This is a genomic window from Candidatus Enterococcus willemsii (genome assembly GCF_009933335.1).
GTDB classification, from domain to species: domain Bacteria; phylum Bacillota; class Bacilli; order Lactobacillales; family Enterococcaceae; genus Enterococcus_F; species Enterococcus_F willemsii.
In genome coordinates this window covers 1-57,671 of sequence record NZ_MAEL01000003.1, presented here as the reverse complement: position 1 = coordinate 57,671, position 57,671 = coordinate 1, and the positions used below count along the sequence as shown (strand labels likewise).

The 57,671-nt window shown below is 37.5% G+C and carries 54 protein-coding genes, 18 tRNA genes and 2 riboswitches; of the genes, 13 read left to right on the top strand and 59 right to left on the bottom strand.

All coding sequences use genetic code 11. The annotated features are described in order from the left end of the window. Positions 1-93 precede the first annotated feature (93 nt). Positions 94-876 (bottom strand): glutathione-dependent disulfide-bond oxidoreductase, encoded by a 783-nt coding sequence (gene yghU, locus BAU17_RS00660; protein ID WP_161900884.1) that lies wholly within the window; start codon positions 874-876, stop codon positions 94-96. 139 nt (positions 877-1,015) lie between these two features. Between yghU and BAU17_RS00655 the strand changes: the two genes are divergently transcribed. Continuing rightward, complete coding sequence (locus BAU17_RS00655; RefSeq protein WP_161900883.1) at positions 1,016-1,492, top strand: hypothetical protein; 477 nt, start codon at positions 1,016-1,018, stop codon at positions 1,490-1,492. On the opposite strand, the gene BAU17_RS00650 is transcribed toward BAU17_RS00655, so the two are convergent. Together BAU17_RS00650 and BAU17_RS00645 are read right to left on the bottom strand one after the other, a co-directional pair. After that, the gene (locus BAU17_RS00650) at positions 1,481-2,371 is read right to left on the bottom strand and encodes a PhzF family phenazine biosynthesis protein (RefSeq protein WP_161900882.1); all 891 of its coding nucleotides are present in this window, start codon (positions 2,369-2,371) and stop codon (positions 1,481-1,483) included. The two genes, BAU17_RS00655 and BAU17_RS00650, sit on opposite strands and share 12 nt — an antisense overlap. Before the next feature lie 26 nt (positions 2,372-2,397). Beyond that, entirely contained in the window at positions 2,398-3,099 is a 702-nt protein-coding gene (locus BAU17_RS00645) for an MgtC/SapB family protein (RefSeq protein WP_202622250.1), read from the bottom strand. Positions 3,100-3,650: 551 nt separating this feature from the next. Between BAU17_RS00645 and BAU17_RS00640 the strand changes: the two genes are divergently transcribed. After that, complete coding sequence (locus tag BAU17_RS00640; protein ID WP_337248041.1) at positions 3,651-3,893, top strand: bacteriocin immunity protein; 243 nt, start codon at positions 3,651-3,653, stop codon at positions 3,891-3,893. A gap of 182 nt (positions 3,894-4,075) precedes the next feature. Here BAU17_RS00640 and BAU17_RS00635 read toward each other — a convergent pair whose 3' ends face one another. Beyond that, the gene (locus BAU17_RS00635; protein ID WP_161900880.1) at positions 4,076-4,951 is read right to left on the bottom strand and encodes an alpha/beta hydrolase; all 876 of its coding nucleotides are present in this window, start codon (positions 4,949-4,951) and stop codon (positions 4,076-4,078) included. Positions 4,952-5,195: 244 nt separating this feature from the next. Here BAU17_RS00635 and BAU17_RS00630 point away from each other — a divergent pair, with 244 nt between their 5' ends. Beyond that, a complete protein-coding gene (locus BAU17_RS00630; protein ID WP_161900879.1) occupies positions 5,196-6,632 on the top strand; it encodes an amino acid permease in 1,437 nt (478 codons plus the stop codon). Positions 6,633-6,673: 41 nt separating this feature from the next. On the opposite strand, the gene BAU17_RS00625 is transcribed toward BAU17_RS00630, so the two are convergent. From BAU17_RS00625 to BAU17_RS00575, 11 genes are all read right to left on the bottom strand, one after another. Next, on the bottom strand, positions 6,674-7,516 hold the full coding sequence (locus tag BAU17_RS00625) for a MurR/RpiR family transcriptional regulator (protein ID WP_161900878.1): 843 nt from the start codon (positions 7,514-7,516) through the stop codon (positions 6,674-6,676). Positions 7,517-7,591: 75 nt separating this feature from the next. Continuing rightward, on the bottom strand, positions 7,592-8,209 hold the full coding sequence (locus BAU17_RS00620; protein ID WP_161900877.1) for an HAD family hydrolase: 618 nt from the start codon (positions 8,207-8,209) through the stop codon (positions 7,592-7,594). Further along, positions 8,209-9,642, bottom strand: coding sequence for a PTS transporter subunit EIIC (locus BAU17_RS00615; RefSeq protein ID WP_161900876.1), 1,434 nt, complete (start codon positions 9,640-9,642; stop codon positions 8,209-8,211). The genes BAU17_RS00620 and BAU17_RS00615 overlap by 1 nt, the downstream gene beginning before the upstream one ends. Before the next feature lie 14 nt (positions 9,643-9,656). Continuing rightward, complete coding sequence (gene murQ, locus BAU17_RS00610; RefSeq protein WP_161900875.1) at positions 9,657-10,547, bottom strand: N-acetylmuramic acid 6-phosphate etherase; 891 nt, start codon at positions 10,545-10,547, stop codon at positions 9,657-9,659. Continuing rightward, a complete protein-coding gene (locus tag BAU17_RS00605; protein WP_161900874.1) occupies positions 10,548-11,612 on the bottom strand; it encodes a DUF871 domain-containing protein in 1,065 nt (354 codons plus the stop codon). A gap of 148 nt (positions 11,613-11,760) precedes the next feature. Continuing rightward, entirely contained in the window at positions 11,761-13,137 is a 1,377-nt protein-coding gene (locus BAU17_RS00600) for an NCS2 family permease (RefSeq protein WP_161900873.1), read from the bottom strand. Between the two features lie 44 nt (positions 13,138-13,181). Beyond that, a riboswitch (purine riboswitch) is annotated at positions 13,182-13,283 on the bottom strand. Between the two features lie 183 nt (positions 13,284-13,466). Beyond that, complete coding sequence (locus tag BAU17_RS00595; RefSeq protein ID WP_161900872.1) at positions 13,467-14,495, bottom strand: ABC transporter ATP-binding protein; 1,029 nt, start codon at positions 14,493-14,495, stop codon at positions 13,467-13,469. After that, positions 14,470-15,312 carry an ABC transporter permease gene (locus tag BAU17_RS00590; RefSeq protein WP_161900871.1) on the bottom strand — a complete coding sequence of 281 codons (843 nt, stop codon included), beginning with the start codon at positions 15,310-15,312 and terminating at the stop codon, positions 14,470-14,472. The genes BAU17_RS00595 and BAU17_RS00590 overlap by 26 nt, the downstream gene beginning before the upstream one ends. Beyond that, on the bottom strand, positions 15,309-16,106 hold the full coding sequence (locus BAU17_RS00585; protein WP_161900870.1) for an ABC transporter permease: 798 nt from the start codon (positions 16,104-16,106) through the stop codon (positions 15,309-15,311). Before BAU17_RS00585 ends, BAU17_RS00590 begins: the two co-directional genes overlap by 4 nt. After that, positions 16,103-16,945, bottom strand: a complete 843-nt coding sequence (locus tag BAU17_RS00580; RefSeq protein ID WP_161900869.1) for an alkaline phosphatase family protein — start codon at positions 16,943-16,945, stop codon at positions 16,103-16,105. Before BAU17_RS00580 ends, BAU17_RS00585 begins: the two co-directional genes overlap by 4 nt. Continuing rightward, positions 16,935-18,017 carry an ABC transporter substrate-binding protein gene (locus tag BAU17_RS00575; RefSeq protein WP_161900868.1) on the bottom strand — a complete coding sequence of 361 codons (1,083 nt, stop codon included), beginning with the start codon at positions 18,015-18,017 and terminating at the stop codon, positions 16,935-16,937. The genes BAU17_RS00580 and BAU17_RS00575 overlap by 11 nt, the downstream gene beginning before the upstream one ends. Before the next feature lie 182 nt (positions 18,018-18,199). Between BAU17_RS00575 and BAU17_RS00570 the strand changes: the two genes are divergently transcribed. Beyond that, a complete protein-coding gene (locus BAU17_RS00570) occupies positions 18,200-18,742 on the top strand; it encodes a glutathione peroxidase (RefSeq protein WP_161900867.1) in 543 nt (180 codons plus the stop codon). Between the two features lie 18 nt (positions 18,743-18,760). Next, entirely contained in the window at positions 18,761-19,072 is a 312-nt protein-coding gene (locus BAU17_RS00565) for a nucleoside triphosphate pyrophosphohydrolase (RefSeq protein ID WP_161900866.1), read from the top strand. Between the two features lie 52 nt (positions 19,073-19,124). Here the strand turns inward: BAU17_RS00565 and BAU17_RS00560 are convergent, their stop codons facing one another. Continuing rightward, the gene (locus BAU17_RS00560; protein ID WP_161900865.1) at positions 19,125-19,745 is read right to left on the bottom strand and encodes a histidine phosphatase family protein; all 621 of its coding nucleotides are present in this window, start codon (positions 19,743-19,745) and stop codon (positions 19,125-19,127) included. Then, a complete protein-coding gene (locus tag BAU17_RS00555) occupies positions 19,742-20,788 on the bottom strand; it encodes a S66 family peptidase (protein ID WP_161900864.1) in 1,047 nt (348 codons plus the stop codon). The genes BAU17_RS00560 and BAU17_RS00555 overlap by 4 nt, the downstream gene beginning before the upstream one ends. 172 nt (positions 20,789-20,960) lie before the next feature. On the opposite strand from BAU17_RS00555, the gene map reads away from it, so the two are divergent. Further along, complete coding sequence (gene map / locus BAU17_RS00550) at positions 20,961-21,713, top strand: type I methionyl aminopeptidase (protein ID WP_161900863.1); 753 nt, start codon at positions 20,961-20,963, stop codon at positions 21,711-21,713. Between the two features lie 47 nt (positions 21,714-21,760). On the opposite strand, the gene BAU17_RS00545 is transcribed toward map, so the two are convergent. Both BAU17_RS00545 and BAU17_RS00540 read right to left on the bottom strand, forming a co-directional pair. Continuing rightward, positions 21,761-22,156 carry a GNAT family N-acetyltransferase gene (locus tag BAU17_RS00545; RefSeq protein ID WP_161900862.1) on the bottom strand — a complete coding sequence of 132 codons (396 nt, stop codon included), beginning with the start codon at positions 22,154-22,156 and terminating at the stop codon, positions 21,761-21,763. Next, a complete protein-coding gene (locus BAU17_RS00540; RefSeq protein ID WP_161900861.1) occupies positions 22,150-22,503 on the bottom strand; it encodes a hypothetical protein in 354 nt (117 codons plus the stop codon). Before BAU17_RS00540 ends, BAU17_RS00545 begins: the two co-directional genes overlap by 7 nt. Before the next feature lie 133 nt (positions 22,504-22,636). Between BAU17_RS00540 and BAU17_RS00535 the strand changes: the two genes are divergently transcribed. Continuing rightward, positions 22,637-23,164: a type 1 glutamine amidotransferase domain-containing protein gene (locus tag BAU17_RS00535; RefSeq protein WP_161900860.1), complete on the top strand. Its 528-nt coding sequence runs from the start codon at positions 22,637-22,639 to the stop codon at positions 23,162-23,164. Between the two features lie 45 nt (positions 23,165-23,209). Here BAU17_RS00535 and BAU17_RS00530 read toward each other — a convergent pair whose 3' ends face one another. Then, positions 23,210-24,628: a glycoside hydrolase family 1 protein gene (locus tag BAU17_RS00530; protein WP_161900859.1), complete on the bottom strand. Its 1,419-nt coding sequence runs from the start codon at positions 24,626-24,628 to the stop codon at positions 23,210-23,212. Between the two features lie 245 nt (positions 24,629-24,873). Here BAU17_RS00530 and BAU17_RS00525 point away from each other — a divergent pair, with 245 nt between their 5' ends. Beyond that, positions 24,874-25,899: a M42 family metallopeptidase gene (locus BAU17_RS00525; protein WP_161900858.1), complete on the top strand. Its 1,026-nt coding sequence runs from the start codon at positions 24,874-24,876 to the stop codon at positions 25,897-25,899. Between the two features lie 57 nt (positions 25,900-25,956). On the opposite strand, the gene BAU17_RS00520 is transcribed toward BAU17_RS00525, so the two are convergent. After that, complete coding sequence (locus tag BAU17_RS00520; RefSeq protein WP_161900857.1) at positions 25,957-27,456, bottom strand: PTS transporter subunit EIIC; 1,500 nt, start codon at positions 27,454-27,456, stop codon at positions 25,957-25,959. Between the two features lie 20 nt (positions 27,457-27,476). After that, on the bottom strand, positions 27,477-28,166 hold the full coding sequence (locus tag BAU17_RS00515) for an N-acetylmannosamine-6-phosphate 2-epimerase (RefSeq protein ID WP_161900856.1): 690 nt from the start codon (positions 28,164-28,166) through the stop codon (positions 27,477-27,479). A 149-nt stretch (positions 28,167-28,315) separates the two neighbouring features. Here BAU17_RS00515 and BAU17_RS00510 point away from each other — a divergent pair, with 149 nt between their 5' ends. Then, positions 28,316-29,131, top strand: a complete 816-nt coding sequence (locus BAU17_RS00510) for a MurR/RpiR family transcriptional regulator (RefSeq protein WP_161900855.1) — start codon at positions 28,316-28,318, stop codon at positions 29,129-29,131. 29 nt (positions 29,132-29,160) lie between these two features. Here BAU17_RS00510 and BAU17_RS00505 read toward each other — a convergent pair whose 3' ends face one another. Then, entirely contained in the window at positions 29,161-29,901 is a 741-nt protein-coding gene (locus BAU17_RS00505) for a helix-turn-helix domain-containing protein (protein ID WP_161900854.1), read from the bottom strand. A 218-nt stretch (positions 29,902-30,119) separates the two neighbouring features. Here BAU17_RS00505 and BAU17_RS00500 point away from each other — a divergent pair, with 218 nt between their 5' ends. Further along, positions 30,120-31,403 carry a serine hydrolase gene (locus tag BAU17_RS00500; protein WP_161900853.1) on the top strand — a complete coding sequence of 428 codons (1,284 nt, stop codon included), beginning with the start codon at positions 30,120-30,122 and terminating at the stop codon, positions 31,401-31,403. A 54-nt stretch (positions 31,404-31,457) separates the two neighbouring features. Here the strand turns inward: BAU17_RS00500 and BAU17_RS00495 are convergent, their stop codons facing one another. Beyond that, positions 31,458-32,273, bottom strand: a complete 816-nt coding sequence (locus tag BAU17_RS00495; protein ID WP_161900852.1) for a YwqG family protein — start codon at positions 32,271-32,273, stop codon at positions 31,458-31,460. Between the two features lie 273 nt (positions 32,274-32,546). Beyond that, positions 32,547-33,500 (bottom strand): AraC family transcriptional regulator, encoded by a 954-nt coding sequence (locus BAU17_RS00490; protein ID WP_161900851.1) that lies wholly within the window; start codon positions 33,498-33,500, stop codon positions 32,547-32,549. Positions 33,501-33,678: 178 nt separating this feature from the next. On the opposite strand from BAU17_RS00490, the gene BAU17_RS00485 reads away from it, so the two are divergent. Together BAU17_RS00485 and proC are read left to right on the top strand one after the other, a co-directional pair. After that, positions 33,679-34,674, top strand: a complete 996-nt coding sequence (locus BAU17_RS00485) for a DMT family transporter (RefSeq protein WP_161900850.1) — start codon at positions 33,679-33,681, stop codon at positions 34,672-34,674. After that, positions 34,674-35,504 carry a pyrroline-5-carboxylate reductase gene (proC, locus tag BAU17_RS00480; RefSeq protein ID WP_161900849.1) on the top strand — a complete coding sequence of 277 codons (831 nt, stop codon included), beginning with the start codon at positions 34,674-34,676 and terminating at the stop codon, positions 35,502-35,504. Before BAU17_RS00485 ends, proC begins: the two co-directional genes overlap by 1 nt. Before the next feature lie 319 nt (positions 35,505-35,823). On the opposite strand, the gene BAU17_RS00475 is transcribed toward proC, so the two are convergent. Then, the gene (locus BAU17_RS00475) at positions 35,824-37,593 is read right to left on the bottom strand and encodes an ABC transporter ATP-binding protein (protein ID WP_161900848.1); all 1,770 of its coding nucleotides are present in this window, start codon (positions 37,591-37,593) and stop codon (positions 35,824-35,826) included. 2 nt (positions 37,594-37,595) lie between these two features. Next, a complete protein-coding gene (locus tag BAU17_RS00470; protein WP_161900847.1) occupies positions 37,596-39,305 on the bottom strand; it encodes an ABC transporter ATP-binding protein in 1,710 nt (569 codons plus the stop codon). Between the two features lie 119 nt (positions 39,306-39,424). On the opposite strand from BAU17_RS00470, the gene BAU17_RS00465 reads away from it, so the two are divergent. After that, the gene (locus BAU17_RS00465; RefSeq protein ID WP_161900846.1) at positions 39,425-40,081 is read left to right on the top strand and encodes a TetR/AcrR family transcriptional regulator; all 657 of its coding nucleotides are present in this window, start codon (positions 39,425-39,427) and stop codon (positions 40,079-40,081) included. A 19-nt stretch (positions 40,082-40,100) separates the two neighbouring features. On the opposite strand, the gene BAU17_RS00460 is transcribed toward BAU17_RS00465, so the two are convergent. The 32 genes from BAU17_RS00460 to BAU17_RS00305 all read right to left on the bottom strand — a co-directional run bounded on the left by BAU17_RS00460 (position 40,101) and on the right by BAU17_RS00305 (position 57,646). Continuing rightward, complete coding sequence (locus BAU17_RS00460; RefSeq protein ID WP_161900845.1) at positions 40,101-41,156, bottom strand: SIS domain-containing protein; 1,056 nt, start codon at positions 41,154-41,156, stop codon at positions 40,101-40,103. 17 nt (positions 41,157-41,173) lie between these two features. After that, positions 41,174-41,971, bottom strand: a complete 798-nt coding sequence (locus BAU17_RS00455) for a PTS system mannose/fructose/sorbose family transporter subunit IID (protein ID WP_161900844.1) — start codon at positions 41,969-41,971, stop codon at positions 41,174-41,176. Continuing rightward, entirely contained in the window at positions 41,964-42,746 is a 783-nt protein-coding gene (locus BAU17_RS00450; protein ID WP_161900843.1) for a PTS mannose/fructose/sorbose/N-acetylgalactosamine transporter subunit IIC, read from the bottom strand. Before BAU17_RS00450 ends, BAU17_RS00455 begins: the two co-directional genes overlap by 8 nt. Before the next feature lie 15 nt (positions 42,747-42,761). Continuing rightward, on the bottom strand, positions 42,762-43,244 hold the full coding sequence (locus BAU17_RS00445; RefSeq protein ID WP_161900842.1) for a PTS sugar transporter subunit IIB: 483 nt from the start codon (positions 43,242-43,244) through the stop codon (positions 42,762-42,764). Next, positions 43,219-43,650, bottom strand: a complete 432-nt coding sequence (locus BAU17_RS00440; RefSeq protein ID WP_161900841.1) for a PTS sugar transporter subunit IIA — start codon at positions 43,648-43,650, stop codon at positions 43,219-43,221. Before BAU17_RS00440 ends, BAU17_RS00445 begins: the two co-directional genes overlap by 26 nt. 53 nt (positions 43,651-43,703) lie before the next feature. Continuing rightward, positions 43,704-46,433 carry a sigma 54-interacting transcriptional regulator gene (locus BAU17_RS00435; RefSeq protein WP_161900840.1) on the bottom strand — a complete coding sequence of 910 codons (2,730 nt, stop codon included), beginning with the start codon at positions 46,431-46,433 and terminating at the stop codon, positions 43,704-43,706. 114 nt (positions 46,434-46,547) lie between these two features. Continuing rightward, complete coding sequence (locus BAU17_RS00430) at positions 46,548-47,495, bottom strand: transketolase family protein (RefSeq protein WP_161900839.1); 948 nt, start codon at positions 47,493-47,495, stop codon at positions 46,548-46,550. After that, positions 47,488-48,348, bottom strand: a complete 861-nt coding sequence (locus tag BAU17_RS00425; RefSeq protein ID WP_161900838.1) for a transketolase — start codon at positions 48,346-48,348, stop codon at positions 47,488-47,490. The genes BAU17_RS00430 and BAU17_RS00425 overlap by 8 nt, the downstream gene beginning before the upstream one ends. Before the next feature lie 20 nt (positions 48,349-48,368). Further along, on the bottom strand, positions 48,369-49,721 hold the full coding sequence (locus BAU17_RS00420) for a PTS ascorbate transporter subunit IIC (protein WP_161900837.1): 1,353 nt from the start codon (positions 49,719-49,721) through the stop codon (positions 48,369-48,371). Positions 49,722-49,735: 14 nt separating this feature from the next. Then, positions 49,736-50,017: a PTS sugar transporter subunit IIB gene (locus BAU17_RS00415; RefSeq protein WP_161900836.1), complete on the bottom strand. Its 282-nt coding sequence runs from the start codon at positions 50,015-50,017 to the stop codon at positions 49,736-49,738. 2 nt (positions 50,018-50,019) lie between these two features. Continuing rightward, complete coding sequence (locus BAU17_RS00410) at positions 50,020-51,927, bottom strand: BglG family transcription antiterminator (protein ID WP_237579056.1); 1,908 nt, start codon at positions 51,925-51,927, stop codon at positions 50,020-50,022. A 308-nt stretch (positions 51,928-52,235) separates the two neighbouring features. Continuing rightward, on the bottom strand, positions 52,236-53,012 hold the full coding sequence (locus BAU17_RS00405; protein WP_161900834.1) for an alpha/beta hydrolase: 777 nt from the start codon (positions 53,010-53,012) through the stop codon (positions 52,236-52,238). Between the two features lie 30 nt (positions 53,013-53,042). After that, on the bottom strand, positions 53,043-54,506 hold the full coding sequence (locus tag BAU17_RS00400) for an MDR family MFS transporter (protein ID WP_161900833.1): 1,464 nt from the start codon (positions 54,504-54,506) through the stop codon (positions 53,043-53,045). Between the two features lie 76 nt (positions 54,507-54,582). Next, on the bottom strand, positions 54,583-55,773 hold the full coding sequence (gene metK, locus BAU17_RS00395) for a methionine adenosyltransferase (protein WP_161900832.1): 1,191 nt from the start codon (positions 55,771-55,773) through the stop codon (positions 54,583-54,585). Next, a riboswitch (SMK box riboswitch) is annotated at positions 55,771-55,856 on the bottom strand. Its footprint overlaps the gene before it by 3 nt. 121 nt (positions 55,857-55,977) lie before the next feature. After that, positions 55,978-56,049, bottom strand: a tRNA-Glu gene (locus BAU17_RS00390). A gap of 8 nt (positions 56,050-56,057) precedes the next feature. Next, positions 56,058-56,145: transfer RNA gene (locus tag BAU17_RS00385), tRNA-Ser, on the bottom strand. 26 nt (positions 56,146-56,171) lie between these two features. Next, positions 56,172-56,245: transfer RNA gene (locus BAU17_RS00380), tRNA-Ile, on the bottom strand. Between the two features lie 18 nt (positions 56,246-56,263). Further along, a tRNA-Gly gene (locus BAU17_RS00375) sits at positions 56,264-56,334 on the bottom strand. 11 nt (positions 56,335-56,345) lie between these two features. Continuing rightward, positions 56,346-56,418, bottom strand: a tRNA-Phe gene (locus BAU17_RS00370). Between the two features lie 8 nt (positions 56,419-56,426). Beyond that, positions 56,427-56,500, bottom strand: a tRNA-Asp gene (locus BAU17_RS00365). Positions 56,501-56,533: 33 nt separating this feature from the next. Then, positions 56,534-56,607 (bottom strand) — tRNA-Met (locus BAU17_RS00360). 21 nt (positions 56,608-56,628) lie between these two features. Continuing rightward, a tRNA-Ser gene (locus tag BAU17_RS00355) sits at positions 56,629-56,718 on the bottom strand. A 12-nt stretch (positions 56,719-56,730) separates the two neighbouring features. Then, a tRNA-Glu gene (locus tag BAU17_RS00350) sits at positions 56,731-56,802 on the bottom strand. A 10-nt stretch (positions 56,803-56,812) separates the two neighbouring features. Beyond that, positions 56,813-56,886: transfer RNA gene (locus BAU17_RS00345), tRNA-Ile, on the bottom strand. 15 nt (positions 56,887-56,901) lie between these two features. Next, positions 56,902-56,972 (bottom strand) — tRNA-Gly (locus BAU17_RS00340). A gap of 1 nt (position 56,973) precedes the next feature. Continuing rightward, positions 56,974-57,050: transfer RNA gene (locus BAU17_RS00335), tRNA-Asp, on the bottom strand. 35 nt (positions 57,051-57,085) lie between these two features. Next, positions 57,086-57,159, bottom strand: a tRNA-Met gene (locus BAU17_RS00330). A gap of 20 nt (positions 57,160-57,179) precedes the next feature. Continuing rightward, a tRNA-Ser gene (locus BAU17_RS00325) sits at positions 57,180-57,269 on the bottom strand. Between the two features lie 23 nt (positions 57,270-57,292). Next, a tRNA-Ile gene (locus BAU17_RS00320) sits at positions 57,293-57,366 on the bottom strand. 14 nt (positions 57,367-57,380) lie between these two features. Continuing rightward, positions 57,381-57,454 (bottom strand) — tRNA-Met (locus BAU17_RS00315). Between the two features lie 32 nt (positions 57,455-57,486). Next, positions 57,487-57,559: transfer RNA gene (locus tag BAU17_RS00310), tRNA-Ala, on the bottom strand. Between the two features lie 13 nt (positions 57,560-57,572). Then, positions 57,573-57,646: transfer RNA gene (locus BAU17_RS00305), tRNA-Pro, on the bottom strand. Positions 57,647-57,671 lie beyond the last annotated feature (25 nt).

Below are 57,671 nucleotides of genomic sequence, written 5' to 3'. Positions count from 1 at the left end.
GTCAACAATTTCAGTCAGCTATGAAAAAAATCATTCTTGCTTCCTGAAAACAAAAAACTCGTTGTCTCTACATTCAAGACAACGAGTTTTTCTTTAATTTATTTCTTTATATTCGACTTCCAACGCACGTTTAACGGCTGGACGTTGGCTAATTTTATCCGCCCAAGCGTTTAAATGTTTGTATTCTTTCACATTTAAAAATTCTGCTGAACCGCTGTACAAATCGCCTTGTACTAAACGACCATACCATGGCCAAATTGCCATATCAGCAATTGTATATTCATCGCCGGTAATATACGCATGGTTTGCTAACTGTTTATCCAATAAATCCAACTGACGTTTGGTTTCCATTGTATAACGATTGATTGGATATTCTTGTGCAAATGGTGCATAAGCAAAGAAGTGACCAAATCCACCACCAACAAATGGTGCAGCACCTGTTTGCCAGAATAGCCAGTTCATTAATTCTGTTTTTTCAGCCAGCGTGTGTGGAATAAATCGATCAAATTTTTCTGCTAAATACAGCAAAATTGAGACAGATTCAAAGACACGAATCGGCTCCTCTTCTGAATAATCCACCATTGCTGGAATTTTCGAATTCGGATTGATTTTAACAAAATCACTACCAAATTGATCCCCTTCACCGATATTAATTTTATACAAATCATAGGTTGCTTCACTTATGCCTGCTTCTTTTAATTCTTCCAGCATAATCGTTACTTTAATCCCATTCGGTGTGCCTAATGAATATACTTGTAAAGGTTGTTCGCCAATCGGAAGTGTTTGTTCAAAACGACTACCTGCGACGGGTTGATTACCACTTTTTGTTCCTTCTTCGTTCCATTCCCAAACTTTCGGTAGTTGATACTCTGACATAGAATCCTCTCCTTTGATTCTTAGTATACGGATTTCTAATTTTGAAAACAAGCAACTGCACCTAGATTCGATTATTTCGTTGGTTGACTTTCTTTGCTGCAAATGCGACGATTAATTTATTAAAAAAAGGAGCAAATTCATGGAAACACGTTACTTAGACATCACTTTATTTGCTGGAAATTTCGGCTTTTTCAGCACTGCCTATACAATTATTCCTGCGGGTACAAAAATAACTGCTATGCCAACCCATGATAAAAATACCGAATATGAGCGCTACGCAAATGACTATGATATTCATTTTATTTTTGAAGATAATCTTCCTACACTAAATATTTATACCGTGCCAGCGGTAGAAGTCTTTGCACATGATCGTTCAGGCGGACTTTTCGGACAAATTTATACTGATTTAGAAAACCACAGTTTTCCTATTATTTACATCAATACAAAAAATGAGAGCTTTCTTGTCGCAGAATCAATAGAATATTTTTTACAAATCGCTTCTGTCTGGACGCAACATCTCATACCAATCCATTTGACCTGCTATCCATCAAAAATGGCTGCTGAAAATGAGTTACATTTTTTAGATACATCAACTATACAGACGCTACTTCCCTAACACAATGTCAAACGCTTGCACATAGACTGCGGTGCCAGTAATAGCAATGTGCATTTGCTCTTGTTCTACTGAAACTGTCACCTTCACTCGACCATTCCGTTTGATTTCTTGGCCTTGTTCAATGGTTAATTGTAGATGTTGTTGATTTTCATGGATATATTTCGCAACATACGCCCCCATCACACCGGATGCAGTTCCTGTAACTGGATCTTCTACCGTTCCTGATAATGGGGAAGAAAAATGGCGTCCATGCATATCCGCTGTGGCATCATAGGTTTCAAAACAAAATGGATGAATGGAAACATTTGGCATTTCTTGCAACACTTCAGGAAATTGCGCGTTTACTGGTTTCATTTGCTCAAAAGTCGTCAATTTTTTAATTGGGACTAACAATGTCCACGTTCCTGTACTTCCATATACAATTGGTAAATTTTCATCTATGTCATCAGGAGTAATCCCCATAACGTGAGCCAACTCCGCTGGATTGCCATTAAATGCGACGAATTCTGGTGTTGCTTGTGTCATTTTAATCGCTACTTGATCATTTAGTTGTCCAATTGTTATTGGTAATACCCCTGCTTTCGTTTCCACAGTTACTTCTGTTTTCGTTAACACCCCTGTCGTCTGCAACGCATATAACGTTGCGACAGTTCCATGTCCACAAAGCGTCATTTCGTGACCAGGTGTAAAAAATCGTAATCCTACATCTGCTCTATCAGAGTTGATCACAAAGGTTGTTTCATTAAAGCCCACTTTTAAAGCAATTTCTTGCATCTCTTCAGTTGTTAACTCTTCGCCAGTTAACACTACACCTGCTGGATTGCCTTTATTTGCCTCAGTACTAAACGAATCATAATGATAGACTTTTACTGATTTCATCTTATTTTCTCCTTTGCGATAAGCTCCTATACACTGATTAAGCGAATACGAACTATATTTTTATACAAGCTGAGCTCCTCTACCATTTCTGCATAAGAATATCCTTTCGGTAACTCAATGGTATATACATTGGTATAAATCCGGCGCTCATCTCGTATTTGAACATCAAAATTAACATCCCGAATTTTAATATGGTTTTCTTCAAAATACTGACTCAAAAATTCTTTCGTTGGAAGCTTGTGTACAAAACTGACCTCAACTTTTTTTAAAGTTGGCACTCTAATAATTTTGTTGAGTAAGCTAAGCACAACCATGATAATCACAAAGCCCATTCCAGCAATTTCATAATAGCCCATTCCCAACGCCAATCCAATACCGGCAACCACCCATAGTGAAGCGGCGGTCGTCAATCCTTTAACATACTCTTTAGTCACAATGATTGTTCCAGCACCAAGAAACCCAATTCCACTCACTACTTGCGCAATCAACCGTGCTTCATCTGATCGCACAACACTCCGTAATTCAGGCTGATTAATGGCTATATCCAACGCATCAAGCCCAATCTGTCGTTGAATCAAGGCAATAATCGTTGCACCTGTACAAACTAAAATATGCGTTCGAATTCCTGCTGGTCGATTCTTATATTCTCGATCAAAACCAACAATTCCGGAAATCACTGCAGCGATTAACAAGCGAAATAGTATTTCTGAATTTGACAATAGTACCAACCTTCTTTTCATTTCTATGTCTTCTATACCATTGTATAGTATCTATAGTGTTTTTTAAATATTTTGAGATTCTACTTCTAAAACTATTCTGCAATTAAAGTACAGAAAAAATACAAGGGATATAAAAAGAATATGAAAATTACTTTAAAAATTGAGAAGTTACACGCACGTATAAACTAAAAAACACTCTATAAATCCAACCTTTTTCAATTCTTTTGTTTCATTGTTATTTGTCGATAGATTGGTTTAGCATACAGAAACACCATAGCGATTATTATAATAACCATCGTCATGGATAAACGCCAATTAAAGAGTGAGCTAAATAATAGAATCAAAAACATCGTAAGCGTACAAATACCACTATGTATCCAGTAAGTTTTTTCTGATTTAAAATACTTCATGTGCATCCCTTCTTTCTAATTCTACCGTATCAAAGATTGGAAAAGGAGGCAAATGCGATTAGTACAGTATCATTTTAAACATCCTATAACGTCCTTCTTCCGCATGCTAAATAGACAGTAGCTTAATTACAATTACGATACTATAATTGTATAAAGGAGGAGTTATACCTGGCAAATGCGAAAAATATTGTTCACCAATTGTATAATAATTTAGAACAGTCTCACACTGAAAACGTAAACGATTTAAAGGAAGTCTTACTAAAGGTGTACACACAACTAAATGAAACACATGATGATGTACGCTTAGTCAATCGCCTAACAAATTATATCTATTCAACTGCCTTGACTGAACACATCACGTTTAATTCTGAACAACAGAATTTGATTACATAGTTAAACAAAATAGGTGGCAAATCTGGACTCAATAATACATACCGTTCGTCGATTACCAGTAAATTTTCATTCTAACAAAAAAGTTCTATCTCATACATCATTGAGGTAGAACTTTTTTATTTGTCATTTAACTTCTCACTTATATAACGAATTGATGATGTATATCTACTACTTAATTCCCCTCACTCCAAAAACTTCTTAAAAAATTCAATCATTGCCAAATTACACTCTTTCGCGATACTGCTCTTTTGATCAAGATGAAAGACGTGTCCTAATTCGGTGTCATCGGAATTGGCATATAAATGATAGTCGATTGGTACGTTCTTTGATTGAAGAATATTAGCCAAAGGTTTTGCCATGTCTTTCAAGAAATCATGGGTCGCGGTCATGATAAAGGCTGGCGGAAATTTGTCCGTCATAAATCTTTCTACTGGAAATTGTGCAGTTCTGGCTTCACTCACTTTTTCACCAAAATAATGTGGAAAATCTTGATTAACTGCTGCTTGTTTTCCTATAAAATAAACGCCACAGTTTAGCGCAATTGCCCTTAGTTGCACAGGTGCTACTGCAAAATCAAATTGTTTGGCATAGGCTGGATTGCTGACCATCGTTGCATATTGCTCTGTCAACTGCGCCCCTGCACTATCACCAACTAAAAATAATTGATCCATATCCACAAAATAATTTTCTCCATATTGAAGCAACCACTGCATCAAAGAGTTAATATCTTCCAAAGGTGCTGGGTAAGGATTTTCTGGTGCAAGTCGATAGTTACAATTAATCACAGTAAATCCTTGAGTTGCTAAGAACATCGTATAGAAGCGATAAATTTCTTTGCTACCATAGAAAAAACCGCCGCCATGTATGCTAATAATAGTTGGTAAAGGAGCGGTTGTTCCTTTTGGATAATAAATATCAAATTGGTTTTCTATCCCGTGTGTGCCATAGGACAGATTTTTTATTTTCACTAAATTTTCTGGTTCATTTAATCCCTTGTCGCGTGCCATATCGTTTGTCAAAAATTGTTTACGCATTTGTTCCACATCGATTTTAATCATCTATTTAGCCTACCTTTCCTTTCAATTATAAATCCAAAGGAAACGATTTCAACCTATGTTTACAAGAAAAATTGCCAATTATGAGAAATTAAATGAGGGTTTCCTCAAAAATATTGACGACTGTTCAGATTGAACTATAATCAAAAAGGTATAAATAACTGTATTAAAATAACATAAGAAAAGAGATTGGTAATTTTCATTTGTTATTTTAGTATACCACTATTATTATTAAGGGGTTTTAGCAATGGAAACAAATACAAAGCAATTGCGATGGACCAATATTGGTTTAATCGCATTTAGTATGGTTTGGGGACTAGGAAATGTCGTCAATAACTATGCGCAACAAGGAATTTCAGTCGTTACTTCTTGGGTCATTATTCTCGTGCTTTACTTTATTCCTTACGCATTAATTGTCGGACAACTTGGTTCTACTTTTAAAGACAGTCGTGGAGGCGTGAGTTCGTGGATTGAAAATACGACTACCAAAAAATTAGCCTTCTATGCTGCGTGGACTTACTGGGTTGTGCATATTCCTTACCTTGCACAAAAGCCACAAGGAATCTTAATTGCATTAGGTTGGGCAATCAAGCGCGATGGTACCTTTGTTTCAGATATGCCAATGCAAATGGTGTCGATTCTTAGTCTCGCTCTTTTCCTTATTTTTCTTTACTTATCAACAAAAGGACTATCCACTTTAAAAGTAATTGGTGGTCTTGCCGGAACAGCTATGTTTGTTATGTCGATTTTATTTATTCTATTAGCAATTGGTGCTCCAGCAATTCATTCAAATATTGAGTTTGCTACACCTGACATGAACAAATTAAGCACTTATATTCCTAAATTTAATTTTTCTTATTTTACAACAATCTCAATGCTTGTATTTGCTGTTGGTGGTGCTGAAAAAATTTCACCTTACGTCAACCAAACTAAAAATCCTGCCAAAGAATTTCCAAAAGGTATGATTTTCTTAGCGTCAATGGTTGGATTGAGCGCGATTTTGGGCTCAATTGCAATGGGGATGCTTTTTGCAAGTAACAATATTCCCGACGATTTAATGGCAAACGGTGCTTACACTGCGTTCCAAAAATTAGGGGCTTACTACGGTGTGGGTAATTTATTAATGATTATCTATGCTTTAACAAATACTGTTGGACAAATTTCAGCCTTGGCTTTCTCAATTGATGCGCCATTAAAAATTCTTTTAGCTGATGCAGATCCAATGTTCGTGCCTGCATGGTTACGTAAAAAGACAGCCAAAGGTACACTTAAAAACGGCTATCTGTTAACAGGTATCTTGGTAAGTATTCTTATTTTATTACCAATTTTAGGTATTGGTAGCATGCAAGAATTAGTCAAATGGATGATGAACTTAAACTCTGTTGTCATGCCATTACGTTACCTATGGGTGTTCTTAGCTTACATGATGTTAAACAAGCACTACAAAAATTATACGTCAGAATATAAATTTGTTAAAAATCCAAAAATTGGGTTTGCGATTGGCTTGTGGTGTTTCTTATTTACCGCATTTGCTTGTATTTTAGGAATTGTGCCTAAAATGGAATTTGACTTAACTTCCAAAGCATGGTGGTTCCAAATTATTTCAAACATCTTAACACCCGTTGTCTTAATCTTAATTGGTGCCTTACTACCAATTATTGCAAAACGTTCAAATAAAAAATAAAACGACAAACGAGGCCTTCGATTAGAACGCCTCGTTTTTACTTATTCTTCTAATTGGGAAATCGCCTGTTTGGTTTGTTCTAACTGAATAATTGTTTCATCATAATGTTTGGAGGCATATGCTGAAAATAATACATCCAGTGAATATAGCTGCACGAGTAAAGAGTTGGTTGCTGAACTACGTAACGGCGCTTCCCCCCCATCCGTTGTATGCAACACAATATCCGATAAACGAGCGAGTGTAGAACGTGGCTGGCTAGTCATGCTAACCACTGGAATTTGACAATTTTTTGCCAATGAAGCTAAGCGACAAACTTCTTTCTTTTCACCTGAATTAGAGATTAAAAAGATAAAAGCCGACTCTTTGTTAGTCACAATAGCTGTCGAAAGTAAATGCGCATCTTGACTAAAGATGACTGTCCGTCCGACACGTAAAAATTTTTGATAAAAGTCATCCGCAACCGTACCTGATGCCCCAATCCCATAGGTAAAAATGACTTCAGAATGATCAAGCAGGTGTAGAATTTGTTCAATTGCCTCATCTTCTAGTAGCTCACAATTTTTTTCAATCCCGTCAATGACTTTGAATTTAATTTTTTGCTTGATTGTCGTAATACTTTCATCTGGTACAATATCTGAATATAAACCTTTTTGAATTTGTGGAAGATTGGCTGAAAGTTTTAATTTTAAATCAGGAAAACCTTCTAAGCCCAAAGAATAACAAAAACGAACAACCGTCGCTGGACTAATTTCAGCAGCTTCCGATAATGTTTTGGCACTCATATGTATGACTTCCGCTGAATGCTCTAGAATCCATTGCGCTAATTTTTTCTCAGCTTTGGATAAACTATCTAATTGATTTTGAATGGTAAATAAAATATTCATCTGGCACTCCTCCCAACAGTATCATACAACAAATTTAAATGCGTATACAGAAGAACTGTATACGCATGTTTTTTTTCATTCAATCAATTGCAGAACTTCTCTGACAGTTTGGATCGTATATGTTGCTTGGGCGCAGGGATTGTTGAGCGCTGCCACTTCCAAATTAGCTCGTAAAGCAGCTGTCACACCAATAGTTGAATCTTCAACCACTAAGCAATCTTCTGCTGACAGTCCTAATTGCTCGACAGTAAAATAATAGATTTCTGGATCAGGTTTACTACGAGCAAATTGCTCACCACTCACAAGTAATTCGAAGAAATCCGTCAACTGATTGATAGCCAAAATTTTTCGGATAATCGTTAATGAAGAAGATGATGCAATCGCTAATCGAATGCCTTTTTTCTTCAATACCTTTACTGTCGTTAACAAATCCGGGTTCAATAATTGACGGTAATCAATAGGATAGTCTAACCGAAATTGTTCGTACGCGTGCATGAGTGCGTATCGTCGTTGTTCGTCTGTCGGAATAAGTTTGGCAAACATGTCGCGCACATTTGAGCCAACTAAGGAAGCTTGGATTTCTTCTGTTAGTTCAATACCGTGTTGGCTAAAAAATTCATCCCGTCTTTTTTGATAGACCGTTTCTGAGAAAACAATCACACCGTCCATATCAAAGATGACTGCTTTTTTCATTACATTTCTCCTGTACGCATTGCTTGGGTGGTACCAAAGAAATAAGTGAAAACAAAGCCACCCGCATAACCCGCTAATAAGCCAATGACATAGTTCAACCATTGTCCGTTCGCAATTAACGGAATCAATGCTACTCCGCTTGGTCCGATTGAAATAGCACCCACATTTCCTAATAAACCAATCACAGCACCACCAATCCCGCCACCAATACAAGCAGTGATAAATGGACGGCCTAGAGGCAAGGTGACACCATAAATCAATGGTTCGCCAATTCCTAAAATACCAACAGGTAACGCGCCTTTAATCATTTCAGTCAATGACGTATTTTTGCTACATCTCATCCATAAGGCAATTGCTGCACCGACTTGACCTGCACCAGCCATTGCTAAAATTGGTAATAATAGCGTACTGCCTGTGCTTTCAATCATTTGTAAATGAATTGGCGTTAAAATTTGGTGTAATCCAAACATAACCATTGGTAAGAACGCTGCACCTAAAACAAAACCAGAGAACGCACCACCGACATTCAAGACCCAATTAATACCGTCAACTAAGCCATTTGAAATCCAACCGGCAAAAGGCATAATTAAGAAAATCGTTGCTAAGCCCATCACTAACAAGGTAATAACTGGTGTCACGATAATATCAATTGATTCAGGCATAATTTTCCGTAGTCTTTTTTCAATTAATGCCATGAAATAAACTGCGATAATCACACCAATAACCCCACCTTGACCGGCAGCAAGCGGCTCACCTGTAAAAATATTGGTTAATGGAGCTTCCGGATTCATCCCCGCAAGTGTGGTCACACCACCAATAACCCCACCTAAACTTGGAGAAGCGCCAAATTCTCGCGCACTATTAATCCCCACATAAATGACTAAATACGCAAAGACCCCACTTTGAATAATGCCACAAACCGTTGCAATATTCATCCACATATCGCCATGTAACTGACCAGCCGTCAGCATATTTTTAAGGACTGATGCGACACCACCAATAATTCCGGCACCAACAAAGGCTGGAATTAATGGAACGAAAATATTTGAAATAGATTTCAAGGCTTTTGACCAAGGTTTCTGATTTTTCCGTTTCACTTCGGCTTTGGTTTGAGCAGCTTTTTCTTCAACCGACAATTTACCATTCGTTTCACCAGCGTTTGGTAACGTCTCCCCTAAGTCAACACCCGCCATATCCACCATGTGCTGTGCCACTTTGTTTACCGTACCGGGTCCTACAACAACTTGCAAGGTGTCGTCTTCCACAACACCCATTACCCCAGGGACCTTCTTTAAGCCTTCCATATCCACTTTGTCATAATCACGAATTTCCATACGCACGCGAGTCATGCAATGTACCACTTTATTGACGTTTGCCATGCCACCGACATGGTCATAAATCCCTTGCGCTATTAACACATTTTTATCAGTCATTTTTAAACGCTCCTTTATACTGTTTTTCGAATAAAGCCATTGGCATCCACTAATTTTTCGGCAGCCACTTCTTTTTCCATTCCGGTTAAAATCATAACAATTGCTAGTTTCACATTTTGATCTGCTTCGATAAATGTTTGTTCTGCTACTTCATAAGTACAATCTGTCGCTTGCATAATAATACGTTTTGCACGTTCTACTAATTTTTCGTTGGTTGGTCGCACATCGACCATTAAGTTTTTATAGACTTTGCCAATTCCAATCATAGCGACTGTCGAAAGCATATTTAAGACTAGTTTTTGGGCAGTGCCAGATTTTAAACGTGTGGAACCGGTTAAAATTTCTGGTCCTACTTCGACCTCGATAGGAAAACTCGCATGCTGACTAATGGCAGCATTGGTATTACATGCAATTGTTGCTGTCGTTGCACCAATTGCATTGGCATAATCTAGCCCGCCAATCACATAGGGTGTTCGCCCACTGGCTGCAATGCCAATTACGATATCTTCTTTTGTTAAGGAAATTGCTTTTAAATCTTCTTCACCTAAAGACGCTGAATCTTCTGCGCCTTCTACCGCCACCGTCATGGCTTTCATCCCACCTGCAATTAATCCTTGGACCATTTCAGGCTCAGTACCAAATGTTGGCACACATTCTGCCGCATCTAACACACCTAAACGACCACTCGTTCCTGCTCCCATATAAATGAGTCGTCCTTTTTGATTAAAGGCTTGAATGATTTGTTGTACCACGACTTCAATCTGTGGCAAAACTTTTCCAATTGCCAACGGTACTTGCTGGTCTTCAGCATTCATCGTTTTTAAAATATCCATGACTGACATTTCATCTAAATTCATGGTATTCGTATTTCTGGTTTCTGTTGTCAAATGTTCTAAATTATTCATCTATATTCCTACTTTCAACTCAAATACGTCTCCTGGAAAAATACAATCGACTAATGGCAAATCTTCGGTCAATACCTTCGCAACAACATTGACTTTCTCATCTGCCAGTAAATCCGTTTTCGTTATTTGTAATTCACCCATATACCGTAAATATTTTTGATTATCCAACGTCACGCTACCTTTCAGGCGCTCCTCTGTTTTATTTGGTGTAATCGTTGGAATTTCTTTAAAACGAGCTTCTTGACTACGAATCACATCTCTAGCATCATCTATGCGATTCGTATGCGTCCCGATAAATAACGTTGCATGCTCCTCCTCAATTACTGAAACATGTAGCTGAATTTTACGCTCTTGCAAATAACTACGAAACTGTTCTTGAACAGCCACTGTTAATCCTTCATCACCGATACAAATGTCATCGCAATCACAAGTCGATAAATCAATTGCCGCCGCTAACGGATGAATTTCTCGATGTTCTTCAAGTGTCGGTAACCCTTGATGTAGCGGACCCCTTAAATGATGATTGCCTGGTACAAATGCCACTGTTTTTAAGCCTAACGAACGCCATTTCTGATTAATTGCTTGGACATATTGTCGCGATAAGCCGGTCTCTGGACGTGGATAGTAATTATGCCATAACTCCATATTCGTAAAATCAGCATGGTACCTAGTTAAATCCGTGACAATTTCATCTGTTAAAGTTGACGCATTGAGCCCCACCGTCATGACTTGCGAAACGTGGGCCATCGTTTGACTGTCCACACCATAATCCATACGTATCCCCGTCACGCCCATCTCTACTAACTGACGAAGAGCCCTGGGATTTTTTAAATCAATCTCAAATCGTCTTAAGCCATCTATCGAAATATCTGCCATTAACTCCATCTGCAATTGTTGTGTCAGCGCACCCAACACCTGTAAGTTTGCGAACACTGTTTGGCTATCTTCTTCAGGAATATGCAACGATGTAAAAACTTTCTTAAATCCTGCCTGATGCATCATTTTGATATATTGCTTTTTTTCCTCTTGAAAATGATCCCCAAGAAAAACTGAAAATCCAAACATTCTCACACCTCTTCTCTTTGTTAATCCGCTTTCATTATAAAATAAAAGAAATAAAATTTCAATATAAAAATAAAATAAAACAGACAAAAGAAATTTATTTTCATAATAAAAAAAACAACCAACTTAAAAAAGTCGGTTGTTCTTCTTTTTATAAAGTAAATAAATAAGCAACTGAAATCAATGCAACCACATGCATAACTGGCGGAATCTCACCTGTACGTTTCGCAAAAATCATACATAATTCATATGATAAGAAACCTAAGACTAATCCTAAAGCAATCGAACCAGTTAATGGCATCATCACGATAATTAAGAAAGCGGGGATAATTTCTTCAAAGCCACCGTCCCATTTAATTTTGGTAATATTTTGCATCATAAAGATCCCAATTAAGACCATTGCAGGTGTCGTTACGGCTGGCGTTACTAATGATAATACCGGATATAAGAACGCTGAAAGCAAGAATAAGATGGCTACGATAACGCTCATTAAACCAGTTCTTGCCCCCGCAATAATTCCTGAAACAGATTCAATATACGTAGACAAGCTAGATGTTCCAAATAATGAACCAAAGAAACTACCAATGGCATCGGCACTGTAAATCCGAGTATTGTCTTCAAAGTTTTCGCTCTTGATTTCCGAAACTTGTGTCGCAGCTGCTGATAAAGTTGTTGCTGTACCAAAAAAGTCTAAGAATAAGAACGTCAAAATAACAATGATTGAATCAGCAGACAACATTTTATCTAAGTTTTTCACAGCGACTAAGAACGTCTCATTCAACATAGCTTCCATCGGAACCGTTGGTACAACAATTGGTGAACCTGCTGGTAATTGTGGTAAGGACGCCACTGCGCTCTCACTTAATGTAAACCAATCCATTGATACACCTAAACGAATGAACAAACCACATATCGCAGCACCAATCATCCCTAAAAATACAGCATATTGATTTTTGCGAACTAAAAAGAAAGCCGCTGTTAAAATACCAAAAAATGCAATAATCACATTTGGATTATGAAAACCACCAAAAGTAATAAACATTCCTTCATCTGGTACGATGATACCTGAATTTTTAAAACTTACAAATGCAATAAAAATACCTAGCCCAACAGTTCCTGCTTGTTTAATCGAAACAGGGATACTACGAATAATTTTCGAACGAATACCTGAAATAGCTAATAAAATAAATAAGACCGATGAAACCAGTACACATGCCAATGCTTCTTGCCACGTTTTCCCCATCTGCAAAACAACCGAGTAAGCAAAGAAAGCATTCATTGACATACAAGGTGCTAATCCTAATGGAAATCTAGCCCATAATCCCATAATTAACATAGCCAATGCTGATGATACGATTGTTGACATAAACACCGCATCTTTTGGCATTCCTGCTTGCCCCAAAATAATCGGATTCACAAAAATGACATACGACATCGCTAAGAAAGCCGTTAAACCACCTGTTAATTCTCTTTTGTACGTTGAACCTGACTTTGTAATACCAAAAAACTGATCAATCTTCTCTTTCATTGTCTTCCTCCTTCAAAATAGAAAAATCCATCAAAATGGCGAAGGACAACGAAGACCCTTGCCATAGTAAGTCATTTTACGGATGACTTGTAGAAACTTCTGATCCTTATTATCAGAACTATATGGTTTTTCTTCCTCACACATCATACCAGTATTACAGATAAGAATCAACACGAAAACACGAACGAAAACGTTTAAAAAAGCGAAAAAGTTAATTATTAACATTAAAAACCTCTCATAATCACAAATTGTCATTCGAAAATCCGTATTTCTTATTAAAACCAAAATATCGTAGTATACTATCTAAATGACAGAATACTACGATTAGGTTAACTAGCTTGAATAGGTTGTTTCACATCGACCACAATCATGTCTTCAGCATCAATATAAAGTGCTGTTGTTTCAGAGATTTCATGCCAATCATTTAAGCGATCCACAAATATCTCTTTTCCTCGATGCGTCACAAATTGGTAACGGCGAATATTTCCTAATGTCTGTACGTTTTTTAAACTTACTGGAATTCTAAACGCACCTGCCACTGGCTTCATCGATATTAATTCTGGACGAATATAATAGAGTGAACGATTTCCCATACCAGAAAAAACCGTCGTATACTCATCTAATTCAAACCATTCAAAGCAAATATTATTCCCAATAAAATCTGCGACAAACGGGCTTTGGGGTGCTGTGTACAACTCAAAAGGCGATGAAGCTTGTACAATTTCGCCTGCTTCTAAGACAAATACGCGGTCACTAATCAACATCGCTTCTTCTTGGTCGTGCGTCACAAAGATCATCGTCATGTTCAACTCTCGTTGGATTCGGCGTAAATCTTTTTGGAGCTGTTTTCTAATTTTCGCATCTAGCGCACTTAACGGTTCATCTAGTAATAAAATCTTTGGTTCGGTTGCTAGTGCACGCGCCAATGCTACCCGTTGTTTTTGACCACCGGATAAGCGTTGCACATTGGTTTCAGCAAAATCGGTCAGCTGAACTAAATCTAATAACTTAAATACCCGTTGCCGTAATTCTTCTTTGGATAATTTTTTGACCTGCAAACCAAAAGCGACATTTTCAAAGACCGACATTGTCGGAAACAACGCATACTGTTGAAAAACAAAACCAATCCCTCGCTCTTTGGTTGGCTGGTCTTGAATTTCGACTTGGTCAAGCTCAATAATTCCTCGTTGCGGAGTTTCCAAACCGGCAATACACCGAAGTAAAGTTGACTTCCCACAGCCACTTGGCCCAAGCAAAGTCACAAATTCACCTTCCTGCACCTCAAAAGACACTTCTTTTAGAATTTTCTTCTCGCCAAATGCTAAAGATAAATCACGAATAGTTAAGTAGTTTGTCATCTGCTGTTTCCTCCACTGGTTCTGTTTCTTTCACTTTTGCGGTAACGGGACGCACTTGTTTTTTATTCATATAAAAAATACCAACCGCTACAAGGAATAAAAATAAGAAATACAGGATCATCACTGCACTTGCGATATGACCATTTTCATTCATACGACGAAGCATGTAAATACGCAACGTTTCAAATCGTCCGCCAATTAATAAATTCGTCAACATGTATTCACCAAAGACAGAAGAAAAAACCATCAAAGAAACCAATGTTGTGCCAACTTTGATATTGGGAATTAATACTTTGCGAATAATATACCCCATGGATGCGCCTAGCGTTTCGGCTGCTTCAACAAGTTCTTTCATGTTTACTAAGCGCATTTGATTACTAATACCGAGATAAACAATCGGTAACATAGAAATAAATAGTGCACCTAGCAATACAAGGAACATTGGTACGCTAGATTTCGAATATGTTCTTAGCAAGGCAGTCACTAGGATTACCCCGGGAATTGCATAGGGAAGCAACACGATTTTTTGTAATGCTTGATCCCATTTTGGATAATACAAATGAATCCAAATCATTGTTGGAACAAGGATAATAAAGATAATTCCAGTCATGATACCTGCTAAAAGAAATGACCGACCCACAGCAAGTAAAAAGGCAGAATCACCTAGGAGTTGCCCGAACCATTGCAAGGTAAAATCATCTGGCACTAAACTTTTCCCCCAAGAAGTCGAACTCGCATAAAAGAAAGTCGCTACAAGTGGACTAAGATAATATAAAGCGAATAAACCAAGAATGACTGTCACAAGGAATTTTTTCATTGTTTCTCCTTTCTTGTTATGAACGTCATCAATAGAATCATCATGCAACCAAAAATTACTGCTAACGCACTGCCCATATTCGGCTTGGCAAATACATCACCTGAAACCAAGGAAGCAATTCGGACGGTCAATAAATTAACATTGCTACCAGTCAATGCATACGCTGTTTCGTATGTGCCCATCCCATTGGCAAATAAAATAATGAATGTCGTAAGCAGTGTCGGTCTTAAGAAAGGGAATGCCACCTTACGCCAATAATAAAATGAACTCGTACCTAAAGTTGCCGCTGCTTCTTGCCATTCTTTTTTCAATTCTTTCATACTAGGATATAAAAACAGCACACCCAAAGGAATTTGAAAGTAAACATAGGTTAGACCTAACCCCCACCATGAATAAAGGTTAAAGCCTGCCAATGAACCAAGCAGTAACTTCAATACCCCCGCATTTCCTAATAAAATAATAAAAGAAAAGGCTAACGGAATCCCTGCAAAGTTTGCCGCTAAGTTTGATAAAAAAGTAATCTTTTCTTGCGCTTTATCCGAAAGCTGTAACAGACACAAACACAAGACAACAGCACCAAACAAACCAAGCACACATGAAACCAGTGAAATCAGTAAGCTATTAAAAAATGCTTGATAGTAATACGAGTTCTGAAAAAATTCCGTGTAATTTGTTATCGTCCACACTCCTGTTGTGTCTGATTGAAAGCTTCCGATCAACATAAAACATAACGGAACCACTAAAAAAGCGGTCAGTAATAAGAGGAGTGGTAATAAGCCTAGGTGTTTCTTCATCCGTTCCGTCCCTTTCTTTTCGCTGTTCCTATCTGCATATTTGTTCCCGCTTCAATGTCTAACAAACTACAGATTAACGGAGCCAACTCGATTTGATCCATTTGTTTGAGCCCACTGTTTTTGGGAAATTTATCCGAGAAGATGAACAATGGTACTTCACGGTGGGCAGCTAAACTCCCGCCATGCAAGCCATTTTCATCCATCCCATGATCCGCAGTAACTAACACTTGGTAACCCGCTTCCAGCCACTGTGGTAATACCATCCCTAAAATCGTATCGGCTTGATTGACTGTTGCAACATATTCACGCGAATTCGCGGTAAACTTATGGCCCACGTCATCAATATTCATTGAGTGAATCAACATAAAGTTCGGTTGATAGGTTTGAATAATATGATTAGCATCCGCAAATACATGCGAGTCTGGATACGTGTCGTCACTATAAAAAATACCGTGCTGAATTGCTTGATGCTCATCATTTTGAATCCGATGCCGACGAATATCATACGGTGCTTCATTGAATAACTCACTTTGCCAATAATAAGCAGCAGCTCCTGTTATCCCTCCTGCTTGTTTGACCAAATCAAACAATGATTCTTCTTGAATCCGTTGCACATGACCATTTGTCAAAATACCATTGCGATAACTTGGCACACCTGTAGCTAAGACGGCATATAACGGACGAGAATTACTCGGCATTTCAGCAATGACTTTAATGCACTCTGCTTGATGATACTCCACAAAATGGTTCATCACCCCCATTTGCTCCATCGCTGTATCATAACGACAACCATCTAAGACGACCAGAATCAACTTCTCGGTTAATTCATTATTTGACATGACTCAGCACCTCCTTTTGCCACAATTCAGGTAAGTTTACTGCTGTTTCATCCCAAGTCGCGTTGTCTTTGACCGGTTGTGCTGCCTTATAATCTTCAGCAGGTAATAATTTTTCGGCAACTTCTGCCGGTAGTTCAACATTTTCACGTATCGGACGAGCATATCCTTTAGCTAAATTAATTTGTCCTTCGTCGGATAAAATATATTCACGTGCAAGTTTTGCTGCATTTGGATGTGGTGCATGTTTGTTAATTAATGTCGTATAGCCACTAATGACGGAACCATCAGAAGGAATGGTTACTTCAAAGCGGTCAGAATCAATTTGATCACGGTAATTTAAGCCATTAAAGTCCCAAACAATCGTGACATCGACTTCACCTTTTTCTAAGTTTGCTACGCTAGCATCAACTGATGAAAGACGTCCTTTTTCCGCAAACTCTTTGAAATAGTCTAATCCAGGTTGAATATTCCCTTCATCGCCACCATGCGCAATTGCTGCCGCCAATACTGCAAACTGTGCTTGGTTGGCTTTGGTTACATCTCCAACTGCTACTTGGTAATCACCTGCTGCTAATTCTTCCCATGATGTCGGTGCTTTATCAACATTATTTTTGTCAGTCAAAAAAGCAATTGTTCCCGTATAACTTAGCATCCAATGACCTACCTCATCTTTTGCCCAATCGGGTACATCTTCCCAATAGCTTGTTTTATAAGGTAACGTCAAGTCTTTGCTGACTGCTAATGGACCGAAACTAATCCCCACATCACCAATATCGGCAGTTCCTTTGGTTCCCTCTGATTCAAATTTTGCCAGTTCTTCCGCACTAGACATATCCGTATCGGTTTGTTTAATGCCATAATTTGCTTCAATATCATCCCATGTACCGATCCAGTTCGCCCATGTGTCCGGCATCCCTAAACTCGCAATTTCGCCTTCTTCTTTGGCTTTTTCAATAATTGTGTCGAGTGAATCATCCTCTGACGCATTGCTTTTTGGAGCTTCGGACCCGCATGCCGCTAAAGTCGATAATAAAATGGCGCTTAATGTTAGGAATGTCATTGATTTTTTCATGTTTTCACCTCGTTATTTGATACCTTCATCCTAACAAAGCTTTTTTAATTTCTTGCCAATTTTATGAAAGGGTCTGATAAAGTTTGTGGATATTTCATTAAGAAGGTTAAGTTTAAGTAAAAATACACTTTTCTCGCATCCTAGTATCATTCAAAGTAAAATGAAACAAAGGAGGAATCATCATGACAACTATCTATGACTTCACCGTAAATGACCAACAAGGATTACCTTTCCCACTAAGTAATTACCAAGGGAAAGTCTTACTCATTATCAACACCGCAACGAAATGTGGCTTTACTAAGCAATACGAAGCCTTAGAAGCCTTGTACAAAGAGTTCGCTAACGAAAATTTTGAAATTCTCGATTTTCCGTGCAATCAATTTTTAGGACAAGCGCCCGGTACAAGCGAAGAAATTAATGAATTTTGTTCCTTAAATTACGGAACAACCTTTCCAAGATTTGAAAAAATTGAGGTAAACGGCGAAAATGCTAGTCCGCTGTATCAATGGCTCCGTCAAAGCAAACCTAACGATGAAGGTGCAGATGCCAAAGCCTTTGTCGAAAAAATGCTCTCGATGGTCTCTCATGCGAAGAAAGATGATATCCATTGGAACTTCACCAAATTTTTAGTCGATGCTAGTGGCAACGTCGTACATCGCTATTCACCAACCGTTGAACCGGAGGAATTAAAAGAAGACATTCGGGCGTTGTTAGTTAAGAAATAAACTTAGAAGGAGAAATAAATGGCAAATAGAAAACTTGTAAGAGATAAACTAGCCGTACCTATACAGCAAACATATCCAAATTCTGACTTTACCAAAATCAATGGTACAGAATATGAATTTGCTTTAAAACAAAAATTACAAGAAGAAACACAAGAATTTCTGCAAGCGACATCCATCGATAATCTAATTGAAGAAAGTGCGGATATTTTAGAAGTATTGGAATGCCTATTAGCACTTCATAATATTACTATTTCTGATGTACTTGCTGAAAAAGCAGCCAAACAATCTAATCGAGGTTCATTCAAAGATGGATTAATTTGGGAAAAATAAAAAGGAACCAATATCCAGTGATAAAAACAGACGACCTATAGCGAATATGCGCTTATAGGTCGTCTGTTTTTATTTGTTTGTATCTGGAATCATTTAACTTTTCAATGATTCGCACAGTGTCATCGATGGCAAAAATAGACACGCCTCCTGCTAGCCCTTGAAAACGAAGTGTTGTCAGTATTTCCATCTTCTGGTTAAGAAACAGCGCATAAAATTGAGTCAAAATATCACCATGAGCAACTAAGACAACGTCCTTAGGATTTTCAATTAGTTCATCAAAAAAAGACTGCAATCTCATAAATGACTCTCTTCGGGATTCTGCACTAGGAAATAACCGATCATCAATTGTTTCCTCATCTTTTAATTTGTGCTGATTTAACCACGCCACAGACTGGCCACAGCATTCGCCTAAATTACGCTCTCGTAATCTCTTCTCTAACATAATTTCTTTGCCTAATTTCGTAGCCAACGGTTGAGCAGTTTGAACAGCACGTGTTAAGTCCGATGAGTAAATCATAAAGTCATTTAAATCAAATTCATTCGTTAAGTTGGTGGTAATTTGCTGCGCTTCGTGCCTTCCTCTTTTAGATAATTCCCAGTCGGTCCACGAACCAACCATACCATTCAGATGATGCTCAGATTCGGTATGTTGAATCGTAATGATTCGTTTCATAGCACTTCTCCTTCTACTGGACTCTCAACAATTTGAATCGTCTGTTCCAGACAATTAATCTCTATCTCACAACCAATTGGCAAACTAATGATTGGCGCCGTGTGCCCAAAATTCATATTATACACAATTGGCAAATCGCTTAATTGACATTCGTCACGAATAATCTTTTGAAGGATGTCTTTGTATTCTTGGTAAAATGTTTCATTTACCGGTTTACCCATTAAAATCCCCTGTACTTGATGAAAAATACCTTGTGCAGCTAATCCTCTTAATAGAACAGCAAACATACTCGGAGACAGTTTGATTTCTGAGGTTTCAATAAATAACACTTTATCTTGCCAATGCTCTACCTTTGGCCAAATTTTCGTCCCTATCATCATTGGGAAAGTTTCTAAACAGCCACCTAACAATTTTCCTCGTACAATCCCTGTGCCTTGTAAAAATTCATGAAAATGTGTTTCTTCCGTCATTGTTCGTTGCACTGTTTGATTGCGTTCATCTGTCCAATCCAAAAACTCACTAGTCCACTGGCTACTTGGTTGAATTTGAAACGGTGTGTTGTCTTGTGACACAAGTTTAAAAAAATAATCCTGTGTATAAGAATGCATCGCCACATTTTCTGCAAATTCAACTAAAGCAGTAGGACCATAAATAGAGGGGATACCTGCATAATGAAACATAAAGTGATTCACCGTACTATCTGAATGACCAATAAATAGCTTAGGGTATTGCTTGATTGTCTCAAAATCAATGTATGGTAACAACCGAATCGTATCGTCGCCACCAATCATACAGACAATTGCTTGAATGTCGGGATTTTTCAAGGTATTCATCAAGTCTTCCGCTCTTTTTTCGGGGTGATGATCAATATATTCACTCGAATGTGTGGCATGTTTGGTTAATACTACATGAAAACCCAATGCTTCCAACCGCTCTTTCGCTACTTTCCAACGATACTGAAAAATTGATTCACCCGCCATACCAGACGATAATGTAATGAATGCAATAGTGTCTCCTGCTTCTAATCGTTTTACTTTCCTCATAGGCTACCTCCTCCTGCTTGTCATTACATAAATACTAACAAATCAATAGATAAAAGAGAACTCTTTTCAGCTATACTCTAACTAATTACTACTTCAGATGAAGTTTATTCAATTGCTTTCTTCTCCATATAGCTATAAGATTGACGTACTAACTTTTAGCAAGGAGTATTCTATGATTACCTTAAAATCATCAAGAGAAATTAATGAAATGCAACAGTCTGGTGCTATTTTAGCAGACATTCATATTGCTTTACGCAAAATAATCAAACCAGGTATCACAACAAATGAAATCAATCAATTTGTACATCAAAAAATTATAGATGCCGGAGCTATTCCTGCACAAATTGGCTTTGAAGGCTACGAATATGCAACATGTATCAGTGTCAATGAAGAAATATGTCATGGCTTTCCTTCCAATTATCGTCTAAAATCTGGTGATATTGTCAGTGTGGATTTTTGTGTTGACTTACACGGCGCTATTTCGGATAGTTGCTGGACATATGCGGTTGGAGAAATTTCCAAAGAACATGCAGATTTAATGAAAGTGACGAAAGAAGCTTTGTATATAGGAATTGAACAAGCACAAATTGGGCAACGTGTAGGGGATATTGGCTATGCGATTCAAAGTTACGCTGAATCAAAAGGGTATGGTGTCGTTCGCGATTTTATTGCACATGGCATTGGACCTACTATCCATGAAGAACCGTTTTTCCCACATTTTGGCCTTCCCGGAAAAGGTCTACGCTTAAAAGAAGGCATGACGATTACTATCGAACCCATGATTACAACTGGTACTTGGAAAATGAAAATGGATCCGAACGGTTGGACTGCCCGTACACTAGATAAAAGTTATTGTGCACAATATGAGCATTCTATCGCGATTACGAAAGATGGTCCGATTATTATGACGAATCAAGAGCGTTAACTAAATCAAAAGAATCCCCGCCAAACCAGCGAGGATTCTTTTTCATATTAAATTTCTTTTAATTCCAACTGTCCCGATAACATCGTGGAAAAGCCAAATTTTTCATAATATGCTCTTAGTGACTCATCACCATAAATGAGGGAAACCATATAAATTCCTTCAGTTTTTAGTTTGTTCAATGCATGTTCCATTAACCTAGTACCGATGCCCTTTTTCTGAAATGCTGGTGCAACCATGACATCTTGAATATAGGCATCCGTTACACCGTTACTGACGACAGATAAATAGCCAACTAAGTTTTCATCATCCCAACAGCTAATTGAAAAATAATCTCGTAACAGCGGATGACTAAATTCTTCTTCCAGTCGATTCCAACCAACCGATTCACGCAAATCAGCAATTGCCTTGCCAGAAACAGACCCCTCTATTTGATATTTCAGCATGTTGTTTTCCTCGCCTTCTTCATCACTCGGAAACTCACATATGCAATCACCACAGAAACAAGCAAATCAATCACTAAAAAGGAAATACCGCTATACATTTCTTCCGACAAAAGTAACTTTCCACCATACATCACCAAAAAGAAAATCCCAATACCAATAATCGCACTAACGACTTGTAAAAGTAAATCGTGTGTTGCGCGATGTTGGGGACCTTCATGCGGTAAAAAATTCTGTCCACGTCCGGTAAAATTCGCTTGCCTTAAGAGATTCGTGTTCTGACGGTCGTACTCACTACTTTTAATTGATGCTTGTTGCTCAAATTTCTTTTGACGTTCTCGATCACCCATTCTGCACACTCCTTTTTTATTGGCCAACAACTACTTATTTCTATTATACCGGATATTCAAAGCATTTCCATCGCCAATCAGTTATCGCTCTGTTACACTAGAAATGTAATCAATAGGAATGGAGGGAATTTATTTGCGTTTAGAAAACCAAAAAATTATCGCACTCGTTGATACTGATTTTGAAGATTTGGAGCTATGGTATCCAATTCATCGTCTACGTGAAGAAGGTGCACAAGTCGACTTAGTCGGACAAGAAGCCCATACAACATACATTGGAAAATATGGCGTACCTGCGGAATCGGATTATGCTTTTTCTGAAGTAAATCCAGCAGATTACGATGCCATTTTAGTTCCTGGTGGTTGGGCACCCGATAAGTTACGTCGTTTTCCAGAAGTAATTGACATGGTGCAACACATGGACAAACACGAAAAACCAATCGGACAAATCTGTCACGCAGGTTGGGTGTTAATTTCAGCAAATATTTTACAAGGTCGTACTGTAACAAGTACCCCTGGAATTAAAGACGACATGACAAATGCTGGCGCAACTTGGGTAGATACACCAGCTATTTCAGATGGTCACATTGTCTCAAGTCGCCGTCCACCAGATTTACCAGATTATATGCGTGAGTTCATCAAAGTATTAGAAGAAAAACGCTAAATCTAAAAAAGTTCGCTTGAAAATTAGTTTCAAGCGAACTTCTTTTTATAATTTTTCACCATTTGATGCGATCACATCTTTGTACCAATAGAACGAGTCTTTCCGACTTCTATCAAGTGTTCCATTCCCTTCGTCGTCACGATCGACATAAATAAAGCCATAACGCTTACTCATTTCGCCAGTTCCTGCACTAATTAAATCAATACAGCCCCATGGTGTGTAACCAATCAAATCTACACCGTCATCAATCGCATTTCCCATTTCAATAATATGTTGTTTGAAGTAATCAATACGGTAATCATCTTTGATAGACCCATCTTCTTCTACTTTATCAAACGCACCCAAGCCATTTTCAACGACCATCAAAGGAACCTCATAGCGTGAATAAATCTGGTTCAACGTATAACGCAAACCAATTGGATCAATTTGCCAACCCCAGTCGCTTGTTTCAAGGTATTCATTTGAGACACCACCGAATAAATTACCACCTGATTTATCATCACGATCCTCTAAATTATCGGCAATACATGTACTCATATAGTAACTAAAGGTGTAGTAATCAACCGTACCAGCTTTCAACAACGCTTTGTCTTCTTCGGTAATTTCTACCTGAATGTCATTTTGCTCAAAGTAACGTTTCATATAGTATGGATACGCACCTTTTACTTGTACATCGCCACAGAAATAATTCAAACGGTCATTCATTTGTTGTGTTTTTAAGACATCTGCTGGACGACAAGTTTTCGGATACATTGTAATATAAGCAAGCATACAACCAATTTGGAAATCTGGGTTGATTTTATGCCCGGCAATTACAGCTTTAGCAGAAGCTAAAAAAACATTGTGTAGTGCTTGGTATTGCTCTGATTCTGTATATTCTCTGTTAAATAAACCATTGATGCGTCGACCATGGTCTAAGGTACCAAAGTTAATTTCATTGAAGGTTAGCCAATATTTCACTTTGTCCTTGTAGCGCTCAAACAAAGTCGTCGCATAACGCTCATAGAAACCAATCGTCCGTTTATCAAGAAAACCATCATATTCTTTTCCTAAATGGAATGGTAATTCAAAGTGTGAGATTGTTACTAACGGTTCAATTCCATATTTGTGCAATTCATCAAATAAATCATCATAATATTGCAAGCCTGCTTCATTCGGTGTCGTTTCATCCCCATTTGGAAAAATGCGCGTCCAAGCAATCGATAAACGGTAGACTTTAAAGCCCATTTCTGCAAACAAAGCAATATCTTCTTTGTAGCGATGATACGAATCAATCGCCGTATGACTTGGGTAATAATATTGGTCATCAATTTCTAAATCAAACGTTCGACGTGTCCCAGACGTACGACTACCCGCTCGGTTGTGGTCACTAATTGATGGCCCTTTACCGTCAACATTCCAAGCCCCTTCACATTGATTGGCAGCTGTTGCGCCACCCCATAAAAAATTCTTTGGAAAACTCATACCTATCTACTCCTTTAAGTTATTGTCGTGAAAAAAGAACATAAAAAAACACCCAAATAACAGTTTCTCCTGTCATTTAGGTTTAGCTTAACTTAATAATCACTATCCTATCCTAAAATTACCATTTTTAGAAAGCGGTGTCAATCATAAAAATCCCCTACACACTCATTTCCTTCCTATGTTATACTTTTCAATAGTACGTTATAGAAAGGAGCGTATGGATTTCGATTCATACAACAACAATTATGTTTAAACAAGAAGAAACGATTTCATTTTTAGCAGAATTACTTTCCATCAATAGTCCTACAGGTTATACCAAACATGCGATTGCTTTTCTAAAAAAATCACTCGAAACGATTGGCTATGAAACAGTAACTACACCTAAAGGCAATCTGATGGTTCATGTGGCTGGAGCAGACACAACACAAACACGTGGTTTGAGTGCACACGTTGATACATTAGGATTGATGGTTCGTTCCATTAACGACGATGGCACATTAGCTTTAACCAAATTAGGAGGTCCTTTAACTCCTACCCTAGATGGGGAATATTGTGACATTATTACGCGTGACGAAAAAGTGTACACAGGGACTATTTTATCCAATACCCCTTCCATCCACGTATTCCCGGATGCATCTACTAAAGCACGTGACATTGACAATTTAATCGTTAAATTAGATGAGCGTGTTGAAAATAAAGAAGACGTGCAAAAATTAGGCATTCAAAATGGCGATATTGTTGCTTATGATCCAAAAGTGGTTGTGACTGATTCTGGTTTTGTAAAATCACGCTTTTTAGATGATAAAGCATCTGTTGCTATTTTAGTTAGCATCTTAAAAGCAATCAAAGAAAATCAATTAGTCCCTGCTACAAACTTAACCTTCATCTTTTCAACATATGAAGAAGTGGGACATGGTGCTGCTTGGATTCCAGAAAATATTACGGAACTACTAGCTGTAGATATGGGTTGTATTGGTCTAGACTTGGCTTGTACAGAATTTGACGTATCCATTTGTGCCAAAGATTCTTCTGGTCCTTATGATTATGATTTAACAACTCGACTAGTGAACTTAGCGAAAAGTAATAAATTAAACTATGCGGTAGATATTTACCCAATGTACGGTAGTGATGCTTCTGCTGCATTAGGCGGTGGTGCCAATATTAAAGCTGCTTTAATTGGTCCTGGTGTTGCCAGCAGTCATGGCATGGAACGTACGCATATTGATGCGATTCGAAATACCTTTAATTTAGTTGCTGCTTATATTCAATAAAAAATATCCGAACGATTGCGATGAAAAAACTTTTCGCTATCGTTCGGGTGTTTTTATTTATTCATCGGTTCCTAAAATTTGATTGATTTCTTGTGAAAGTAAATCTGCTTTCCCACCAAACACTGCTTGAATGCCACCATTTACTTCAAATACTGCTGTCGCTCCAAGTTGTTTAATCGTTTCTTTATTGACTAAATCCCCCTCACTGACAGCTACTCGTAAGCGCGTGGCACAAGCTTCAACAGATTCAATATTGGTACTTGTTCCCAAGGCTTCAATAATTGTTAATGCTTCTTGATGCAAGCTAGTTGTTGCTTTTGTTGGTTCTATTTCATTCTCCATACTGATTTCCATACCTGGAATGGCTACTTTAAATTTACGAATACAGAATCGGAAAACGACATAGTAGATGACTGCCCAAGCAATTCCTAATGGTATCACTAAGAACCAGTTTGTTTTATCATTCCCTTGTAAAACACCAAAGAGCATAAAGTCAATAAATCCCCCTGAGAATGAATTCCCGATTCGGATATTTAGTAAATCTGCAGCTAAGAAAGAGAGTCCGTCTAAAAAAGCATGAACAATATATAACCAAGGTGCCACAAATAAAAACATATACTCAATTGGTTCAGTAATTCCTGTTAACGCGGAAGTAAGCGCGCCACTAAAGTATAAACCAGCGTTCTTCTTACGATTACTTTTCGGAATAGAATGATACATCGCTAAACAAGCGGCTGGTAACCCAAACATCATCGTAGCAAAACGACCTGCAAAGAAACGTGTCCCATAAGTAAACAGTCCTGTATGGTTTGGATCAGCCAATTGCGCAAAGAAGATGTTTTGCGCACCTGAAACAGCTTGTCCCGCCACAGTCTCTGTCCCTCCTAATGAGGTATACCAAAATAAGGGGTAAATCGTATGATGCAAGCCCACTGCACCAGTTAATCGTAGCAAGAAACCATACAAAAATGTCCCCAAGCTACCCATTTGTGCAATTTCTTCTCCCAATACACCTAAACCATTTTGGATTGGTGGCCAAATAAGATAAAAGAATGCACCTAGTAAAATAGCGGCAAAAGAAGAGACAATGGGAATAAATCTTGAACCACCAAAAAATCCTAAAAATTGAGGCAATTCAATTTTACGATATTTATTATGCAAAAAAGCAACTGTGCTTCCGATAGCAATTGATCCGACAACCCCTGTGTCAATCGTTGCATCTGCGGCTGAAAATAATTGCAAAAATCCACTAATTGTTGCCGTATATACAAGATAAGCGACACCACCTGCAAGCCCTGCGGTTCCTTTGTCTCCTTTTGCTAATCCAACTGATACACCAATCGCAAAAATAAGTGCTAGGTTTGCAAAGACAGCATTTCCCGCATAACTCATGATACTTAGAATTGTTTGTAACCAACCTTGATCTAAAAATGGGTAAGCAATTAACGCACTTTTATTCGTTAATGCCCCTCCCAATCCCAATAGCAACCCTGCAGCTGGCAAGATAGCGATCGGCAACATCATCGCACGCCCAATTTGCGAAAACTTTTTAAACATGTATTTTCCCTCCAATACTTTTATTCATTGAATGCTGCAATAAAACGTCCAGCAATTTCTTTAGGACGAGTAATTGCTCCACCGACTACAATTCCTGTCACACCTAGCTGTTTGATTTTTTTCACTTGTTCAGGTGTTTGAATATTTCCTTCTGCAATGACTGGAATCCCTTCCGCCACTAATTGCTCCATCAATTTTATATTAGGTTTTTCCGAATCCATACTTTCTTCGGTATAACCACTTAAAGTAGTTCCAACAAAATGAACACCCGCTTGAAAAGCATTCACTCCTTCTTCAAATGTTGCAATATCCGCCATCAATAATTGCTCTGGATATTTTTGTTTGATTTCTTGAATAAAGCTTGCTACTGTCTTACCGTCATATCGTTCGCGCAACGTACAGTCCAAGGCAATAATTTCGACACCCGTCGCAACCAATTCATCGACTTCCTTCATAGTTGCTGTAATAAATGGTTTTTGAGGCGGGTAATCACGTTTAATAATCCCGATAATCGGTAAATCCACCATTGCTTGAATCTCTCGAATATCACGAACAGAATTAGCACGAATCCCAACGGCTCCCGCTTGTTTTGCTGCTAAAGCAAATAAAGGCATCACACCACCTTTTTCCGTGTACATAGGTTCTCCTGGCAATGCTTGACATGAAACAATAATGCCATTTTTAATTTTTTGTATTAATCCGTCTTCCATTCTCCTTTTTACCTCCAATTATAAAAACAAAATGGAGTTTAACTCCACAAATGAATTCTAGCACGCGCTTTCATTTTTGTAAATAGGCATGAATTATTTTTTTTGTTACGGTATAATAAACATAATTAGTGAGGAGCGATTATTCCATTATGAAATTCATTCAATTAATTCAAGAACATTACCCAACATTAACGAAATCTGAAAAAAAAATTGCAGACTATTTATTAGCAATTAAAGAAAAAACAATTTATTCAACGATGAGTGAAATTAAAGAAATGACTAATGTAGGGGATGCAACGATTGTTCGATTTTGTCAAAAATTAGGTTTTTCTGGATTTTCAGATTTAAAAATCGCAGTCGCAAAAGAAGATTTTGGTCGTAGCCATTCAGTCACAGAACCAACTTTTTATGATCAAATCTTAAACAACTTAGTAGATGCACTACATTCTACTCGTCAATTAATTAATGAAGACGAATTAACCAAAGCCATCTCTGCCATTACAAAAGCGAAACACTTATATATATTTGGGGTGGGCTCCAGTGGAAATACCAGTATGAATCTAGAGAATATGTTTTTACGCGTTGGGGTTCATTGTAAAGCAGTCACTGACCCTCATTTTCAAGCGCAGTCAGCTTCGTTGCTTGATACAGAAGATGTAGTTATTGGTTTTTCACTAAGTGGACGAACAAAAGACACGTACGATTCATTGAAGGTAGCTAAAGAAAATGGAGCTACTACGATTGCTATAACTAACTACTTATCTTCCCCTCTTGCTAAATTAAGTGAGATTGTCTTACAGACTTCAATTGAAGAATTTTTAGATGGAGGATCTTTAGCAGGTATTATCTCACAACTATACGTATGTAATGTTTTAGTTCAAGGCTATGAGTTACAAAATCAAGTAGATACCCTTCCCTTACGTGAAAAAGCCTTACGCGCTATTCTTGATAAAGGAATCGATTAGAAAAAAAGTCAAATTTAATCCGACTTGGATTAAATTTGACTTTCTAGCCATTCATAAATTGGCTTGCCTGTCAGCATCCCTTCAACAATCCGTCTTTCGTCAATCACCATAATTCCTTTTCGCGACAAAAATTGTATGAATTGCGGTAAAAACTTTGCCGTATCGGTCTTAAATGGTAGACTTACTTGCTCGTCTGTCAGATGTACGCGCAAACCAAATGTATCTGGTCCTACATCCATGGGTGACATCCGGATTTTCGGTTGGTAAATAATTTCTACAGCGGTGATTTCTGAATACGGAATCGACCGTGTTATATATGTCCAATGTGCACGATAGCTTTCTTTCAAACCTTTAGGATACTGTTTCAACGTCAATCCTTCTTGTTCAATCATCCAATAATCCGACATCATAAGTGGCAAAAAAGTAACACCGACGACAAACATTCCCCATAACCACAGTGATTGATAATAAAATCCTGAAATGAGAGATACCACGAAAAACCAACCAATCATAAATCGCATCCCTTTTTTCCATGTGTATTTTTTACCTATCACGTAGGGCTTTTTGAAGAAAGGACTTCCTTGTATCAATTCATCCAAAGATAAATTATACATATCTGATAATGCTAATAAGTTATCAATTGATGGCATCGACTGGCCATTTTCCCATTTTGAAACAGCTTGGGTTGACACAAATAATTGTTTTGCCACTTGTTCTTGCGTGTATCCCCGTTTTTTTCGATTCAATTTCAGCATATCTTGAATAATCATTTTTACTCCCTCCTTTACTTATTCTCAGCTTACTGTTTTCCACAGAAATCTGCAATCAACTTATGGTTGATACCCGTCCTATCAACTTTTCCAACGAACTTATTGTCTCTTTAATATTAGACATCCATTAAAAATTGTATGAATTCATAAGCAAAGCGATGCAAGCTTTGCGAAAATGTGCTACTCTTTGAGACAACAACATAAAGTGAGGGAATGAGATGCAGCAAAAACATAGTTTCAAAAAAATAGTTTTATTTCTACTTCTGCTATTTATCAGTGCAACACCTTTTGTCAGCTATGCGGATGAAAACTTTCAAATAGAAGCAGACGCGGCAATTGCAATTGATGCAGAGTCAGGGAAAATTTTGTATAGTCAGAATAGCGAGACACCGACCGGTCTTGCCTCGATTTCTAAAATTATTAGTCTCTATTTAGTTGAAAAACAAGTGAGTGAAGGCAAACTTACTTGGGATGAACCCGTCACGATTTCAGAAGAATTGGCTGCCTTAAGTACAGACCCTCGATTAGCCAATGTGCCGTTAGAAGCAGGTCAAAATTATACCGTCAAACAATTATTTGATGCTGCAGCAATTCAATCAGCCAATGCAGCAGTTTCAGCTTTAGCAGAAAAAATCGCTGGCAGTGAACCAGCTTTCGTTGATATGATGCGTGAACAAGTGGAAGCTTGGGGCATTACCGATGCACATCTCGTCACAGCATCTGGGTTAAACAATAGCGACTTAAACGGACGGATTTATCCAGGCTCTACACCGGATGATGAAAACCTTTTGTCAGCCAAAGATATTAGTATTATTGCGCGCCATTTAATTTTAGATTATCCGGGTATTTTAGAAGTAACTCGTGTCCCATCAAAGGTTTTTGATACACAATCCGATGAACCTGTTACAATGTATAGCACTAATAAATTATTAACAGGTATGTTGTATGAAAAAGAAGGTGTTGATGGTCTTAAAACAGGTACCACGGATTTAGCAGGTGAATGTTTTGTTGGTACAATTGAACGTAATGGACAACGAATCATTACCGTTGTCTTGAACGCACACAATACCGAGGATAATCCTGATATGCGCTTTACGGAAACGAGTAAACTAATGGATTATGTGTATAACAACTGGACTTATCGTGAAATTGTTCCAGCTAACCAAGAAATTACCACCATTGAAGTTAACAATGCTGAAGAAACAACGGTGCCATTAGTGACTCAAACAGCTATCAACGGTTGGGTCCAAGGCGATCAAGAACCTGCATTAACGGTCACCTTAAATAACCAAAACAATCCTGAATTAGTGCAAGCTCCTCTTGCCAAAGACACCGTTTTAGGCAAAGTGGAAGCCCAACTAGATAATCTCGGTTCAGTTGCTGAACAACCTGTAACTTTTACGTCATTAATTGTTGCAGAAGATATTGAAAAAGCATCAAACTGGGTGCAATTTGGTCGCAAAATAAACGAATTTTTCCAAAAAATGATTAATTTCTTTTAACTATCAAAAGCCTCCGATTGATTTTCAAAAATCAATCGGAGGCTTTTATTATTTTTAATAACAATCCCAGTTATACCACACATTTGAAAAGTTTTTATTCTCTAAATCTTCTTTGGAGATGAAGAAATTACCAATACCAGAATCCCCCCACATAATGCCCTTATTATTCGTATCTAATTGGAAAAGTAACTCTGTTTGTTTGACTTCTCCGGCATATTGACGTGGATCTTCTTGAGTGAAGAAAGGATACCCGCCTAACGCACTGCCACCGGTGCTACCCAAATCAAATAATGCATCTGCTACATCATCCACTTTATCTTCATCCACATGTTTTTCTAAATAGTCATAGAAATTCATGCCGTATATCTGAACAAAATTGTAACTATCTGAGGTAAGTAATTGCGTTTCGAGTTCTCCTCTGATTTTTAATTCTTCGTTCACCACACCGTAGAGTTCCTCATCTGCATATTCCGCAAAGAATGCTTGTATCTCTTCTTTAGTGTACGCTTCTTCATCCATGTTCTCAAAATAAAACACACGGAACCCATTTTGATTCGTAGGTTCATCAAAGTCTAAACCGATTAAGTCGTCATACATATCTACGTAAAATGCCAACAACCCTTTTGTAGGATAAGGAGTAATATGTGGCAACTCCGAAAAATTCAACTGTGCCAATAAAGACAACGGTTTTCCTTGTTCATTTCGAGGATACGCCTCTGTCTTAGGCAAGTAACCAAAACCTCCAGCTTTACTTGTTGTTAAGCGATTTTCTCCAGCTCTGCTAAAAGATAGGTAGATTCTTTCAACTTCTGTTTGCTTAAATGCTTGGTATTGCTCATCATTCGGAAATATTTCTCGTAAACTTGTCATCACTTAGCCTCTTTCCCTTTATTAATAGTACCATTTAATCATGACATATTTTGCTAATATTTACTAATAAAAAACAACTGATCCTACGCCATAGCAACGATACGACCAGAATTAAACCAACATGCTTTTGTTCCTTGCTTTCAAGACTCATTTTTCCGCTACTTGGTGTGCAACATGAGTCCAAAATCCTTCTAACCTATAATTTAATTGTACGAATAACTTCTTTTTCTATTGATTATTTTTTCACTAAATCTTTGCTTTAGGAGCAAAAATTTATACAGATTGAAATTTACTTCGATATTGACCAGGTGTCTTTTCATAATATTTTTTAAAGATACGAAAGAAGAATGCTCGATCTTGGTACCCAATCTCTTCACTAATTTTTTGAATAGATAATTTCGTATTGCGTAAATAATAAGCAGCCGTGTCTAATCGCATGGTCAAAAGATGTTCTTTGAATGATTTGCCCGTTTCTTTTTTTATCAAGCTTGATAAATAATTGGGATGGAAATTAAATTGTTTCGCTAGCTTTTCTAACGTGATATCTTTTAAATTATTCTCCATGACATTCAACATCTCCGATACTAAAATCTTGGAAGAAACAAAGGAATCATTTAAACGCAAGGAATTTTCAGCCAACTGACTCACTTCCACAATCAATAATAAAAAGGCGGCACGTGTGACTTTATTGTCTTTATAGCGCATTTTCACTACTTGTTTTAACAATAGCATACTATAGAAATGCACATCATCTAAGATACTAAATTCAAACACATAATAACGACCAATCGGATCCTCTGATTTTAATGATTCAATCAAAAAACGATACAATAACGGTTCTTCTGCAAGCTGGTTTAACAAAGACTCGGTAAAATATTCGGGTTTAAAATAAAAACCAACGATGCGGGTTCCTGCTTGCAATTCCTCATAGGTAATTGTTGTAAAGCGATTAGATAGAATCATCCCACCAGCGCCTAAAACTAATTCCTTCCCGTCAATTAATATCTTAACTTCCCCTTCCAACACATACAAAATCCGCAGATAAGGTGCCGGAAAACTTAATTTTTCTTGAGTATTTTGGCAAACTAAAGCAGCAATCTTTCGTTGGGAATTCTCTTTAAACTCATTTAATTCGGCAATCATTCCTGCTTCCGAAGAAATATAGCAATCCAATTTCTCCAAAAACTCGTAAAATTTCTGATGTTGTTCGTAACTAAATTGATACATACTAACCACCTTTGAAAAAGACACTTTCCCCTTCTATTTAGCTATTTTTTTCACAAACTTTTCATGTAAAATATAACATGTAATTACAAAGAAAGCTACCTTTTAGATTGTGAATACAAACACATTAAAGCGAATGGTAACCATTATTCAAAAAATATATTAAAGTGAGGAATTTATAATGGATAAGAAAAAAATAATTGCCCCTTCAGCTGCTGTGATAACTGCTGCAGCCATTTTAACCAATGTTATCTGGGGTACACCGTTTAAATTAATTAAAGTGATGAATACCGAATTAGGCATTGATCGCGCACTTTTAGGTGACCAATATATTGGTCAAGTGTTGTCTGTCATCAGTATCCGTTTTATTTTAGCAGGTTTAATGACTTTAGTCTTTGCTATGTGTATCAAACAAAATATCTTTAAAGTAACCAAAAAGCAATGGGGTGACGTCGTATTGATGGGACTTGTCTCAACAACTGCTGCCTATTTCTTCTTTAACATCGGCAATGTTAATATCAGCTCAACCATCAATTCAACTATTTTAGCGCAATCAACTATTTTCTTTGCTGTAATTTTAGCGCATTTTGCTTATAAAAATGATAAATTAACAACTAAAAAAACCGCAGCATTGATGATTGGTTTTGCTGGATTAACGATTTCACAGATTAAAGGTGGCACATCATTGACCGATTTATTTTCTTTCTCTTTCACTGGTGAAGGCTTCATGTTAATCTACGGATTATTAGCAGCACTTGCAACGATGCTAGCAAAAAAATTAGGTTCTACCTTAAACTCATTTGTCATGACTGGTTGGAACTTAGTCATTGGTGGTTTTGTTTTATTACTCATTGGCTTATCTATGGGTGGTGATTTAAGCATTATCACTTGGACACCGCTAGGAATCATCTTATTAATTATTTTAGCGGCGGCATCAGCGATTCCATTTAGCTTATGGTACTGGTGTGCGCAATACGCAAACTTAAGTGAGCTATCTGTTTATAAATTTATTATGCCAATTTCAGGTAGTATTCTATCTGTTATCTTAGGTGAAAAATTCACCGTACCATTATTAGTTGGTTTAGCATTAGTTTGCTTATCGATTATTATGATGAACTATTCACCACATAAACAAAAAAAAGAACTACAACAAACTAAATTAGGGAGTGTCAAATAATGAAAAATTTTAAAATTGGATTTATCGGTGTCGGTAATATGGCTTCTGCCATTGTTGAAGGAATCGTTGCAAAAGAATTTATTAGTGGTTCACAAGTTTATTTATTCGATATTTTAACCGAAAAAGTACAACAATTTGCAGATACCCTAGGTGCCCATGCAATGAACTCACCTGAAGAAGTAATTGCAAACGTAGACGTCTTAGTATTAGCAGTGAAACCAAACATTGTACGCACCGCATTATTAAATGCTAAAGAAGGTATTTTAGAAAAACAACCTTTGCTTGTTTCGATTGCTGCAGGTACGACAACTGAAGCAATTTATGATATTTTTGAAACAAATCAGCCTGTTAAAGTTGTCCGCGTGATGCCAAACGTGAATGCCATGGTGGGCGAAGGAGCCGCAGCTGTTTGTGGTAATCAGTTTGCAGCCAAAGAAGATGTTTCATTAATCGTTGATATGTTTAATAAAATTGGTCGTGCTTGGGAATTAGAAGAAAAGAATTTCTCAAACTTTACAGCCCTTGCAGGAAGCTCACCAGCTTATGCTTACCTATTCATTGATTCAATCGCTCGTGCTGGTGTAAAAAATGGCTTACCCAAAGACATTGCTTTAGAAATTGCGACACAAGCTGTTCTAGGTAGTGCCAAAATGATTGAAGAATCAAAAGAAAATCCTTGGACTTTAATTGATCGCGTCTGCTCACCTGGCGGCACAACTGTTGCTGGTTTAGTCGAATTAGAAAATAATGCCTTTATTTCAACAGTTATTAAAGGGATTGATGCAACAATCGAAAAAGATTTAGACTTAATGAATCAAGCAAAAAAATAGTGCCTCCTTGCCAATACACGAATCTTCCCTAACAAAAAGCTTTGAGTAGATATACCGCCCCCCAAAAGTTAGAATTGGGGGTTGGTATAGATTACTCTAGGCTTTTTATTATTCACTATATTTTAGCGAGCAGTTCCACTAAAACCATTGCACATCACCATCATTCTTTCGTGCCTGATGTCATAGTTTCAATCACAAGCATGGGCGAGAGTCCCCGATACATACGCCAGAACATGTCCTACCAAATTGATTATTTTTCAAGAATTTAATGCAAATAATAACCTGTAAAAATGGTTTTCATTTTTACAGGTTATTTCTTTTATTCGAATACAAACTGATTGTGATACAGTTCCGCATAAAAACCCTCTTGTGCTAATAACGCATGATGGTTGCCTTCTTCAATTACTTGGCCGTCTTTTAAAACAACGATACGGTCAGCATTTAAAATGGTTTTCAAGCGATGGGCAATCACAAAGCTTGTACGTCCTTTAATCGCTTCATCCATCGCTTTTTGAATTTTTGCCTCGGTAACGGTATCGACATTACTCGTCGCTTCATCCAAAATTAATAAGGATGGATTAGTAATAATCGTTCGAGCAATACTAATTAATTGCTTCTGTCCGGTACTAAAGACACTATTTTCTTCAGTAATCTGTGTATCATATCCATTTTCCAAGCCTAAAATAAAATCATGAATGTTTGCTTGTTTGGCTGCATGATAAACTTCTTCATCTGTCGCATCAGGTTTTCCAAAGACGATGTTTTCACGAATAGTTCCAGAAAATAGCACGGAATCTTGCAATACAATCCCCACATTTCGTCGCAAGGAATCTAAGTCTAATTCACGGATATCTATGCCATCAAAGGTAACTGAACCTTGATCCACATCATAAAAACGGTTGAGTAAGTTCATAATCGTCGTCTTTCCTGAACCAGTCGGTCCAACGAGAGCGACCATCTCACCTTTGTTTACTTGAATAGAGACATCTTTTAAAATCATTTTATCTGGTTGATAACCAAATTCAACATGATTCAATGCCACTGCTTCTTGTACACCATTAATTTTAGCACCGTTTGCCGGTTTTACTTCATCTGGTTCATCAAACATTTCATTCAAACGACGGGCACCTGTAACTGCCAATTGAATCATACTATACCCAGAAGAAATTTCCATCAATGGACGATAATATTGTTGAGAATACTGAACAAACATCACAACTAATCCTAAAGCTGTTGCTCGCTCCACGTCACCGTTTAGCGCTAACCAACCACCGAGGAAAATCACAATTGCCGTATTGACTAAAGACATTCCTTGCATCAAAGGAAACAACATCCCTGAGTAAGCTTGTCCTTTAAATGTTGCTGCACGCACTTTTTCGTTATGTGCTAAAAAGCCGTCAATCGTTTCTTCTTGCAAGCCGTTTGTAATAATAATTCGTTGTCCACTGATTTTTTCATTCATATAACCATTTAATTTACCAACTTCATCTTGTTGCAAATCAACATATTTACGGGCTTTCTGAATAACAACCACCGCTAACAAAATAGCAATCGGTGTGGAAGCGACTGTTGCCCATGCCAACGTTACATTTTGACGAAACATCATCCATAAAATCCCAACTAGTAGCGCACTATTGGTAAAAAATTGCAGCAATGATTGGTTTAAACTATTTTGAATGTTGTCCAAATCGCTCGTAAAACGACTCAAAATCTCACCATCTTGATGGGAATCAAAGAAACGAATCGTCATTTTTTCTAATTTATTAAATAAACCAATCCGCATACGGTTGGTCGATTTCCCAACGACTTGTGTAAATAAAATACTATAAATAAAGTTCGCTGCACTTGCTAAAACATAAAAGAGCAATAATTTTAACGTAATCGAAAGAAAGGCGCTCTTATCGTTCACACCTTGACTTAGTCCCACGACATAGTTTGCCAATTCTTGGATGGCTTCTCCGGTCAATTGTGGTGCTTTGACTTGGAGATAAGTTGCCACAATAATTGCGAGAAAAATGAAGAAGAATGAGACTTTGTATCGCTTTAAATAATGATAAAAGAATTTACTTGCTTTAACCAAATCTGTCATACTTATTCTGCTCCTTTCTGTGTATCAAAAATTTCTTGATAAATCGCATTATTTGCAACTAGTTCACTATGCGTACCTTCACCCACTAGACGACCTTCATCTAAGACCAAAATGCGATCGGCTTTAACAACAGAGGCAATTTTTTGCGCAATCACAATTGTGGTCGTCTCTTTTAAATCACGATCCAATGCTTCACGAACCAAACGTTCTGAACGAGCATCTAACGCACTTGTACTATCATCTAAAATTAAGATTTTAGGTTCTCCAATAACGCCACGTGAAATAGACAAGCGTTGTTTTTGCCCACCAGAAAAATTGGCACTCCGTTCTTCAACTGGTGCATTGTAACCATCTGCAAGTTTTTCAATAAATTCACTGGCTTGTGCGATAGTTGTCGCTTTTTCCATATCTTTTTCAGTCGCATCAGGTTTACCTTGGCGCAAGTTTTGGGCAATCGTTCCCGAAAACAGAATGGCGCGTTGTAAAACAAAGGAAACAGTTTGTCGTAAACTTTTCTCATTAACTTCTTTTAAGTCTACTCCGCCAACAGCTACACTTCCTTCTGTTGGATCAAATAAACGTGGAATCAATTGTGCCAATGTTGATTTACCTGAACCGGTCGCACCCACAATACCAATCATTTCACCTGATTGAATTTGGAAACTAATGTCTTTCAACGTATCTTTTTCATCTCCTGGATAACGGAAAGACACATGGTCAAAAGTCACACTTCCTGTCAATTCTTGCTCCGGTGTATCTGGATACACAAGATCGGGTTCAGTCGTTAAAATTTCTTTGATTCGATTTAATGAAACTGCAGCTCTTGATGTCATCATCATCATCATGCCACCAATAATAATTGCCATCATAATTTGCATCAAATAGCTCATAAAGGAAGCGACACTACCAATAACTGTTGGGTCTTTCTCTGCTAAATTGCTAACAAAGAAAATAGCACCAACCATTGCTAAATTCGCTGCTAACATAAATGATGGAATCATCACTGAAAATAGCGTTCCAACAATAATATTATGTGTTGTCAGCTCATCACTAACTTTCGTAAATGACTGTAATTGATTTTTTTCTTGGACAAAAGATTTTACTACTCGGACACCCATTAAGTTTTCTTTTGCAGCATTGTTGACTTTGTCAATCAAGTTTTGAATAATCATAAAATGTTTGCCCATCCGTGTGAAAGACAAGCCGGTAATTACGACAACTGCGACGATTAACGCCACAATAATCCACCATAATTGAGGCAACGTAGACATCGCCAAAATAAAACTTCCTATAAATAAAATCGGAATGCGAAACAACGATTGCAGTGAAATCATCACTAAATTTTGAATTTGGTTCACATCATTGGTCAAACGTACCACAATGTTTCCAGCAGAAAATTGTTCAATATTCCCAAATGAGAACGTTTGGACTTTCCGAAAAGCCTCTTCACGAATATCGGCACTCACCCCTTGGGCTACTTTTGCCGAAAAAATCGTATTTAAGACGCCAGCGACTAGCCCCATCACAGCTAAACTAATTAAATAGACTCCAATTTCGGCCATTTGATCATTATTTTCGGTCAGAATTGCTTCTAACACTTGTTGCAATAACTTTGGCTGCCATAACGAGGCAACAACCATCGCTATCACAGATAGCAATGAAATACTAACTGCTAGCTTATACTTTTTTACATGTTTCAACACTAAATCCATCGCGATTCGACACTCCTTTTTAGTCAAATTGACACCTTTTATTTAACACTGTAAAATAAAAGGCAAGTAAATAATTTACCACGTTTAAAATTCAATTGCAACCAAAAGGATGTCTTATAATGAAAAAAGAATTATCGAAGGAAAAAATCATTCAAACCGCCTTTGATATCCTACATGAAACACGAACAATTGACGGTTTGTCTATGCGTAGCTTGGCACGCGCATTAGATATCAAAGCCCCTGCCATTTACTGGTATTTCAAAGATAAACAGGATTTGTTACAAGGAATGGTTGAAACAATGGAGCAGCAACTAAAACTTCCAGATACTACCTTGTCTTATCATGACCAATTACTCGCTTTTTTAAGCGCCTATTATGATTTATATACGACGTTCCCTTGTGGGGCAGAGTTAGAAATTAATACTGTTCCTGCCTACCCAAGTCGCATGGAACATATCGAAGCCATGAATCAACTCTTAGTGAAGCAAGGATATTCGCTCTATCAAAGCCGACACACTGTCTTATCGCTCCACTTTTTATTGATCGGTTATTTATTAGACCAGCAAAAAGAAGAACAATTACGGCAAAATATGCAAGAAGGCAACCAATCCTTGCAACATTCCGTTCAATGGATGCAGTCGTATGCCAAATCACAAAACCTAACCTCCTTCATGTTCGCCATGAATCAACGTGAACAACAAGAAGATGCTAAAGCAATCTTTATGACCAGTGTGACCGTCTACCTCGCTGGCTTAGACAAAACAAACCCTCGATGAGTTTCATCGAGGGTTGTGTTTATTTGTTAAATTTTTTAGAACCTAGTTTCATATGAAATTGAGGATCTTTAGGTGTAGATGGGTCTACTCCACGTAAGCTTGGAATTTTTGCGCAAATCAATTGTAGCGGAATAATAAAATTAAATGTTAGAAAATCACTACTTTGAATAGTTGGTAACACCAAATCGGCATGTTCAGATTCATACGTCGTTAGTAAAAAGATAGTCTCTGACCATTCAGATAAGACTTCCTTCATTTTCTTTGAACGTGGTTCGCTACCATCATCTAAAATGAAAACTGTCGATTTTTCATCAATAGCATTATAAATCCCGTGAATAAACTCTTCAAATTCATATCCCGTAACCGGACAACGCATCGTTTCCAATAATTTCAACGCGCTTTCTAAGATATCACCGTAATTATTTGCTGGACCGGTAATCCGGATTTCCTGAGAATTAGCTAAACGTTCTTTATTTTGTTCAATCCACTCTTCCGAAGCATCATAGACACCTTTAAAATGTTCCGCAGCTTTTTTCACCTCTTCAACCTTTTCCGTAAATGTATCTAATGTTAACCTATTTTGCTCCAAACCAATCGATAAAGCTAATAATAAAAGGTTTAATTTTGTACAATAAAACCCTTTTGTTTTAGCTCCTGCTAATTCTTCTCCACAATAAACAGTTAAAATATAATCGGCGACCTCATCAATAAAAGCACCCTCTGCTCCTGCCATTGATGCAGTAAGACATCCTTTGCTTTTTGCCAATTTCATTGCATTGTACGTTGAGTAACTACTTCCTCCTTGAGAAATTCCAACAACTAAAGTTTGTTCATTATCCATTAAGAATGTATCTTCATTCATTTCAAATGGATACATCGCTACCACTTCCATTTGTAGAAGGTGTTGTAATTGTCTGCTCATTTGTAACCCTGAATGGTAACTTGTTCCAGAACCAGTTAAAATAATTTTATTAATCGAGGCTTTCTTAATCTCACGAAACAATTCAGGTGCTTTCTCAATAATTTCCAACATTTTTTCTGGGGTCTCTAACATGTAATTTTCAATTGTAGACATATTCATTCTCCTTTGTATTATAAAATATTGAATAGATGCATCACGATTCCAAACACAATAATTCCTAGTGTTAACCACGTAACGCTAAATTTTTTCAGTAGTCGATAAATTGCAAATGTGAATACTAAAGGTAGCATTTTGGGGAGTATCTGATCTAAAATATCTTGTACAACAATTTCAGCACCACTTAAATTCCATTGCAAAGGTGTTGTAATATCAAGCATCGTTGCTACCATGCCACCCACAACAGATAAACCAATAATCGTAGCAACGGACATAATTTTATCCATCAAACCTTCTTTTTGGATACGATCCAATGAATTCACCCCAACTTGATACCCTAGCTTCAATCCAAAAATTCGCAAGGCAAAATTGGGAATATTAAAAATCAAGAAAAACAACAACGGACCAAATATATTTCCATCCGAAGCTAAAGAAACGCCAATTCCTGCTGCAATAATTCTTAATGTTCCCCAAAAAATGGAATCACCAATCCCTGCCAATGGTCCCATTAGTGATGTTTTTACAGCACTAATTGATTGCTCATCAAACCCTGGATTATTCGAATTTTCTTCTTCCATCGCTGAAGAAATGCCCAAAATAAATGGCACAACAGCTGGTGTTGTATTAAAAATCTCCAAATGCCTAGTAAGCGATTGGACTTGATCTTCTTTTTTAGAATATAATTTCCGAATAATGGGTACCATTGAATATGCATATCCAATATTCTGCATACGTTCATAGTTAAACGCTCCTTGTAATGCAAACGAACGCCAGAACATACTGCGTAATTCTTTTTTCGATACTTTATTCAAAATCAATCTCCCCTTCCGTTAGATTGCTCTCAACAACAACACTCTCTTTTTTAGGTTCAATATAAAAATGTAAAATTAAAGAAATACATGCAGCGAATAGTGCAATGGCTGTAATATTAATTCCTAAAAAGGCAGCTGCTAAAAACCCTAAAAAGAAAAATGGCGCCATTTTTCTTGAAAAAAGCATGTCCATTAATAAAGCAAAACCAATAGCTGGTAATAAACGTCCCGCAACTGCCATACCATCTAATAATACTTTCGGTACTGCTTCGATCAAATTAGATACTTGATCAGCACCTAATAAAACTGCTAAAAATGTCGGTAAGAAGGTACTTAAAAAGAAGAGACTTACTGGTATCCACATCGAAATGGCAATTCCTTTAAAGTTAGCTTCTTGAGCATACTTATCCGCTTTATGAGCAAAATAAGTATTTACAATACGAACAAGAACTCCTAACGATTGTGCTAAGACAGCAATCGGTACAGCCAAGGCCAAAGCTACTTCAACGCCACTTCCAGAAATAATCGCAAATGCTGTACCTAAAATACCACCAGTAACGATGTCTGGAGGCGTAGCTGCACCAATCCCAGCAATTCCCATCCAAATTAATTCTAGTTGTGCACCAATAATAATTCCTTGTTTCATATCGCCTAAAACTAATCCTACGAATAATCCCATAATTAGAGGTCGATCAAACATCATTTGCCCAAATACACGTCCATCTAAAATACCAATTCCAGCAAGCAATCCTAACATCAAGGCTTGTGCTAACATTTCGATTCCCCCTCTCTAAATATCAAAATCTTTTAGCTCTCGACGACGGTCTCTGGGCAGCATGCGAAATTCTACATCAATTCCCATCTGCTGAATGGCTTTTAAATTTTCAATATCTTTTTCGTCAACAGCAACTAAATCTGTTAATTTTTTCTTACCTTCCGAATATCGTAAGCCACCAATATTTATTTCTTTAATCACATTTCCAGCATTTTCTAATAGCTTTTTCGTATCTTCTGTGTTTTTCGTTAAAACCAGAACATTGCTCTTTTTAGAAGTACTAAATTTTTGAACAATCTCGCCCGATTCTTCCACTCCACGAATATATAAATTGACATTACTTGGCTTGGCTAAGTTTAACGCCATCGCCTTCATTTGATCATTTTTTGCTTCATCGTTAACAACTAAAATAGTGTTTACCCCTAAAGATGAAGTCCACCCAAAAGCAACTTGTCCGTGAATTAAGCGATCATCAATCCTCAATAATGATATCGTCATTTCCTATTCCCCCTTTTGTCAATAACAGTTCATTTACATGAACGATTCCTTTTTTTGCTTCTTCTATTCCTAATGAAACTAGCATTTGACTGTCTGATTCAACTGTTAATACCATACTTAAAATCATTGGTAGACTAACTCCTGTGACTAACTGAAAGGAGTTGTCTTCTAACAGTAACGATGTAAATAAATTCGCTACACTTCCTCCAAACACATCCGTCAATACGATTAATGGTTGGCCTTTTTTTTCCTTCAGGTATTTCCGTACTTCTATTTCAGCACTTTCCGCTGATTTTGATTTTGACATTGAAAAATAATCTAATTGAATATCTTCTCCTGCAATGAGATGAACTGCATCAATAATTCCTTTCGAAAATTCACCGTGGGTAGCAATTAAATAATTCATCTTCTCCCTCCTTTATCTTTTTAAATGCAAAAAACGTGCCAACTAGTGACACGTTACGTAACATACAGAATATTATAAATATAACCAATTTCTTCTAAAGGTACTGTTACACTATATACAGTTTCCAGCACACTAAAGACATCTTGAATCACACGAATTTCTTTTTGATTTTCAAAAGAAAATTGTTCTAAATCTGGAAACTCGGTAATTTCTGAATGACGAATCAATCGTTCAACCATGCAACTAACGTGGACATACATCGCGACTTTTCTTGCATTAGTTAGTAACAAATTGAGCCGTTGTTCCAATTCTTGTATACAAGTTTCCACTAACTCCATAATCCGTTTGGTATCTAAAATAGTGAGTGAATCTATCACACGTATAAGAGAGAAATTTTTAACCAACCGATTATTAATTTCGCGAATTTCTTGTTCCGATAACAAATTCTCAAAGATTTTATGCAGTTGCCCATCCCCATCTCCAGAAATAATATGTTCCAAATACACAAATTCGACTTGAGGAATGTACAAATTATTTGTTCCAATAATTGAAAGAATATCGTATTTCGCTGATAATGCTTCCGTAATGCCTTTTTCCTTCAATTCATTAAACTCAATCGGGATAATATCTACATCTAAAATACCTTCCAAACAAGCATATAGTAACTTTTGAATCTGAATGGCAATTCCTAATCCAGAAAAACAAGTGGTAATAATTGCTCGTTTCTTACTTCTAGCCGGCTGAAATACTTGAACATTTGGCATAATTACATCTTGCATGTTATCCGCAATTTCTAAAATGGACTTTCCTTGTTGCATTAAATTCCCAATTTCTAAAGCCATGGGTGTATTCAATTGATCAATGAACAACAATGGAATGGAAACATTTTGTTTTAGCTCTTCATAAATCATATTTAAAGAACCCATATCAATTAGCAAAATCAGTCCTTGATCAACCAAATGTTCATCAATATATTCGCGTACTTTTTTTGATATATCATGAATAGTCGCTTCAATAGGCATATCAATTCCAGTAAACGTCACATCTCCTAACATACGGTTACAAACATTTGCAATACTGCTAGCTGTCGCATAACCATGAGCGATAATCAGTGCGTCTAACTCAATTTTCCGCTCAGAGCTTTCTAATGTCGCAAAAAAGAGCGCAAATAATAGTTGATCAACCTCTGAAAAATGTATATCCAATCGCTTTTCTATCTCGGGTAGTAGTTTTTGTAACACCCTCATTTCTATTTTATACTGCTGTCTAATAAATAGTTTAAGCGCAGGAGTTATACCTTCTATTATCTGAACACCTTTTAAAATATAGCTATAAATATAGTGAGATAAAAATAGCATAATATTTCCATCATAATGAACTTTATTTTGATCGTCCATTTCTCGGAAAATATCTTGCATCGTTGACAGAATAAACTTTTCTAATGCAACTTGATTTGTCTGCATTTCCTGAAAAACTAATTCATCAATAAATTTAATGACTTGTTGATAAAGCTGCTGTTTAATCTCATAAGGAGTATCCTTTTGAAATTGTTCAAAAACAACATTCATATGTTGCATAAATTTTTTTAATTCATTCGTTGCATTCGAAACTTCCGTCACATGTCCTTCTTTGGAGAAAAAGAAATTATCTCCTCCGACATTTACTAAAGGCCATTGTGCTTCTATTTTTTCATATACTTTTTGAGGCATATCTTTTATCTTAATCTGAATCGTTTCTTCTGAAGAACTTTGAGACAATGCACTACCACATGTATATTTGATCGTATTTTCTAGCTCTCCAATATTTCCAGTATACATAGTTTGTAACAAAATATTCATCACTCTTGGAGTTACTTCAATAGAGCGTTGAATGATTACACTCTCTTTTTTAAATAAATGTTCTATTATTTGTCTTTTTTCTAAAATTGAGCGTTCATTAATCGTAGGAATATAAATTTGTATGGGAATTCGTCGTAAAAAGGTTTGTAAAAATACATTTGTCTTCTCGGTAGTAGCAAATACTAGCCGGACCTTTGCTTGCCGGTCTTTCGTTTCCCCAATTCGCGAAAAATTGCCTTTATCCATAAAAGTGAACAATTTTTCTTGCCCTTCTGCATTGAGTCGATGCACTTCGTCCAGAAACAGCAAACCATTATCCGCTTCTTCTAGTAACCCTTTACGGTTTTCATATGCCCCGGTAAAAGCACCCTTTGCATAACCAAATAATAAACCGGACAGAAGTTCTGGATTATTATAATACTGAGCACAATTTAGCGTAATAAAAGGGGCATTTTCTTCAACTAAATTAGCTTTCACCATATATTGATACATAATCTGAACAAAATAACTTTTCCCTACACCGGTTTCCCCCATCAACATGACCGGTAAGCCATTGCCAGGATAATAAACAGCTGTTTTTAATTGTTCAATTGATTCTGCTAGACTTCCTTCATAACCAATCATTTTTTCAAAGACAGTTTCACTTGGAGTATCTAATATATCACTTATAAGTTGAGACAAACTATTATATTCTGAAACTACTGACAGATTGTATTTTTCTTCAAATGCATACTTTAAAGAAAATAATACTGGACGAGTGTTAATTTTGAATAATATGTTCTGGTTAACCAAATTATTAGCCGCACGACTAGCTTGCGTTCTACCAATATGAAAAAAATCTTCTAATTCAGTAGTTGTAAAAAAAGCGCGATCCAATTCTTTCACTGTAAGCATCTGACACTTTTCATTTGCAAACGAAATAATTTTTTCTTCTAAAGTTTTCATCGCTCTTCCTCCTTTCCTTTCAATTTTAGAGAGAAATGAGACCGATTTCAACCTTCTGACTATAAAATAAAAAGGTTCAAGAGAAAATCTCCTGAACCTTTTCATCCTTACTTGTCACAATCCAACTCGTTCTTCAATCTTATCGACTGTCAAACCAAATTCTTCTTGTAAGAAAGCTGGCGTGCCTACTTGTCCAAAACGTTCATCCACACCTATTCTTTTTAGTGGCACCGCACAAGCGTTTTCTGCTAATGTTTCAGCTACTGCACTACCCAAGCCACCATAAATCGAATGATTCTCAATCGTTATGATTACTTGCTTACCATTCGCTTGTTCCAATAACAATTGCTTATCCAGTGGCTTAATCGTAAACATATCAATAACTGACACAGAGTAGCCTTTGTCTGACAAACGTTTTGCCAATAATAATGTTTCAAATACTAGCTGTCCAGCTGCAACCAACAAAATATCGGTTCCTTCTTGCAATAAATTGCCTTTACCTAACTCAAAAGTTGACCCTGGTTCATAGACTTTATGCACTGCTTTGCGATTGCCACGTACATAATGTACCCCAGTCATCTGACTGAATTCTCGAATAATCCATGCCATTTGAACTTCATCAGCCGCATCACAAATCACAGAATTAGGAATCATCCGCATCAATGCCACGTCTTCCCAAGTAGTATGCGTTCCACCATTAGGACCTGCAGCAAAACCTGGATCAGAACCATAAACATTAATCGTATTCCCCGCATAGCCACCAGAAATAAACATCTGGTCAAACACACGACGCGTCGCAAAAGGTCCAAAAGTATGAATAAATGGGACAAATTTTTCTAAACTCAAACCAGCAGCAACACCAACCATATTTGCTTCAGCAATCCCCATATTAAAGAACCGTTCTTTGCTTGAACCTTCCAGTGAAGTCCATCCACTCGCGCTACCTAAATCTGCATCTAAAGCAATCACTCGGTCATTTTCTTTCATTAATTCCTTGATAGTATCGACCACGACCATGCGTAATTCTTTGCCAATTTCTTGGTTATCTGTCAATTTAAACATGGACTTCACGCTCCTTAATTGATTTTTCTAGCAGCGCAATTGCCTCTTCTGTCGCTTGGTTGATTTCATCATTGTTAAATTTAACGGAATGATTGTCTTGTAACACTTCAAAATAAGGAACTCCTTGTCCTTTGATGCTATCTAACACAAGACACACAGCTTGATCCTCGACGGTTTTTAGTTCATTAATCGCCTCATCGATACCTTGTATATCATGTCCTTTCACACGCAATGTGTAAAAACCAAACGCTTCCATTTTCTTCTGAAAATCAAAAGGGTTCATAATATCTACGGTTAGACCATCTAACTGTTTTTTATTGTCGTCAATAATCACAATACAATTATTTAACTTGAAATGTGCTAGATACTGAAAAGCTTCCCAACATTGACCTTCATTTAATTCGCCATCCCCACAAATCAAATAGACGTAATTTTCTTTTTTATCCAAACGTAGTCCTGTGGCGATTCCTGCTGCGACAGAGGTCCCTTGTCCTAACGAACCCGTTGTTGCATCAACACCTGGCGTTTTTAATCGGTCTGGGTGAGACGGCAAATTAGTCCCACCTTCATTGAGGGTTGCTAGCATACTTTTCTCAAAATAGCCCATTTCAGCAAGCATCGCATATAACCCTGGTCCTGCATGTCCTTTTGATAAAACTAAGCGATCGCGCTCTTCCCATTTTGGGTTTTTAGGGTCAATTTTCATTTGCTTTCCATATAAGACAGCTAATAATTCAGCAATTGAAAACGAACCTCCTAAATGACCATACCCCATATTCTTTAATGTTTGTAAGGTATCTAAACGTACTTTATCAGCCAAGACACTTAATTTCGTTACTGTTTGTTCATCCATTTCGGCAAGATGCCTCCTTTTTATTTTGCAGCTTTACGTTTTCCAAAAATCGTCAATAAAATCATCCCTGCTAAGACAGCTACGATACCTGAAATAACGGCAACTTGACCACCCATATTTGCAATGCTTCCCATAAAGATACCCACAACACCATAATCAGTATCAGAGAAAGTCGAACCTGCAAATCCTAAATTACCTAATACAGGCATCAAGAAAATTGGCATAAAGCTAATCAACATCCCTTGTAAGAACGATCCGATAATTGCTCCTCGTAAGCCCCCTGTTGCATTACCATATACACCAGAAGTCGCACCACAGAAGAAATGAGGAACGACGCCAGGTAAAATAATCACTGAACCGGTCATCGCCATAATAATTAAACTCACAATCCCTCCAACAAAACTTGAGAAGAATCCAATTAATACTGCATTTGGTGCATAAGGAAAGACAATCGGACAATCCAATGCTGGAATAGCATTTGGTACCAATCTTTCCGAAATACCTTTAAATGCTGGCACAATCTCTGCTAAAATCAAACGAACTCCTGCTAAAATAATGAAAACCCCAGCAGCAAACGTTCCTGCTTTTTGCAAAGCAAAAATAATATAGTTTGTGCCATCACTTAAATTAGCTGAAATATAATCGCCACCAGCAAATAGTGCCACAATCACATAAACCACTGACATCGTTAAAGTGATACTAACCGTTGAGTCTCTCAAAAATGCCAAACCTTTAGGGAAGTGAATATCTTCTGTTGATTTTTCTTTATTTCCAACCCATTTACCAATTAATCCACTAAATGCATACCCGAAATTACCTGTATGTCCCAGTGCAACAGAATCGTTTTTAGTAATCATACGTGTAAATGGTTGCGCAATTGCTGGGAAAATAGCATTTGCAATACCTAACGCTAAACCACCGACCAATACTAAAACGGCTCCAGTCATACCAGTTGTCGTCAAAATAACAGCAACCAAACATGCCATATAAAGCATCGCATGACCTGTCAAATAGATATATTTGAATTTCGTCAGACGGGCAATCACAATATTAAAGAACATTCCTGCCAACATAATTAAGGCTGTATACGTTCCAAATTCTTCCAAAGCTAATGCCACAATAGCTTCATTATTTGGGACAACACCAGAGACATTAAATGCTTGCTGAAACATTTCACCAAAAGGCTCCAATGAAGCAACAATCACATTTGCCCCCGACGTCACAACTAAGAAACCCACAAATGTTTTGATGCCACCACGCATAATATCGCTAATCGGTTTTTTCTGTAAAATAAGACCTAAAACTGCAATTAATGCCACTAAAATTGCTGGCGTACTAGCAATGTCAATTAAGACCTCTAAAATTCCATTCATCGCCGTTCCTCCTATCACATTAGGTTATTTTCTACTGCAACTTGCTTCACTTTATCTCTCAATTCATCCATATCAATGATGCTATCAAGAACCACAACATTCCCTAAATGCTGCACACTATCCGCCAAATCGCCGCCTACAAAAAAGACATCCGCTAATTCAGGTGCTGCGCTTCCTACATCGTAATGATTCACTTCTACTCCTTGAATTCCTAATTCTGCTAAAACTGTATTAATATTCATTTCAACCATAAAACTTGATCCTAATCCTGATCCACAAACTGCTGCTATTCTCATTGTTATTCTTCTCCTTTTAATATCTCTTGAATTTCTTCTTTCGTTGTTGCTGCTAACAATCGTTCTAAATTATTCGCATTTGATAAAATTTTTGTTAAACTGGCTAATGCTCGTAAATGCGCGTCATTATCTACAGCTGCTAAACAAATGAAAATGTTAATGGCATGTTTTTCATCATCTAATAATAAAACCGGATGAGATGTTTTTAATAAAGACATTCCCAGTTTTTTGACGCCATCTTCTGGTCGTGCATGCGGGAGAGCAATGTTTTTACCAATATGAATAAACGCGCCATATTCTTTTACTTTGTCAATCATTGCAGTGATATAATGTTTTGTAATATTTCCTTGGTTCAATAACGGCTTAGCTGCCATTTCAATCGCTTGTTCCCAAGTTAACTGTTCTTCCGTTAGCTGAATAGTATCAGCCGTAATCAATTCTGAAAGCATGGGTCGATGATCCTCCTTCTTTTTTTGAAGTGTTGTCATTCTTTTGGTTAACACCTCTAATAACTTATCTGTATTTACACCCTCTCGTAAGTGAACGTATGGTTCAATAATTTTCAAAATTTGTTCTGGTGCTAAAACAGCCATTCCAGGTAACAAAAGTTCTTCTTGCACAGTGACAAGCAATCGTTGTTTTTCTTCAATAGACATAATTGGTTGAACTACATACGTTGGCTTATCAGAAGATAATGCAGTGTTGGAAAAAATAACATCATAGTTTTCTTCAGGAATATTTTCTAGTTCTTTCACTGAATTAGTCAAACTAAAATCAATGCTAGGAAATAGTTGCTTCAACTCCGCTTGCATAATTAAAGATGAACTAATGCCATTTGGACACAAAATCAAAGCACGCACTTGACGAGTAAGTTCATCTTTTTGATTTTCTCTTTCACCACCAAATAAAATCGTAAAATACGCTACTTCGTTGTCAGGAATCTCTTTGTTCGCCAATTGTTCTAAAGGTTTTAACGCAACTTTCGTTAACTTAAACAACTCATTGTGCTGGCGTTTGACCGTGTCTGTCCAAGCATTTGGTAAATGAAACCCAAAATAAATTCGGAAAAAAGATGGTACTAAATGATAAAACACATGCAAAATAGTTTGATTTCGGTCTTTAAAATCAATTGCACTAAAGCTTTGAATCCGCTGAACAATTTGTCCCGCACCTTGTAATAAATAATCTAATGCGGGATCTTGAATGCTTCCTTCTACCACCGTCATGACCAATGCTGTCAAAAATAGTTCTTCATTCGGGTAATCAAACTGCGACGTCTCACTCATAAAATATTGAGCAACTTTCACTGCTTGCAAAGATACTAATAATTGCCTTTCATCAGCGGAGAACAGTACACGATGCTGACGAACACGACCACTAAGCAATACAATATAGTGGGCAACTTCTTCCACTCGACTAGGTACCACCGTTAAATTGGCTTTTTGAAGCGCTTGTTTTAACTGTTGACGATAGTGTAAATACTCATTTGCCTCCAATTTTTCCTGTAAGGTGGTCAGTCCCCAATAACCACTTTGACTATCTAGTAGTTCTGAGACAAAATTTCGTCCTAAAACGCGAATGTCTAACTCATTTCCAACCAAGTAGAAACCTTTTTTGCGCTGATAGTCTAAAGTAATGGCTTGCTTGTTTAAACATTCTCTTAACTTTTTGATATCCGCCAAAATCGTATTTTTACTGACTTGTAACAAATCCTGAAAATGGTATACCGATAAATTATCCACTTCTAAAAAGCAATACAGAAAGATGAGTTGTTGGCGCTCAATCTCAGTAAAAATAACATCATAATGAGCAGTTAAAAATTTTAATTCTGCCCAACTAAAAATTATTTTTTCAGGGAATTGAAGGTTATCATTTACAAATCGAAACTCCGGTTGTTTCTTTTTTTTCAAAAAATGATTTACTTCCTGTATCTGCTTATAAAGTCGCTGCGAATCGATCTCAATATATAAAGCTAACTCCTCTAAAGAAAAACAGGAACCATAGAATTTTTTCTGAAATAATTTTTGTAAATGGTAGTCCAACATAAGCTCACCTCCATGTATTCATCATAATTTAAAAGCGTTTCCATTCAAAGCTCGTTTGAGTCCAATTTGATTATGTAAATTTTAATTCATTAGACCGAAGTTACATAAAACAAGTCTTATCATACAAAAAAACCATATACATGTCATTTAAAATAACACATATATGGTCTTCATTATTCATTGATCCAAGCTAAAACTCGTTGTATCCACTGATCCCAAAAGGCCCAGTCATGCTCACCTGGTCCATCTTCAAACGTCACCATTAAGCCTTGCTCTTGCATCTTTTTCATCGCATACGTATTTGCTGGATATAAAGCATCTTCTGTGCCACAAGTGATAAAAAATCGTGGTGCTGTCTTGATTTTTTGTTGAGAAATTAAATAAATCAAATCATTTTCAGAACCTTTTATTTCATCTAGTGGACCAAAAATACCTTCCCAATAAACTTTTCCACGAATTTCTAACAAATTATCCACACTTTCTGCTAAAGCCAAAGCACCAGAAAGTGAAGCAACCGCTGCAAAACGTTCGGGATGACGCAAGCCTAACTTCATTGCTCCATAACCACCCATGGACAAACCGGCGGCAAATGTTTTTTCACGTTTGGTCGTCAACTGTGGAAACAACTCATGACAAATTACCGGTAATTCTTCAGAAATAAATGTCCAATAGTTCATATCATACGTCGTGTCCGTATACCAGCCCAAATCAGTTGATGGCATAATAACAGCCATCTCCATTCCTGATACGTAACGCTCAATAGAGGTTCGTCTCGCCCAAACACTATGATTTCCCTGCATACCATGTAATAAATATAAGACAGCGATATCTTCAGTTGCACCTTTTGTATTTGTTCCTAAACGTTTTTTCGTCTGCTGAGGAAGAATTACATTGAGCATGACTTCCATTTCCAAAACATTTGAATATACATTTACTTGTAAAAATGCCATTTTATTCCCTCACAATCCTATTTACTACATCTATTGTAGCACTTTTTTCCGTAAGGTTTGTGTAATAATTAGTGCTAAAATAATTAAAGCAATTGCTAAAGCATACACCGTATGCAAGCCTTGATACAAAATTTCTCGTAGTGGACCACGAACCTCCTCTGACAATAATTTTGCTGTTTGTGGATTGACCAATTGATTCATGATGTCAGGATCACTTGCTAAACTTGTTCCTGCTAACTTAGAAGAAATCACCATATTCAATGTAATACCAAACACTGAAACCATAACCGTTTGACCAATCGTACGCGCTAAAGTATTAAATGAAGTGGCCATTCCCAGTTGAGTAGTAGGAACGCTGTTTTGAGACATAATCGTTGTTACCACTGTAGTCGCTCCCATTCCAATCCCAATTATTGCCGAGATGAAGAAAAACAATGCAAAAGGCGTTTGGGTAGGTGCTAAAAATAAACCTAAGCCCCCTATTAAAACAATTAATAAACTCGTTGATAATACCCAATTTAACGTTTTGGTGGTCATCCATCGACTAGACATTGATGATCCCCAAACCCATAATATGGACAATGGCGCTAAAACTAGCCCCCCAATTCCAGCACTTAATCCTAAAACTCCTTGCATCCACATTGGAATATAAACTTCGACACCCATTAAAAAACCACTAGCCAAAGCTGCGACTAAATTCACCACAACAAATACGTGATTCTTGAATAAATCTAAAGAAATAACTGGATCTTCTGCACGTTTTTCGATAGCAATAAAAATGATACATGCAATAATTGTTACGCCAAATAATGCCAACACTTGCCATTGGAAACCACTATCACTTAAATATTGGAAACCTAATAACAAACTTAGAAGCATTGCCATTAAAAAGAAGCTACCTAAGAAGTCCATCCGTTGCGTACTTTTTGCTCTTTTAGGTTCAATTAAAAAGATGACAATCATAGCAATTAAAATAAAACCAATCGGTACATTGATAAAGAATATCCAATGCCAGCCAACAGTATCAACGATAAAACCGCCAGCTAAAGGCCCCACGACACTTGCAATTCCCCACGCAGTACTATTTAATCCCAACATACGTGCGCGTTTTTCTGAATCATATAAATCAGCTAAAATTGTCAAAGCAACCGGCATCATTGCGCCAGCACCAATTCCTTGAATTGCTCGTGAAACAATTAAAGTTAACATAGTATTCGAAAAGCCACATAAAGCAGAACCAATAATAAAAATTGCTGTTCCAAAAATAAAAATAGGTTTTCGTCCAACTTTATCAGCTAACTTCCCATAAATTGGTGTTAACATTGCATTTGTCAATAAATAAATTGAAAAGACCCAATTCATGATTTCAATCCCATGTAATGATCCCACAATTGTTGGCATAGCAGTTGTCACAATTGTACCTTCAACTGCAGTCATAAATGTTGCAACAAAAATGGCAATTGTTACTAGCAACACATTTGTTTTTCTTTCCATAATTTCACTCCTTATTTATATGTTATAAAAAAATAAAACGACCCCCATTGATTACCATCAATAGAGGTCGCCTCTTTTATTCCTTCACACTTGCCAATAGAGCTTCAACTTTATCAGTTTGTTCCCAAGGTAAGTTGACATCTGTACGACCAAAGTGTCCATATGCTGCTGTTTGTCGATAAATTGGACGACGTAAGTCAAGCATTTGAATAATCCCCGCTGGACGTAAATCAAAGTTTTCACGAACTGCTTCAACTAATTTCTCTTGAGAGACCTTGCCTGTGCCAAAGGTATCAATTGATATTGACACTGGTTGTGCTACACCAATCGCATAAGCTAATTGTACTTCAACTTTTGAAGCTAGCTTAGCTGCCACAATATTTTTAGCAATATATCGCGCGGCATAACTCGCAGAACGATCAACTTTTGTTGCATCTTTTCCTGAGAATGCACCACCACCATGACGAGCATATCCACCATAAGTATCAACAATAATTTTACGTCCGGTTAATCCAGCATCCCCTTGAGGTCCACCAATGACAAAACGTCCAGTTGGATTAATATAATATTTTGTTTGTTCATCTAATAATTCAGATGGAATAACTTCTTTAATTACTTTTTCAATGATATCACGATGAATGGTCTCATTATCGGCCGCATCATCATGTTGTGTACTGATAACGACTGTATCCACACGATGAGGTTTTCCTTCATCATCATACTCGACAGTCACTTGTGATTTCGCATCTGGACGTAAATAATCTAATTCTTCTGATTTACGTAATTCTGCTAAACGTCTCACTAAACGATGACTAAGAGCAATCGGTAAAGGCATTAATTCCGGTGTTTCATCTACTGCAAAACCAAACATCAAGCCTTGATCGCCAGCCCCGATTTCATCTAAAATATCTTTTTTCTCTTCTCTGACTTCTAACGCCGTATCTACACCTTGAGCAATATCTGGTGATTGTTCGTCAATTGCTACCAACACTGCTACCGTATCGCCATCAAATCCATACTTTGCACGAGTATAGCCAATATCTTTGATTGTTTGTCGTACAACTTTTTGAATATCTACATAAGCTGTAGTCGAAACTTCTCCAAAAACTAAAACTAATCCCGTAGTAACTGAAGTCTCACAAGCAACACGTGCTGCTGGATCCTTCTCCAATAATGCATCTAAAATTGCGTCACTAATTTGGTCAGCAACTTTGTCAGGATGCCCTTCAGAAACTGATTCTGAAGTAAATAAATGTCTTTCTCTCATGATGATTCCCCCTAAATAATTGTCGGTTACAAGGCATCTTCATTTACTTAGTAAATGAATCCTTTCGGGAACTTGCCACGGTCTGATTATAGCAGAAACAATGATTTACTAAAAAAGAATCATTGTTACCTACGCAATACGAACTGTCAGCATAAGTTCTCTTATAACTTAAAAAAAAGAAGCATCCAAAAATGAATGCTTCGATGATCCGTACGGGATTCGAACCCGTGTTACCGCCGTGAAAGGGCGGTGTCTTAACCGCTTGACCAACGGACCATGCGTAACGGAGAAGGAGGGATTTGAACCCTCGCGCCGATTTCTCGACCTACACCCTTAGCAGGGGCGCCTCTTCAGCCTCTTGAGTACTTCCCCAAAACCAAAAGATAATTTGATTTTAATGGGCCTAAATGGACTCGAACCATCGACCTCACGCTTATCAGGCGTGCGCTCTAACCAGCTGAGCTATAGGCCCCTATTAATAATAAAACAAAGCGGGTGACGAGAATCGAACTCGCGATAACAGCTTGGAAGGCTGTAGTTTTACCACTAAACTACACCCGCGAAAGGTGTAATGGCGCGGGACAGAATCGAACTGCCGACACATGGAGCTTCAATCCATTGCTCTACCAACTGAGCTACCGAGCCAAAAATAACGGTCTGGACGGGACTCGAACCCGCGACCTCCTGCGTGACAGGCAGGCATTCTAACCAACTGAACTACCAAACCAATATTTCTTGTTTTACAATCCAAAGATTGTAATTGCGGGAGCAGGATTTGAACCTACGACCTTCGGGTTATGAGCCCGACGAGCTACCAGACTGCTCCATCCCGCGATAATATAAAATGTGTTACAAAGGAGGATAAGGGATTCGAACCCTTGCACGGTTTTACCCGCCTGACGGTTTTCAAGACCGTTCCCTTCAGCCGGACTTGGGTAATCCTCCATAAAATATAAATGATCCGTACGGGATTCGAACCCGTGTTACCGCCGTGAAAGGGCGGTGTCTTAACCGCTTGACCAACGGACCTTGATTATAATGGGCCTAAATGGACTCGAACCATCGACCTCACGCTTATCAGGCGTGCGCTCTAACCAGCTGAGCTATAGGCCCAAATAACAAAACAAAAGCGGGTGACGAGAATCGAACTCGCGATAACAGCTTGGAAGGCTGTAGTTTTACCACTAAACTACACCCGCATGGCGGTCTGGACGGGACTCGAACCCGCGACCTCCTGCGTGACAGGCAGGCATTCTAACCAACTGAACTACCAAACCATGATTTTGTTTTGTTTCGCAATCAATGATTGCAATTGCGGGAGCAGGATTTGAACCTACGACCTTCGGGTTATGAGCCCGACGAGCTACCAGACTGCTCCATCCCGCGATAATATAAAATGTGTTCAAAGGAGGATAAGGGATTCGAACCCTTGCACGGTTTTACCCGCCTGACGGTTTTCAAGACCGTTCCCTTCAGCCGGACTTGGGTAATCCTCCATAAAATACATACAATGCCACAATGGACCTTGTAGGACTCGAACCTACGACCGGACGGTTATGAGCCGTCTGCTCTAACCAACTGAGCTAAAGGTCCAGGCTCTAAATCAATCGCGGCGGAGGGGATCGAACCCCCGACCTCCCGGGTATGAACCGGACGCTCTAGCCAGCTGAGCTACACCGCGAAAAAGTAAAACAATCATTTATTTAAATGATATGGAGCCTAGCGGGATCGAACCGCTGACCTCCTGCGTGCAAAGCAGGCGCTCTCCCAGCTGAGCTAAGGCCCCATGAAACTATGTATCGGGAAGACAGGATTCGAACCTGCGACCCCTTGGTCCCAAACCAAGTGCTCTACCAAGCTGAGCTACTTCCCGTTATTACTACGCGCCCAAGAGGAGT

What these genes read in the sequence shown, in the direction of transcription:
- BAU17_RS00435 (WP_161900840.1), bottom strand. Translation starts at nt 46,433, where the DNA reads ATGAAAACTTTAGAAGAAAAAATTATTTCGTTTGCAAATGAAAAGTGT.
- BAU17_RS00655 (WP_161900883.1), top strand. Translation starts at nt 1,016, where the DNA reads ATGGAAACACGTTACTTAGACATCACTTTATTTGCTGGAAATTTCGGC.
- BAU17_RS00555 (WP_161900864.1), bottom strand. Translation starts at nt 20,788, where the DNA reads ATGAGGAAAGTAAAACGATTAGAAGCAGGAGACACTATTGCATTCATT.
- BAU17_RS00495 (WP_161900852.1), bottom strand. Translation starts at nt 32,273, where the DNA reads ATGACAAGTTTACGAGAAATATTTCCGAATGATGAGCAATACCAAGCA.
- BAU17_RS00540 (WP_161900861.1), bottom strand. Translation starts at nt 22,503, where the DNA reads ATGGGTGATCGAGAACGTCAAAAGAAATTTGAGCAACAAGCATCAATT.
- BAU17_RS00525 (WP_161900858.1), top strand. Translation starts at nt 24,874, where the DNA reads ATGTTTAAACAAGAAGAAACGATTTCATTTTTAGCAGAATTACTTTCC.
- BAU17_RS00605 (WP_161900874.1), bottom strand. Translation starts at nt 11,612, where the DNA reads ATGTTTGGATTTTCAGTTTTTCTTGGGGATCATTTTCAAGAGGAAAAA.
- BAU17_RS00625 (WP_161900878.1), bottom strand. Translation starts at nt 7,516, where the DNA reads ATGAATATTTTATTTACCATTCAAAATCAATTAGATAGTTTATCCAAA.
- BAU17_RS00405 (WP_161900834.1), bottom strand. Translation starts at nt 53,012, where the DNA reads ATGGCATTTTTACAAGTAAATGTATATTCAAATGTTTTGGAAATGGAA.
- BAU17_RS00590 (WP_161900871.1), bottom strand. Translation starts at nt 15,312, where the DNA reads ATGAAAAAATTCCTTGTGACAGTCATTCTTGGTTTATTCGCTTTATAT.
- BAU17_RS00450 (WP_161900843.1), bottom strand. Translation starts at nt 42,746, where the DNA reads ATGTTAGCACAAGCCTTGATGTTAGGATTGCTTGCTGGAATTGGTATT.
- murQ (WP_161900875.1), bottom strand. Translation starts at nt 10,547, where the DNA reads ATGAATAATTTAGAACATTTGACAACAGAAACCAGAAATACGAATACC.
- BAU17_RS00630 (WP_161900879.1), top strand. Translation starts at nt 5,196, where the DNA reads ATGGAAACAAATACAAAGCAATTGCGATGGACCAATATTGGTTTAATC.
- BAU17_RS00510 (WP_161900855.1), top strand. Translation starts at nt 28,316, where the DNA reads ATGAAATTCATTCAATTAATTCAAGAACATTACCCAACATTAACGAAA.
- BAU17_RS00580 (WP_161900869.1), bottom strand. Translation starts at nt 16,945, where the DNA reads ATGTCAAATAATGAATTAACCGAGAAGTTGATTCTGGTCGTCTTAGAT.
- BAU17_RS00440 (WP_161900841.1), bottom strand. Translation starts at nt 43,650, where the DNA reads ATGAATTATTTAATTGCTACCCACGGTGAATTTTCGAAAGGAATTATT.
- BAU17_RS00565 (WP_161900866.1), top strand. Translation starts at nt 18,761, where the DNA reads ATGGCAAATAGAAAACTTGTAAGAGATAAACTAGCCGTACCTATACAG.
- BAU17_RS00430 (WP_161900839.1), bottom strand. Translation starts at nt 47,495, where the DNA reads ATGTTTAAATTGACAGATAACCAAGAAATTGGCAAAGAATTACGCATG.
- BAU17_RS00600 (WP_161900873.1), bottom strand. Translation starts at nt 13,137, where the DNA reads ATGAAAGAGAAGATTGATCAGTTTTTTGGTATTACAAAGTCAGGTTCA.
- BAU17_RS00445 (WP_161900842.1), bottom strand. Translation starts at nt 43,244, where the DNA reads ATGACGATATCATTATTGAGGATTGATGATCGCTTAATTCACGGACAA.
- BAU17_RS00505 (WP_161900854.1), bottom strand. Translation starts at nt 29,901, where the DNA reads ATGATTATTCAAGATATGCTGAAATTGAATCGAAAAAAACGGGGATAC.
- BAU17_RS00530 (WP_161900859.1), bottom strand. Translation starts at nt 24,628, where the DNA reads ATGAGTTTTCCAAAGAATTTTTTATGGGGTGGCGCAACAGCTGCCAAT.
- BAU17_RS00620 (WP_161900877.1), bottom strand. Translation starts at nt 8,209, where the DNA reads ATGAAAAAAGCAGTCATCTTTGATATGGACGGTGTGATTGTTTTCTCA.
- BAU17_RS00490 (WP_161900851.1), bottom strand. Translation starts at nt 33,500, where the DNA reads ATGTATCAATTTAGTTACGAACAACATCAGAAATTTTACGAGTTTTTG.
- BAU17_RS00470 (WP_161900847.1), bottom strand. Translation starts at nt 39,305, where the DNA reads ATGGATTTAGTGTTGAAACATGTAAAAAAGTATAAGCTAGCAGTTAGT.
- BAU17_RS00425 (WP_161900838.1), bottom strand. Translation starts at nt 48,348, where the DNA reads ATGGATGAACAAACAGTAACGAAATTAAGTGTCTTGGCTGATAAAGTA.
- BAU17_RS00650 (WP_161900882.1), bottom strand. Translation starts at nt 2,371, where the DNA reads ATGAAATCAGTAAAAGTCTATCATTATGATTCGTTTAGTACTGAGGCA.
- BAU17_RS00485 (WP_161900850.1), top strand. Translation starts at nt 33,679, where the DNA reads ATGGATAAGAAAAAAATAATTGCCCCTTCAGCTGCTGTGATAACTGCT.
- BAU17_RS00465 (WP_161900846.1), top strand. Translation starts at nt 39,425, where the DNA reads ATGAAAAAAGAATTATCGAAGGAAAAAATCATTCAAACCGCCTTTGAT.
- BAU17_RS00460 (WP_161900845.1), bottom strand. Translation starts at nt 41,156, where the DNA reads ATGTCTACAATTGAAAATTACATGTTAGAGACCCCAGAAAAAATGTTG.
- BAU17_RS00420 (WP_161900837.1), bottom strand. Translation starts at nt 49,721, where the DNA reads ATGAATGGAATTTTAGAGGTCTTAATTGACATTGCTAGTACGCCAGCA.
- BAU17_RS00515 (WP_161900856.1), bottom strand. Translation starts at nt 28,166, where the DNA reads ATGGAAGACGGATTAATACAAAAAATTAAAAATGGCATTATTGTTTCA.
- BAU17_RS00545 (WP_161900862.1), bottom strand. Translation starts at nt 22,156, where the DNA reads ATGCTGAAATATCAAATAGAGGGGTCTGTTTCTGGCAAGGCAATTGCT.
- BAU17_RS00475 (WP_161900848.1), bottom strand. Translation starts at nt 37,593, where the DNA reads ATGACAGATTTGGTTAAAGCAAGTAAATTCTTTTATCATTATTTAAAG.
- BAU17_RS00500 (WP_161900853.1), top strand. Translation starts at nt 30,120, where the DNA reads ATGCAGCAAAAACATAGTTTCAAAAAAATAGTTTTATTTCTACTTCTG.
- BAU17_RS00400 (WP_161900833.1), bottom strand. Translation starts at nt 54,506, where the DNA reads ATGGAAAGAAAAACAAATGTGTTGCTAGTAACAATTGCCATTTTTGTT.
- BAU17_RS00520 (WP_161900857.1), bottom strand. Translation starts at nt 27,456, where the DNA reads ATGTTTAAAAAGTTTTCGCAAATTGGGCGTGCGATGATGTTGCCGATC.
- yghU (WP_161900884.1), bottom strand. Translation starts at nt 876, where the DNA reads ATGTCAGAGTATCAACTACCGAAAGTTTGGGAATGGAACGAAGAAGGA.
- metK (WP_161900832.1), bottom strand. Translation starts at nt 55,773, where the DNA reads ATGAGAGAAAGACATTTATTTACTTCAGAATCAGTTTCTGAAGGGCAT.
- BAU17_RS00595 (WP_161900872.1), bottom strand. Translation starts at nt 14,495, where the DNA reads ATGACAAACTACTTAACTATTCGTGATTTATCTTTAGCATTTGGCGAG.
- BAU17_RS00560 (WP_161900865.1), bottom strand. Translation starts at nt 19,745, where the DNA reads ATGAAACGAATCATTACGATTCAACATACCGAATCTGAGCATCATCTG.
- BAU17_RS00615 (WP_161900876.1), bottom strand. Translation starts at nt 9,642, where the DNA reads ATGACTGATAAAAATGTGTTAATAGCGCAAGGGATTTATGACCATGTC.
- BAU17_RS00570 (WP_161900867.1), top strand. Translation starts at nt 18,200, where the DNA reads ATGACAACTATCTATGACTTCACCGTAAATGACCAACAAGGATTACCT.
- BAU17_RS00635 (WP_161900880.1), bottom strand. Translation starts at nt 4,951, where the DNA reads ATGATTAAAATCGATGTGGAACAAATGCGTAAACAATTTTTGACAAAC.
- map (WP_161900863.1), top strand. Translation starts at nt 20,961, where the DNA reads ATGATTACCTTAAAATCATCAAGAGAAATTAATGAAATGCAACAGTCT.
- proC (WP_161900849.1), top strand. Translation starts at nt 34,674, where the DNA reads ATGAAAAATTTTAAAATTGGATTTATCGGTGTCGGTAATATGGCTTCT.
- BAU17_RS00575 (WP_161900868.1), bottom strand. Translation starts at nt 18,017, where the DNA reads ATGAAAAAATCAATGACATTCCTAACATTAAGCGCCATTTTATTATCG.
- BAU17_RS00585 (WP_161900870.1), bottom strand. Translation starts at nt 16,106, where the DNA reads ATGAAGAAACACCTAGGCTTATTACCACTCCTCTTATTACTGACCGCT.
- BAU17_RS00415 (WP_161900836.1), bottom strand. Translation starts at nt 50,017, where the DNA reads ATGAGAATAGCAGCAGTTTGTGGATCAGGATTAGGATCAAGTTTTATG.